Genomic DNA, 57,671 nt, shown 5'->3' on the forward strand with positions numbered 1-57,671 from the left:
TTTTGCTAGTGAATTGATCACAACAATCAGTGATCAATTCACCCGCACTCAGTGATCATTTCAGTCGCGCGCGCACAGTCAGCTATACCGCCGCCAACGGTCAACCCCGCCAGGTCACCGGCCTGGAAGGGTGGGAGCGCAACGCCGCCGGCCTCTGGTACAGCCCCACCTACGGCTTTGGCCTCATCGATGTGAACAAGACCCTGACGGCCGCCGCCAACCACACCCCGCTGCCGCCGCTGGTGCAGTTGCCGGCTCAGAAGGTCACGGTGCCGCGCAGTGAAGGGAGCATCGCGGATGTGGGCAGCAGTGCCACCCGCTCCAGCACCCAGGTCGCGCAAGCCTTGACCGTGGAAGCGGTCCAGGTCACGGTGAGCCTGGATCATCAGCGCCTGCCCGACCTGCTGATCGAGCTGGTCTCCCCGTCCGGCACTCGCAGCGTGCTGCTCAACCCCAACAACAGCCTGGTGGGGCAATCCCTCGACCGGCAGCAGCTGGGTTATGTGCGCACCAAGGGGCTGCGCGACATGCGCATGCTCTCCCACAAGTTCTATGGCGAAGCGGCCCAGGGCGAGTGGCGACTGGAGGTGACCGACGTCTCCAACAGCAGTCGCCAGCTGACGCTGGTTGACCTCAACACCAACCGCCGCAGCACCCTGACCGAGCGCAACAACAGCCAGCCGGGTCAACTGCTCAACTGGTCCCTGCGGGTGATCGGCCACGATGCCGCCCGCTCATGATCACAAGGAGTCACAAGATGAAACACAGCTTACTCGGCCTGGTCCTGGCCAGCCTCCTGGCTTCGGCCGGCGTGCACGCCGCCGATGAGTCGGTGGTGATCGACGGCAAGCAGTACCGCACCATCGAGGTGAACGGTCAGACCTACCTCACCCCGGACAACGGCAGCAAGCAGCGGGTCGCCCGCAGCGCGGACGGCAAGGCGCCCCGGCAAACCCTGCGCAGCGGCGACGTGTTGCTGCAAGGGGTGGCCAGCCCACAGCTCACCGCCAGCGGCACCCTGCTGGTGGAAGCCGATGACAACCAGGCCAGCGCGCTGGCCAGCCGTCACGGCCTGCGCTTCAAGCAGAGCAGCGGCGGCATCGCCCTGCTGGAAGCCAAGCCGGGCACCGATCTGAACGCCGTCGCCACGGCGCTCAAGCAGGAGGGGGTCAACGTGCAGATTGAACTCGCCGGGGCCCTCAAACAGCCCAAGTGAGCCGTCCCGGGCCATTGCCCGGGCATATCAGCTGATCTTCGAGGGGGCCGCCGGCCCCCTCGCGCGTTGCTCGCAGTCATCCTCAGTGACCATCAGGCCACCCGTTTTCCCAATCTCCCCTGCCCTTCTCCCCTCTTGCCACCTTGGTTCGGCACCGCCTTTCAATGCGACTTTGCTCACAACTCGGTCCCCTTGCTCCCGCCGGCACATTTCTCGCCCCCCAGGGGCAAGGCGGCCATCACCCGGCTTGTTAACCTGCCTGTAGCCAAACACCTGCCCACGGGCCCGTTCGGCCTTCCTTGCGATATCCAATGGCAGCCGCCAGCAGAGCGGCCCAGCCCGGGCGGATGCCTTGCGCCCGGTGTCGATATCTCCTTTTTATTTTTATTCAGACAGTTACGAGGACGTCTTCATGCCTATCACCACAAAATTGAAAGCGGTTTCACTGGGTGTCAGCCTGGCGCTGGCCGGCCTGCTGGTCGGTTGCAACCAGAATGACTCGGATCCCCTGGTCAAGGACGATGCCTATTACCGTGGCCAGGCCGAGGCCATGGTGGCCAGGCTGACCCTCGGCGAGAAGCTGGACCTGCTCTCCGGCCCCGGTTACGGCAGTGCCAACGGCGCCATCAACGTCAAGCAGGACGTGCCCGGCGTGGCGGGTTACATCAACGGCGTGCTGCGCAGCGCGGACGGCATCGACATTCCGGCCCTCAAACTGGCGGACGGGCCGGCCGGGGTGCGGATCAACGCCAACCGCGACGGTGACAGCGCCAGCTACTACGCCACCGCCTGGCCCATCGGCTCGCTGCTCGCCTCCAGCTGGGACGTCAAACTGGTCAAGGCCGTCGGCGAAGCCATGGGGGACGAGGTGCGCCAATACGGGGTCGACATCCTGCTGGCCCCGGGCATGAACATCCAGCGCAACCCGCTCAATGGCCGCAACTTCGAGTACTACTCGGAAGATCCCCTGCTGACCGGCAAAATCGGCGCTGCCATGGTCAACGGGGTGGAGAGCAACGGGGTGGGCACCACCATCAAGCACTACTTCGGCAACAACTCCGAGACCAACCGCAACCAGATCAACGACATCGGCGAACCGAGAACCTTCCGCGAGATCTACCTGCGCGGCTTCCAGATAGCGGTGGACGAGGCCCAGCCCTGGGCGGTGATGACCTCCTACAACAAGGTCAACGGCACCTATGTCAACGAGCGCAGGGATGCACTGACCGACCTGCTGCGCGGCGAGTGGAAGTTCGACGGCCTGGTGATGTCTGACTGGTTTGCCGGCGACGTGGCCAACAACGCCTACAAGCAGGTGCTGGCGGGACAGGATTTGATCGAGCCTGGCAACGTCAAGGAGCAGTTGCAGCAATCCATCGAGCATGGCGATCTTGACGAGGCCAAGGTGAACGAGGCCGCCATCCACATCCTGACCCAGGTAATGAAGAGCCCCTCCTACAACCAGCTGGCCATCAGCAACAGCCCGGATCTGACCGCCCATGCCAAACTGGCCCGTCAGGCCGGCGCCGAGAGCATGGTGCTGCTGCGCAACGACGCCGCAGCCCTGCCACTGGCGGCAAGCAGCACGCTAGCCAGCTTTGGCATCAACCAGATCAACACCTACAAGGGCGGCACCGGCAGCGGGGATGTGAACGCCGCCAGCACCACCACCATCGCACAGGGACTGGCGGCACGCTTCCCGGTCAACGAGGCGTTGCAGAGTTACTACCGCGATTTTTACGAGAACAACAAGGTCTATCACGAGGGACAATTTGGCGCCAAGGGCTACTACACCTGCGCCGAGGCGCCAATCAGCGGCGATCTGGCGGCCCTGATCGCCAGTGCGGCCGCCACCCAGCAAGCCGCCGTCATCAGCATCGGCCGCCAGGCCGGGGAAGGGGCGGATCGCAGCAGCGGCAAGGGGGACTATCTGCTCGGTGATGACGAGCGCGCCCTCATCGATGCGGTGAGCAGCGCCTTCCACGCCCAGGGCAAGAAGGTGGTGGTGGTGCTCAACGTCAACGGCGTCATCGACACCGCCCAGTGGAGCGACAAGGTGGATGGCATCCTGCTGGCCTACATGGCTGGCCAGGAGACCGGCCACGCGGTGGCGGACGTGCTCTCCGGCGCGGTCAACCCGAGCGGCAAGCTGGCCCAGAGCTTCCCGCACAGCTACGCCAGCGTTCCCTCCGCCGGCACCTTCCCGGGTGAGGACACCGACGGGGACGGCGAACCGGACGATCTCTACTACAACGAGGGGATCTACGTGGGCTATCGCTACTACAGCACCTTCGAGCAGGCGGTCTCCTACCCGTTCGGCTTCGGTCTCTCCTACACCAGCTTCAGCTACACCAGCCCCGCCATCGCCAGCAACACCCTGGCGGACGGCAGTGCCGGCAACCTGGTGCTGACCGCCACCATCACCAACACCGGCGCCGTGGCAGGCAAGGAGGCGGCCCAGGTCTATGTGACCGCCCCCGAGGTCAAGCTGAAGAAACCGCTCATCGAGCTCAAGGCCTTTGCCAAAACGGCGCAACTGGCACCGGGGGCCAGCGAACAGCTGAGCTTCACCATTCCGGCCAGCATCCTTGCCAGCTTCGATGAGGCCAGCAACCAGTGGATCGTGGAGCCGGGTCGCTACAGCGCCTACATCAGCCCCTCGTCGGATGTCTCCGCCGGCACGCCGGTCAGCTTCACGGTGAGCAAGGAGATAGTGGTAAGCAACACCACGCCAGGGGCACTGGCACTGCCGGCCGGGGTGGATCCCGCCAGCGTCACCACAATCACCCGCTAACAGGGGCAGACACGGCCGGGCGCCCAGCCCGGCCTTGCCCGACAGTTACCCAGCAATGACCCGACCACGGGACCGGCCTTGCGCCGGTCCCGTTTTTATTGGCGGGCGTTGCGATAGGCCAGCGGCGTCATCCGGGTGTTGGCCTTGAAGAAACGGTTGAAGGCGCTCTGGGACGAGAAACCGACCCGATCGCTGATGTTCTGCAGCGGTTGATCCCCCTCACCCAGCAAGCGGCAGGCTTCGCTCACCCTCGCTTCCCTCAGCAGGGTGGAGAAACTGCTCCCCTCCCCCTGCAATTTGCGATTGAGGGTCCAGCGGCTGACGTTCATGGCCGCGCACACCTCCTTGAGCAGGCTCTCGTCGCTCTCCAGCTCCCCTTCCCGGATCTTGTGGCGGATCCGCTCCCCCACCAGATAGGCAAAGGGGGCCCGCTCGGCGATGTCGGCGCAGATCTGTGCCAGCTGAACCTGTTGCAGATGACCCAGCGGCTCGTTGTAGCAGTGGCTGGGGCAGTCAAGTTGGCCGTTGTCGATGGTCAGGGTGTTTTCCCCCTGTTCCCAGCGGCAGCGGGTGGCGAAGAACTGATCCAGCAGTTGATGGCGCGGTGGCGGCCGCCCCGTGAAGCCCACCGAGACCCGGGGATCCGTCAGATAGACCCGCAGGATCCGGTAGAGGATGATGAAGTTGGGGATGGCCTGACTCGCCCCCAGGCTGGCAGGCCCCTGATTGAGATACAGGTATTGGCTGGCCTGCGCGCCCCGCCGCACCCGCAGTTCGTCACAACTACCGATGATGGGGCGATAGGCCAGCAGCACCTCGAGCGCCGCCCGCGGCGAGGGCTGGTTCAGGCACAGGCTGATAAGGGGTGGATAGTGCTGGTAGAGCTGGCCGATGTCGTAGGAGAGGATGGTTTCGTGAAAACTGGCCAGATAGGGCTGCATCAGTTGCAGCATCCGGTAGTGGCTGTGGGCCGGCAGCCGGCCCTGCTCCCGCTCGATGTCGAACGACGTGAGGCCGCCCGCCATCAGGATGGCATCGGGATCGCCCCCCTGCTGCTGGCAGGCTCCCAGCATTCGTCTGATCACCTGGTTTGATACGCTCTGTGACATCTGCCGTCCTGGCCTCCATGCTGACAGGAAACTGCTCGTGATCCCCCGGCCCGCCACTGGCGGCGGGCCTGCCACCCCGTGCAGCGGGCTGGCGGGACCATTATGGGGCGGTTGCAAAGCGAGCAGATGTAACGGAGTGTAAAAGCACGCGCCAGCGCGCCATTTTGGGCAGATGTGGCCGCCATATCGGACCAGTTGCGTCAGGTTCAGCCATGAAAAATGGCGCCCGTGGGCGCCATTTTGATGGGGGCTGTGCAGCCGGCGTCAGTTCGCCTTGTGCTGCTCGGCCAGATAGAGCCAGGTGTCGACCACGGTATCCGGGTTGAGGGACACCGAGTCGATGCCCTGCTCGACCAGCCAGGCGGCGAAGTCCGGGTGATCGGACGGCCCCTGGCCGCAGATCCCCACATACTTGCCCGCCTTGCGGGCGGCGGCAATGGCCATCGCCAGCAGCGCCTTGACTGCCTCGTTGCGCTCGTCGAACAGGTGGGCGATAAGCCCCGAGTCCCTGTCAAGTCCAAGCGTCAGCTGGGTCATGTCGTTGGAGCCGATGGAGAAGCCGTCCACGTGCTCGAGGAACTTGTCTGCCAGCAGAGCGTTGCTCGGGATCTCGCACATCATGATCACCTTGAGCCCCCGCTCGCCACGGCGCAGACCGTTCTCGGCCAGGATGTCGATCACCTGCTCTGCCTCGCCCACGGTGCGCACGAAGGGGATCATCACCTCGACGTTGGTCAGCCCCATGACATCACGCACCCGCTTGATCGCCTCGCACTCGAGTGCAAAACAGGGGCGGAAGCTGTCGGCGATGTAGCGCGACGCACCGCGGAAACCGATCATCGGGTTCTCTTCGTGAGGCTCGTAGTCACGGCCACCCACCAGGTTGGCGTACTCGTTGGACTTGAAGTCCGACATCCGCACGATCACCCGCTCCGGCCAGAAGGCGGCAGCCAGGGTGGCGATGCCCTCGGTCAGCTTGGCGACGTAGAACTCGCGCGGGCTCTCGTAGCCGGCGATCATCTTGCCGATGGTGGCCTTGAGCTCGGGGCTCTGCTGGTCGAATTCCAGCAGCGCCTTGGGGTGCACCCCGATCATCCGGTTGATGATGAACTCGAGGCGGGCCAGTCCGACGCCGGCATTCGGCAGCTGGGCGAAGTCGAACGCTCTGTCCGGGTTGCCGACGTTCATCATGATCTTGATGGGCAGGCGCGGCATGTTGCCCACCTCGGTCACCGCCACGTCGAAGTCGAGTTCGCCGTCGTAGATGAAACCGGTGTCCCCTTCCGCACAGGAGACGGTAATGAGTTGACCCGGTTCAATGCGCTTGGTGGCATCACCACAACCCACCACCGCCGGAATGCCCAGCTCGCGGGCGATGATGGCGGCGTGACAGGTGCGACCGCCCCGGTTGGTGACGATGGCGGAGGCCCGCTTCATGATGGGCTCCCAGTCCGGGTCGGTCATGTCGGTGACCAGCACGTCGCCGGGCTGCACTTCGTCCATCTGGCTGATGGAGGAGATGACCCGCGCCGGGCCCGCTCCAATCTTGTGGCCGATGGCGCGCCCCTCGATCAGCACCTTGCCCGCTTGCTTGAGGGCGAAGCGCTCGAGGGTGTTGGCCTCCTGGCGGCTGCGCACGGTTTCCGGGCGAGCCTGGACGATGTAGAGCTTGCCATCCTGCCCGTCCTTGGCCCACTCGATGTCCATCGGCCGGCCATAGTGCTGCTCGATGATAAGGGCCTGCTTGGCCAGCTCCATCACTTCGGCATCCGTGATGCAGAAGCGGCTGCGCTCGGCTTCATTGGAGTCGACGATCTGCACCTGGCGGCCGTGGCTGGCATCGCCGGAATAGGTCATCTTGATGAGCTTGGAACCGAGGGTCTTGCGCACCACCGCCGGGCGTCCTGCCTTGAGGGTCGGTTTGTGCACGTAGAACTCGTCGGGGTTGACCGCCCCCTGCACCACCATCTCGCCAAGGCCCTGGGCGCCGGTGATGAACACCACGTCGTTGAAACCCGACTCGGTATCCAGGGTGAACATGACACCGGAGGCGGCGAGATCCGAGCGCACCATGCGCTGGATCCCAGCCGACAGGGCGACACCCTTGTGGTCATAGCCCTGATGCACCCGATAGGAGATGGCGCGGTCGTTGAACAGTGAAGCAAACACATGCTTGACGGCAATCATGACGGCGTCGATGCCGCGCACGTTGAGGAAGGTCTCCTGCTGGCCGGCAAAGGAGGCGTCCGGCATGTCCTCGGCAGTGGCGGAGGAGCGCACCGCAAAGGAGGCGTCAAGCCCACCGCTGAGCTTGTCGTAGGCAACCCGGATCGCCTGTTCCAGCGAGCTCTGGAACGGGGCTTCGATCACCCAGTCACGGATCTGTTGGCCAGCCCGGTTGAGGGCGGCGATATCGTCCACATCCAGGCTGTCGAGCAGATCATGGATCTTGCCGTTGAGGCCGCTTGACTCCAGAAACTCGTTAAACGCAAAGGCGGTGGTGGCAAACCCGCCCGGCACGGATACGCCGGCACCAGAGAGGTTGCTGATCATCTCGCCAAGGGATGCATTTTTGCCGCCAACTCGTTCTACGTCCTGCATTCCGAGTTGCTCGTACCAGAGTACGTACTGTTGCACTTGCATGTCTCCAGGTTGGTGGGCACTGTGCCGCCATGGCACCTTGTGCGCCAGTTTATGTGCGTTATTGTCTGTTTCTACTGTTGCCAACGACCATGAAAACGTTTTCTACTTATTGTCAAAAAAATCCCCGAGCAAGATTTGGGGATGGTCGAATGACACAGACATTCTACAATGCCAACACAAAAAGGTAACGACTCAGGTTTGCAAGCCACTTCACAACTTGGGCACGGCAGACCGGTTGACAAAAACGATATGGTTTCGAGAGATACTTCTTGCTTGCCAGCTCGCCGACCCCCTCACAGGAGCCCCCAGTGCACACCGTATTTTATGTTTCAGACGGCACCGCCATCACCGCCGAAGTGTTCGGCCACGCCGTGTTGAGCCAGTTTCCGCTGGCCTTCGAGCAGATCACCATCCCCTTTGTCGAAACCCTGGAGAAGGCGCGCCAGGTACGGATGCGCATCGACGAGCAGTTCCGCCAGACCGGGGTACGCCCCATTTTGTTCCACACCATCGTCGATCATCAGGTGCGCGAGGAGGTGCTCAAGGCCCAGGCCAGCAGCCACGACTTTCTTAACACCTTCGTCAGCCCGCTGGAGCACGAGCTCGGGGTGAAGGCCGAACCCAGGCTGCACCGCACCCACGGCATGGAGAACCGCAAGCTCTATGACGATCGTATCGAGGCCGTCAACTTCGCGCTGGCCAACGACGATGGCATCACCACCAAGGAATACGAGGAGGCCGACATCATCCTGATCGGGGTCTCCCGCTGCGGCAAGACGCCGACCAGCCTCTATCTGGCGCTGCAGTTCGGCATTCGCGCCGCCAACTACCCCTTCATCGAGCAGGACATGGGGGTCCTGGATCTGCCGGCCGCCCTCAAGGCCAATCGCCACAAGCTGTTCGGCCTCACCATCGCCCCCCAGCGGCTGCACGAGATCCGCAACCAGCGCCGCGCCAACAGCCGCTACTCCTCGCTGGAGCAGTGCGAACAGGAGCTGGCCTGCGTCGAGCGGCTGTTTCGCCAGGAGGCGATCCGCTTCCTCGACACCAGTTCCCACTCGGTGGAGGAGATCAGCGCCAAGATCCTCGAGGCCACCGGCCTGCGCCGTCAGCTTTATTGAGAAGCCTGCCCGCCGGCAAGCTGACGACATGGCAAACGCCAATAAAAAAGCGCCGGATACGGTTGTATCCGGCGCTTGTCGACTGGACCTCAGCGGGGCTGGGAGCCCGGGCGGTTCAGCTCTCTGTTGTTCATCAGCATGGCGTAGAAGTTGAGCACACCGTGACGCCGGCGTACCCGCTCGGTCAGCCAGAGGGCCGGCAGCAGGCCGATGGCACCGGCGATCAACAAGACCGTTCGCAAGTGCATCACCAGATAGTCATCACCCTGCACGGCCCACACCAGCAGACACCCCACCGCCATGGTCAGCAGCAGGGGCGAAAGCCACACGGTGAGCCACAGCGCGACGGCCAGCAAACTGCCAATAATACGTTGCATGAAGTGCATCCTTGTTGCAAAGGAGGCTTCATAAAACAGGAATTTCCGACAGAGTCAACCAAACCGCGCCCAACTGCTCACAATACAACCAAACACTTCCCTGCCAGCTTCACCGCTCCCTAAAAACCTGCCTTTCGCCGAAAAAACCAGCGAATGATGAGGAAAACAGGTGCATCCGCGATGGATTATCACTATTCTGCTTCCGTTGGTAGTCGCCATAAAAAACAGAAAGCGACTCACTGTAACGAAATAAATACGGATTTCGTCACGTTTCAGGCACGCTTTGCCGTGCACGGTCACATGGATTGACCCGACGGACGAGATGACAGACGAATGACTTCAGAAGACGTAAGGAAGGAAGAATGGATCTTCAACAAAACGGCGAGGAGCTGAAACGCGGTTTGAAAAACCGCCATATCCAGCTCATCGCACTGGGCGGCGCCATCGGCACCGGCCTGTTTCTCGGCATTGCCCAGACCATCAAGATGGCGGGCCCCTCCGTGCTGCTTGGCTATGCCATCGGTGGTTTTATCGCCTTCCTGATCATGCGCCAGCTGGGCGAGATGGTGGTGGAAGAGCCGGTAGCCGGCTCCTTCAGCCACTTCGCCTACAAATACTGGGGTGACTTCGCCGGCTTTGCCTCCGGCTGGAACTACTGGGTGCTCTACGTGCTGGTGAGCATGGCCGAGCTGACCGCAGTGGGCATTTATGTCCAGTACTGGTGGCCCGAGATCCCGACCTGGATGTCGGCGGCCTTCTTTTTCGTACTGATCAACGCCATCAACCTCTCCAACGTCAAGGCGTTTGGCGAGATGGAGTTCTGGTTCGCCATCATCAAGGTGGTGGCCATCATCGGCATGATCGGCTTTGGCGGCTACCTGCTGGCCAGCGGCAACGGCGGCCCGGACGCCAGCGTCAGCAACCTGTGGGCTCAGGGCGGCTTCTTCCCCAACGGCATCAGCGGTCTGGTGATGGCAATGGCGGTGATCATGTTCTCGTTCGGCGGGCTCGAGCTGGTCGGCATCACGGCTGCCGAGGCCGACAATCCCGAAAAGAGCATCCCCAAGGCCACTAATCAGGTGATCTACCGGATCCTCATCTTCTACATCGGCGCCCTGGCCGTGCTGATGTCCCTCTACCCCTGGGGCAAGGTGGTGGAAGGCGGCAGTCCCTTCGTCATGATCTTCCACGCACTGGACAGCAATCTGGTGGCCACCGTGCTCAACATGGTGGTACTGACCGCAGCCCTGTCGGTTTACAACAGCTGTGTCTACTGCAACAGCCGCATGCTGTTTGGTCTGGCCAAGCAGGGCAACGGTCCGCGCAGCCTGCTCAAGACCAACAAGAGCGGGGTGCCGGTGGTGGCCATCTCCGTCTCCGCCGCAGCAACCCTGCTGTGCGTACTCATCAACTATCTGATGCCGGGCAAGGCGTTCGAGCTGTTGATGGCGCTGGTGGTCTCCGCCCTGGTCATCAACTGGGCCATGATAAGCCTGGCGCACCTGAAGTTTCGCAAGAGCAAGCAAGCTGAAGGCGTGGTTCCCAAGTTCAAGGCGTTCTGGTACCCGTTCGGCAATTACCTCTGCCTCGCCTTCATGGCCGGCATCCTGGTCATCATGTATCTGACCCCGGGCATCCAGATCTCGGTACTGCTCATCCCGGTCTGGATCATCGTGCTGGCCATCGGCTATCAGTTCAAGCAGAAGCACCAGGCTCGCGTTGCGGCCAACCTGGGCTGATGGCATCAGCCTTATCCCCCTCAAAAGCCGGTCACTGACCGGCTTTTTTCTACCCGGATATGACCCCTGCAGGTTGGCATCGCCAGTTTCCCCTCTCCAGTCCATCATGACGCTGTGAGCACGCGCTCAGCAAGCGGCCATTGCCAGCTCTCTCTTTGGCAAGCATCCTGACTCGTCTAAAAACAACAAGCCCGAGACAGTGCGCTCGGGCTTGTTGCAAAAAGGCAGGTAGAAAACTGCGGCGTTATTCCAGCAGGAAGACGGCTTCCACATTGTCCGTGATGGTGATCTGTTGTTGTTGGTAGCTGTTTTCCATCATGTCGGCGGCAGGTGCCATGGCGGCAGCCTTGAGGGCCCGGCTGTAGATCGGCATGGGGCTATTGTTGCGGTACTCGACGCTGTAAACCTTGCCGAGTTTCATGCCAAATGCCTTGGCCAGAGACTCGGCCTTGGTTTTGGCATCTTCAACTGCTCCGAGGCGCGCCTGCTCCTTGATGGTTTGCGGCGCCTTGAGCCCGTACTCAATCTGGGACACGGATTCCAGCCCCGCCTTGAGTGCGGTGTCCATCAGCTCGCTCAGCTTGTCGAGTTGATAGAGTTTGACCGCAAGCTGGCGCTGGGCACGGTAGCCCACCAGTTCCGGCTTCTTGTTCTGCGGATACTGGTATTCCGGAGAGATCACCAGATTGCCCCCCTCCACATCGCTGTGCTTGATGCCCAACCCTTCCAGCTGGCCAAAGAAGGCGGCAACCTTGCCATCCACCTGCTGCTTGGCCTTGATGCCCTGTTTTTCCAGCGCCGTCACGGAGACATTCAGCGTCAGCATGTCGGGCTCGGCTTTTTGCTCGGCATAACCGCTCACCACCAGATGGGGGGCTTGCGGCACTTCAAGGGCAAACAGGGGTGCACTGATAACCAGGGCAGACAGGGTAAGCAGGGGACGCCACATAAAAAAGACCTCAATCTATTAGAGTGAGGTCATTATGCCCGTCGTCGAATGGGATTCATATATCGTGCAACGGCGGGATCTGATCCAGTACCTGATTGGTCATATCGATATTGATGCTGATCTCGCCACCCGGCAGCCCCTGATGAGCAGCAGCCAATGGTGTGGCGCTGCGGGACCCCAGCAGCACATCATCATCAAAATGGAAGGAGTCCCACGACAGAACATGTCCGGCCAGCGGAGCTACCGGCTCCGTCATCGTGTTGGTCACCAGAGGAGCACAGTCGATGTTGTCGGAGTGGCCGAGCAGATCCTGCAGGCAGACATCGCTCAAACTCTGCAATGTATACTCCTGCTGCCCCTGTTCATGACCGACCAGCACCATCATGTGGGGTGGCGCTGCATCGACAGCTGGCGTGAATGAGATAGTGGCCGCCGCAAAGTCCACATTCAGTGAACCAGCAACCTCGCCATCATCGCTCTCCAGATCCAGCGCATCAATCCGATCACCCGCCATCGTGGCGTGATAGCTAAACTGGCCGGTACAGGTAATGCTGCCCTGCCCGTCCCAGCTATAGCGAATGCCATCGATATCGACCCAATTAAATGACTGCATGGTGACCCTCTCCTGTACTGCCGCTATCTTAGCCGCCCCCTCAGTCAAAAAACAGGGGCCAGGTATTACCCGGCCCCCTTGGCTGGTTACGGATCAACCTTGAGGTTGCCGTCATCCAGCAGTTGCTTGATGATGTCGTGGTTGGTCGTCAGCCCACCGCTGTGATCCAGATCCAGGCTACCCTGGAACTGTACCGTCAGTTGTGAACCACCACTGGTAAGCCCATTTGTATCAATGGTCAGCTTGTTGGTTGCAGTATCAAACTTCAAGTAGTTGTCCAGCGCCGTCGCCAGATCGTTGTTGTTGGCTGCCGAGGGAACACCAACCAGCAGATCCGACAGATCCAGTACATCGCCACCGCTGGTCGGATTACCCAACGTAAAATCGGTAATCTTGTCGGTACTGCCATCCGCATCGCCAGCAAGCCACTTGAAGGTATCGCTACCAGCCCCCCCCGTCATGGTATCGCTACCCAGACCACCGATCAGCAGATCCCTGCCATCGCCTCCTTGCAGTATGTCGTTGCCAATCCCGCCGATCAGGGTATCGTCGCCAGCCTCCCCGTAGAGCGTGTCGTTGCCGCTGCCACCATCGAGCACGTCGTTGCCCTTGCCACCGACCAGAGTATCCTTGCCACCCATTCCGTACAGCAAGTCATCACCATCACCGCCGGACAAGATGTTGTCCAGACTGTTGCCCGTGATGCTGTCACCGAAATCAGACCCGATGGCGTGCCCTTGCGTGCTGTTGAAGGTCACATTCACACCACTGGCAGAATTGTCGTAGTCCAGGGTAAACGGTGCTTCCGGCAGCAGGCTAAGACCAATGTTGCTGTGGACTGCATCACCATCTCCATCCGTCAGCGTGACCGGTAGCTGCAAACTGACCGGGATCCCAGGAGTGGCAACACTGGAACCGAAGTCCCCAATCTTGAAGGTATTACCATCAACATAGTGGAACTCTAGACTGTTATAACCATCCGCCGTGTAGGCCGCCAACTTGGTATTGGTGACAACACCAGCTACGGTTGCAACATAAGCAACCCCAGTCCCCGGATCATCATCCGTAAAGTTGACCGTAAAGTAGTTGCCGCCCACCGCCACGGTCTGGGACATGCCTGCACCGATGTTGACGATCCTGGTCGAACCGTTGTAGCTGATTGCCACAGCAGTCAGCGACTCCTTGTTGCCATCGCCAATATCGTTGTCGTTGTCTACATCCTGACGGGCAACCAATTTCACACTTGAACTGTTGGTAATGGATGTAAACAGTGCAGAAGCACCATTGACGTCGTAATGAGCTTCGAAGGCATGAGTTGCAGGATCACCATATGACCCACTACTCCCCGGTGAACCGGTCAGATCGATCACAAAATCAATCCTCATAGCTTCACCAGTCCCCACAGATGCTCCACCACTTATCCCACCTGTATGAGAAGTCGTATTGACGGTGCCGCCATCCACCCCATTGGTCATTGCTGTCAGCAGCAGATCCTTGCTGTTATCATTGGCCAGGGTGTTAAATCCTGCCCAAGGCCCATTACCACCGACAAATTTGTAACCACCACCACTGAAGTCGATCATGGTCTGTCCGCCATCGACTTCACCAATCATCTGAACCTGATAGGTTCCGGATGCCGGCTGCAGGGTGGCAATGAACACGGTACCCGCCGCCGTTGCGGCAGTCAGCGTAATGCCATCCGAAGACAGGGTATAGGTGACAGGCAAACCACCCGAGGTCATGCCACTGCTGCTGCCATTCAAGCTGCTGTCGAACCGGATTGAACCACCATCCCCCCCGTAGTTGTTGGACAAAGTACCGTCACCATCCAGCAGGAAGATGCCAGTCACCCCGGACTGATTCAGCATGACCCCCATGGCAGGCGTCATGACAACCGGCACATCGTCTTCAACCTGTACGATGAAGTCGCGAACCAGCGTCACGTTATCCACCCCTTCGTGGGCCGTGATCGCACTGGACAGATTCAACGCCTTCAGTTCCAGGTCGTTGCCATCAGCCAGGGCATGATCAATCGGGCCCTGCAGGGTAAAGGTGTAATCGCCATCAGCCTCGACAGCCAGCGTGAAGATGGGTTTGCTGCCTGCCACTGCAACCAGGGTATCGACTCCGACACCGTGGATGATGCTGTAGGTAATCGCCACACCACCTGAGGTCAACGCAGGCAAACCGGCTGTACTGCCGACGCCGAAGTTGACGCCGATACTGTCGACCACCATATGGGCCAGAGAGCCTGCAACCGTGGTCAGGGCTGGGTTGTTGCCAGGCAGACCGGCAGGCAGGCCATCTTCGAACACGGAAGCCGTGATCGGAGTGGTATCCAGCACCAGTATCTTCAACAGAGCGCTGGAGGTGTCACCATCGGCATCCACAATGGTGTAGGTAAAGGTCTCCTGTGTATCGACGGCCACATCATTGGGCGGAGTGTAGGAGTAGGAACCATCCGCATTCACGGTCAGATGCCCACCCAGAGGTGTAGTCATGGGGCCGGTCGTTCCTCCTTGCACCAGGAAGGTCACCACATTGCCATTCACACTGTCGGCAACCCCGACATAAGCGGCCGGATTGCTGACGGTAAAGCTGACCTGCAATACGGTCACGGGGGTATCGGCACCGACACTGTCCACACCGGCACTGGCATCCACATCCGTGATCACATTGCCGGTAGCTGGTGGCGGTACGGTGGCCTGGAGTGTGGCATCCAGGTCATAGATGTTGTTGACCAACGTGACGGCATCCCCATGGTCCTCCACCAGACCAAGCTGAGCGATCGCCGTCGCATTGCCACTGACGTTCAACCCCACCGCGTAAACCTCAACATTGTTGCTGTTCACAAAGCTGGTCCAGCCGGCCGGGACATTCCCCTCGTTCGGAGCGCCATCCGACAGGAAATAGACCTTGGTTTCATACCCAGCCAAAGCGGGGTTCGCCAGATCCGCCGTCAGTTGATTCTGCGCCAATACGAGTGGTGCGTTGTAGTTGGTACCGCCACCATCTGTCGGCAAACCGGAAATACTGGCCTTGGCCACATCAGGATCACTGGTTTGCGGGATCAATACAGCTCCACTGGCAAAATCAATGACCGTGAAGACCAGCGGCACACCCAGCGCCACATAGGAGTCAATCATGTGGTTTAGTGCATCCTTCGCCAGCTCCAGGCGATTTGGCGAACCATTTGTCGACGTACCGATCTGCCACAACATGCTGCCTGATGTATCGATGACCATCACCAGGTTGAAGGGGGGCAACCCTGCTTCAGTGATGACGACGCTGTTGTCTTTAGCTGTCGGTACATCATCTTCGAACCGGATGTTGCCACCGAGGTCTGCACTCACCGTCCCGGTCGCGGTGTCGTTGTCGCCATCCACCACCGTCACGGTCGCACTCAGCAGTACCTTGCCATTGGCCAGGCTGATGAGGTTGTTGTCGTTGCTGTTGTCCACGTCCTCCGGCAGATGGTCCAGCTCCGCCGACTGCGTCAGCGTCACCGTGCCATTGCTCGCCACGCTGATGCGGAACACCTCCCCAGCCGTGGTCGAGCCAACGATGTCGCTGCCCACCTTGGTCAGGGTGATGGCCAGCCCGTTGCTGGTCAGTCCGCTGTTGCTGTCAGTCACGCTCAGGCTGTAGCCGCTCACCGTGGTGGTGCCCGCACCGTCCGCGCCATAGCTCGGCACCGCCGCCGCCAGGAACGCCGCCGCAAAGCTGCCGGTCGCCGTGTCACTGGCCGCATCGATGGTCTGTGCATCCTGGGTGGTCAGGGTGATGCCGCCGTCTGCCACCGCGTTGATGGTCACGCTCGGTACGTCGTCCTCGAAGCTGATGTTGCCGCCAAGGTCTGCACTCACCGTCCCGGTCGCGGTGTCGTTGTCGCCATCCACCACCGTCACGGTCGCACTCAGCAGTACCTTGCCATTGGCCAGGCTGATGAGGTTGTTGTCGTTGCTGTTGTCCACGTCCTCCGGCAGATGGTCCAGCTCCGCCGACTGCGTCAGCGTCACCGTGCCATTGCTCGCCACGCTGATGCGGAACACCTCCCCAGCCGTGGTCGAGCCAACGATGTCGCTGCCCACCTTGGTCAGGGTGATGGCCAGCCCGTTGCTGGTCAGTCCGCTGTTGCTGTCAGTCACGCTCAGGCTGTAGCCGCTCACCGTGGTGGTGCCCGCACCGTCCGCGCCATAGCTCGGCACCGCCGCCGCCAGGAACGCCGCCGCAAAGCTGCCGGTCGCCGTGTCACTGGCCGCATCGATGGTCTGTGCATCCTGGGTGGTCAGGGTGATGCCGCCGTCTGCCACCGCGTTGATGGTCACGCTGGGGCCGTCATCTTCAAAGCGGAACACGCCGTTGGCACCCAGGTCTACCGCCGCACTGGCGCTATCGCCATCGGCATCGGTCACGGTCTGCACCAGGGTCAGCACGCCCTGCCCCAGGGTCAGTGCCACGCTGTCATCCGCATTGGTGGTGTCGCCGTGCCAGACGTTGTCCAGCAGGGCCAGGGTCACTTCCCCGCTGCTCGGGTTGATGGTCAGGGTGAAGTAGTCCACCCCACCCGCACTGCCGGTGATGACGTTGCCCACCTGATTGAGCACGATGGCGGCACCCTGCCCGTTGGCCGCGTCCGGATCGACCGCATACAGGCCGCTCGCCACGTTGCTGCCGGTCAGTGCCAGGCTGTAGCCGATGCTGCCCGCCCCGTCAGCCCCGAAGGCCGGGTTGAACTGAGCCTGTACATTGGCCGCACTCAGGGTGGCACTGGCCACCCCGTCAGTGCCAACGCCACCCAGGCTGACCAGGCTTTCATCCACGGACACTGCGCCCAATCCTTCAGAATTGGTAGTAAGGGTGACACTGGGAACATCATCCAGAATGACCACATCCAGGCTGCCACTGGTATTGTCACCATCGGTATCAACCAGTACGACACTGAAACTCTCGCTGAGCGAATTGTCATTGGTAGGTTGGGTGTGGGTTTCACTCCCCCCCAGGGTGTAGCTGTAGTTCACGCTACCCGTGCCGGTCACGGGATTGTAATTAATGCTGGTAACGACCAATTGATTACCAAGTGGGCTGGTAATGGTTTGCGGGAAGGCTGTAACAGCTTGCCCGTTGGTGACCAAGGCGACGCCTCCCAGTGTCAGACTCTGCACACCATCGGCTGCGCTGAAGGTAAAAGTACCGCTCTGAGTCACAGCGGCGGCATTCGGATTACTCCCTCCTGCCAATGAGGCTTCATTTAATGTCAGTTCTCCGCCCTCCAGCTGCAGACCGGCAAGCTCAACCGGCTCATCAACAGGAGTGATCGTGATAGTCAGTAAGGACTGTACTGAATCTGTACCATCTGTGACGGTATAACTCACCGCCGGGACAGGGCCGTCATAATTGGTGGCTGGCGTAAACTGATAACTGCCATCTGCATTGACCAGCAGAGTACCAACCCCTGCCAGAGTGACGGGGGTGCCCAGAGTCGTGTTGGCAACCCCACCCCAGCTAAATCCGGTGACAGTAGCAGCCTGAGGCCCATCATTATCGACGGTGTTGTCAAGCAAATTGCCCGATACCGTCGCATCCTCCGTCACCACGACGTTCTCACTCTGATCAGCAAGATCATTGACTGGCGTGATAGTGAGTTCCAAGGTGGATTGGACCGTATCGGTGCCATCGGTAACCGTGTATACGACAGGGGGAACAGCACCGTCGTAGTTGGGAGCCGGGGTGAATGTGAAGCTGCCATCGCCATTGACGACAAGCGTACCGATCCCGTCGATTGTCACACTGGTTCCGACAGCCAAATTGGCGTTGCCTCCCCAGCTGAAGAGCAGAACCGACGCAGCTGACGGCCCATCGGTATTGACCGTGTTATCCAGCAAATTGCCATTCAATACACCGTCTTCCGCAACAACCAGCTGCTCGCCCTGATCCGTCAGTTCATTGACCAGCAAGGGCTCTACTACTTGTTGTGTATCTAAAACCGGCTCTGTCTGATATGTGGTGTCAAAGCCTGCGGCAGCAATAGTTGCATCACCAATACGGTCAATCGTGACAAAGCCACCATTGCCACTGGCACCGGCTACACCACCGATCCCGCCACCACCACCGGCGGCAGGTGCCCCACCGGCAGCAGAAGCTTCAAAGTTTTGTGTCGGGTCTACCCCTTGCAGAATTGATTTTTGCAATGCAGCGATATCAGGAGAAGCCGCAGTACCCGCATCAGGGGCTTGAGGTTGACCAGGGGCTGGTGCGTCATGAGCGGGAGCATCTGGAGTAGCTGCAGCAGGAGAATCGTCATAGGGAGCCAATACCAGTTTGGCGTCATCTGCAATATTAAGCTTGGCTCCCGGTTGGAGGATCTCGCCCTTTTGCAATGGGCGGCTGCTTCCATCTGCCAGCACGATTTGAACATTGCCTTCAATGGAAGAAACCACAACCGTTTTGTCGATGATTTGAGTGCGCATATCCTTTGCTCCAACGTGACAGATCTCGATGTCTACACCATAGATGTCTGTACGCTTCGCATCCGTTGCAAAAATGTATTGGATTTGTTCCGTCTTGGGGGGATGCAATGTATTAAATCGAAGGGTCTTTTTTATAATGTCAAATCAATCACTTGGTGGCGCCTCAAACGAATCTCAAACAGAGAGGTGCCCTAAAAATACCTATTTTTATTCATCTTTAGAATAAAAAAAGGGCCCTTATGGGCCCCTTTTGATTTGATAAGATTCAAGCCAGTGGGAATGCGGGATGCACAAAACCCTGATAACCATCGATATGCAACTTGGCAAGCAGCTCAACCTGATGTTGATCTTCAACCCGGGTTGCAATGGTTGTGACTCCTGCATTGTGAGCGGCGCGGCACACTGCTGCCAGGAAGGAGGTATCCGCCCCCGGCTCCATCACCTGACTGGTATAGCCATGGTCGACCTTGACATAGGCTGGGGCCAGCTCTTCCAGATATCCCAGTGACTGGAAGTGACGTCCATAATGATCCACCCCCCACTGGAATCCATGTTCTTGCAAGGCCTTAACCAAGGCGGTGACATGATCTTTATGCTTCATGATGGCAGCTTCCGGGATTTCAAACAGCAGCCGTTCTTGCAGCTCGGCATGATCCGTCAGATAGCCGGTCAACCACGCTCTGAACTCATCGGAACACAGCGAGCCAGCGGTAATATTGACCGCCAAGACCAGATCCGCCTGTTGTTGGAGCAATGGAATAGAAGCTTCAAGTATCGCTTGATCGAATTCGCCGCCCAATTTGAACTGTTCGATGGCCGGCAAGAATTGACCTGCAAAATAATCGGTGCCATCACGAGAAATAGAGGCAAACAATTCGGCATGCAAACGAACACCGTTATCAAATCTGCAGGCAGGTTGCGCCTTGAAGCGCCACAAGTGCCGAGCGATGGCATCTTGTACCAGATCGCGCCAAGCCAGACGTCCCATCAATCCTTGATCAACACCGCCCTCCATGACTACTGCGCCACGACGTTCATTACGCGCTTTGCCCAACGCGTTGTCGGCCTTGGTTAGCAACGCTGACAAATCATCATTCCCATCGCGCCCTGCAATACCGATAACGGAGAGTGCACCGCCCTCACCCATGGGGTTCACAACCAGGTCGGCAATGCGACTGTTGATCACCTCCGCCAAATCTTTCAGCTGGGCCAGATCATCGGTAGGACACAGCAAGGCATATTCCGTGGCCGAAATCCGCGCCAGTGCCGACCCATCCCAGCCTTTCAGCTGCTCCTTCAGAGCCTGTGCTATCGACTTGACCATGTTGTCGCGAGCGGCAAACCCCTCCTCACGGTACAGGTCATCCAGCATATCGACAGCGACCAGCATGACGCCGCCTTGTCCCGCCTCGGCAATCCATGCGTTTACCTGCCCCACGAAATAAGCCCGGTTGCCCAAGCCGGATACTGCATCCACATAAACCCGCTCCCGCAATTTTTCAGCCTCATCAGCCTGCTCCTTGAACTGCAGGGCCAGCTTGCTGGAAAGCGTATTGATGGCTTGTACCACCTGTTTCAATTCATGGGTCTTGGGTTCAGGAATGGCATGGCCAAAGTGGTGCAGTTCGATCTCCACCGCCTGCTCGCAGATCTGCTTGAGCGGCTTGAGCAAATAGTTGAGCGCACGCATCAACAAAATGGTGGTGATGAGAAAACCTATCAGAAACCAGCTCGCCAGTTCGCTCATACCACGCCACAGCTCGTAATAGGCTTGCCCGGGGTGACCAACAACCTTCAATTTGCCCAGTTGCAGCCAGCCAGAGGTCAGAATCGATTCGTTGGATACTTCCGGAAACAGGCCCAAATTAATGAACCACTGCGGCACCCCCTGAATATTGTTGGTATTTTCCTGCTCAATGACATCCTTGGAAGCCAACAAGTCCAGACGGACCAAGCGATAATATCCCCCATCAAATATCGCCTGGATGACGGATTCAGCCCCCACCTTGTCACCATTTTCCAGATAAGGTGTCAACGCCAATCCCAGGGATGTGGCGGTGTTGATGACTGTGGTTTCCTGCTGCTGCGCCAGATAGGTACGAGTCGAGTTGAATTGCACCCAATAGGTGGCTGCAAACAACAACCCGAACAGGATCAACATGGTGGCCAGTAATTGTCTGTAGAGCGTCATAGGTTAATCATCCAAATTCAACACAGGCTGAGCCAATCGCCCCGAAGTCATGCGATTGCGTAAATCATTCCATAATCCCAGGCGTGAGGACTGTCCAGCCAGTTCCCCTTGACCTCGCGCCTTCATCAACCACAAGTGACTACCGTTAAAGCTGTATATCGGCATCAGATCCCGGCGCTGGCTGGCTGGCCGAATCGACCCAATCAAGTTATCCAAAATCACGGGGACTGAGGATGGCGTGTCATAGTAAGCAACCACCATATGAAACTGGTTGTAATCCAATGCCTTGACATAGACCATCCGCATTTTTTCATCCGGCACCCCCAATTCCAGCAGGGTAAAGTACTTTGAAATGCTGAAGTCTTCACAATCACCACCCGCCGCGCCTAAAAATTCCAACGGGGTCGCCCAATAGTCTTTTTTGCGCCACAACTTGATGTCGTCGATAAAACGCATCTGGTTGAAAAACTGGTTTACCTTCTCCAGTTTCTGGCGGTCTGTCAGACCCGCGGCACGATTCTGCATGACCAGCGTACGCCAAGTCGTGACCCGTTTGCCGGCTCTGACACCGTATGTTTCCTGTGCCCGCTGTACCAGTTTGAGATCTTCGGGGGTAAGAGGCTGACTGGCAGAAAGCAGCAAAGGCAGAGAAACCAACAGCAGCCAGAGTGACCAGCGTAACCAGCGCGCACGCAAAAACGGAACCAAGCCGAAGCTTGACGCCATGCCAACACTGCCTGCCCGATACTGCTCAGTCACATGCATCTTCAAAAGATCCACTGGCTGTTACAACGCTGGCCAGAAGTGGCCGTCAGAGACAAGGGATGGCGGCAGCCCGGCTGCAGCCATCCCTTTCACCCGCATCAAACCTGATGCGCACTCCATTACTGTTTAGCTTGCCAATCGGCCGGCTGCTTCACATTAAACGCATTGAGCAGACTGCCAGTGGCATTGAGGATCCGATAATCCGCCAACAAGGAGTCGTACTCGGCCGTGATGTAGCTGCGACGGGCCTCAAACAGTTCGTTCTCGGTGTTCAGTACGTCCAGCAAGGTACGCTGGCCCAATCCGAACTGCTTCTTGTAGGCCTGTACGGTGTCATAGCTGGCATCCACGTGCTCTTTCAGGAAGGTCTTCTGTTTGGTCAAAGACTCTTTGGCGTTCCAGGCCAGGCGGGTTCCCTCTTCAACCTGACGGAAAGCATTCATATGAATATCTTTCGCCTGGGAATAGAGAGCGGACGTCGCCTTGCTCTGCGCCAGATCGGAACCACCACGGAACAGGTTGTAACGCATGCGCACCATGGCGGTCAGATCGTCATTGCGTCCTTTTACTGCATCAATGTCCTCGTTCCAGTTCTGATCCACTTCAAACGTGACGTTGGGATAAAAACCGGACTTGGAGCCTTCATGCTGATATTTGGCGGCTTCGATATCCTGCAAGGATGACAGCAAGGTCGGATGCACCTCGGTCGCCGTCTTCAAGGCGGCATCCAAGCTGCTCGGAATGAGCTGAGCATCCGGCACCGGCTGTACCAAATCTTTTGGCATCTCATTGACTACCCGGATGAATTCGCTCTCGGCATCCCGGTAGTTGTTTTCGGCAGCCGCCTGATTGGCATAGGCTCTGGCGACACGACCATCAATTTGGGTCTGGTCTGCCGTGGATCCCAAGCCAGAATCGGTCCGCTTGCTGATGTCGCTGCGGATCTGCTCGTGAGTTTCCAGGTTCTGTTTGGACAGCTCGAGGATCTCCTGCTGACGCAGCATGTTGAGGTAAACCTCAGCCACGCGCAGGGCTGTATTCTCCGCCTCGGAGATCATGGCCAGACGCTGAGCATTGGCTTCGGCATCGGTACGAGCCACGTTGCTGCTGACGTTGAAACCATCAAACAGCATCTGGCGCAGACTGATACCGGCCTCTTTACGGGTCATGGAATCATCGATGGTGGTCGAATTCGCACCGGCTGCACGAGTTGACGGGCTGTCAGTCTTCTCATAGCCGACACCGCCGCGCAGATCGATGGTGGGATAGTAACCACCTTTGGCCCCATCATGCTGATACAGTCGCGCCTGATAGAGATCAAAAGCTTCCTTGATTTTGGGATGGGTAGCCAGTGACTGTGCCACTGACTGTTCCAGTGTTTGGGCCTGGGTAAGGCCCGGGAACAGCACGGCGCCACTTACTAACATGGCAACAATCGTCTTCTTCATGGTATCTCCAGTCATGTTGTTTTTAGATTGTTGGCTTATCGTTCTCTCAGTGCCGACTGCTTTGCCCGTAAAATCGGCTTAAGCAAATAGTCTAGGACACTTTTTTTACCAGTAATAATATCTGCACTGGCTAACATACCGGGGATGATGGGAAGTGCGTTAAGCTCATCGCCCAAGTAACTTTTCTCGGTGCGGACTCGTACCAGGTAAAAGGAATTGCCATCTTCATCCTGGATCGAGTCAGCACTTATCTGTTCAACCTTGCCATGTAATCCTCCATAAATTGTGAAGTCATAGGCAGTAATCTTGACCACGGCCTCCAGCCCTGGCCGCAAGAACGCGATATCTTTGGGCGACACTTTGGCCTCGACCAGCAGAGTGTCTTCCAGCGGAACAATTTCCATCAGATCCATGCCGGGTTGCACCACACCACCCAGCGTGTTGATCTTGAGTTTCTTGATGGTGCCCTTGAGCGGCGCAATGACGCTGGTGCGATCCACCCGATCCCGCAGCCCAACCTGGCCTTCGGACAGCTGGCTCAATTTGCCTTGCCGTTCATTGAGCTCGGTCTGTGAATCGGCCCGGAATTTCAAGGCAATGTCGTTGCGCTTGGAGATGGTCTCCCGCAACACGGAATCGAGTTTGGGAATAAGCAGCCGGTTGCTCTCCAATTCCCCCTGCATTTCGTTGACCTGACGCTCCAGTTTGATCAGCTCGACCTGAGGTACTATCCCCTCCTTGGCCAAGGGGCGGCTGATATTGAGCTCCTGCCGCGCCAGATCCACGCTACGCGCCACCGTCCTGATCTTGGCGTTGAGCTCTATGGTCTCCTGCTCTTTCTGTTCAATCTGTTGCCCCAGAATATAGAGCTGGTTGTTCAAGTTGTTGAGACGCTCATCCTGAACTGATTTTTCTCGAGCCGCATATTCGGCAAAGACGTTTTCGAAACCATCAGGGAAATCGATGGGTTGCTTGTCGACCACGACCTGCTCACGCCACCCCAGATTGGGACCGGTCTTGACCACCACGCTCTGGATTTCGGAGCGCAGCCTGGCAATATCCCCCTTGAGGGTCACCAGCTCCTGCTCCCGTTCACGAAAATCGGAGCGGAAGCGAGTATCATCGATACGCAAGAGCGGCTGCCCTTTTTCAACGATGTCACCCTCTTTGACGAAGATCTCCTTGACGATCCCCCCCTCCAGATTCTGGATCACCTGCAATTGACGGGAAGGGATGACCTTGCCCTGTCCAACGGTGACCTCATCGAGCTCGGCCCAGGCGGCCCAGACAATGGCGCTCATGAAAAACAGGAAGCAGGCCCACAGCAATGCCCTGGCTCGAGTCGGGGTACTCAGCAGTACCGCAGCCGCACCGTCATCGACGAATTCAAGGTGCTCCGGCGCCGGCAATACGGTATCGGAAGGCGCCTTCTTGAACAGTCCAAACTTAGCCATTGGACGCCTCCTGCACACGCACCTTGCCCTCTTTCAGTTGTTGCAACACAGCCTCTTTGGGCCCATCGGCCACTACCTGCCCCTGCTCAACCACGATGACCCGCGAAGCCACATCGAGCATGGAGGTTTTGTGAGTGATCAGGATCAGGGTCGTTTCCGGTCCCAATCGTGCCAACTCATGCTTGACCTGCATCTCGGATTGGTTATCCATGTTGGAGGTGGGTTCGTCCATCACCAGAATGGGGGGGTCGTTGAGCAAGGCTCGCGCCAGCAGGATGGCCTGACGCTGACCACCCGAGAGCTGACGGCCCCCCTCACCTATCTGCCGATCCAGCCCGTTGGGATCCCGATTGGTAAAATTGGTGACGCCGGCCCGTTTGGCGGCCCGCATGACCCGCACATCGTCCACCAGCGGATTACCCAGCATGATGTTGTCGCGTACCGAACCAAAAAACAGGGTCACGTCCTGCGGGACACAACCTATGTTGCGCCGGATCACCGAGGCCGGCAGCTGATCCAGCTCGAACCCATCGAGTCGCACCGAGCCATCGGTGGGCCGATACAAGCCCATCAAGATCTTCTCGAGCGTGGTTTTACCCGCTCCGATCCGGCCTATGATGGCTACCTTCTCGCCCGGTTCGATACGCAGATTGATGTTGTGCAGGGTGCTGGTTTCCATTCCCGGGTACTTGAACGATACATTGTCAAACTCGATCCGACCGGATATCACGGGATGGTGGATGTACTGCTTGCCCTCTTCCTGCTCACCCGGCGTCACCATGATTTTTTCCAGGATTTCCAGTGCGGACTTGGCCTGGTTGTAACGGGTGGAGAGCACCGACAACTGCACCATGGGCGCAATCGCGCGGCTTGACAGCATGACGGCGGCAATCATGCCACCCATGGTGACCAACCCTTCCGAGATCTGATAAACGCCGACAATCACCAGTGCCACCGTCACCACCTGCTGGATATAACTGGCCAGCGAAGACATGGAGTTGGTGATGCGGCGAGTCTGCACGCCCCAGGTCGAGATATGGGAGACGGCCTGCTCCCAGCGATGCTGGAACATGCTCTCAGCCCCGAAAATCTTGACGGTCTCAAGGCCTGAAATGCTCTCGATCAGGTTGGCGTTCTTCTGGGAAGCAAGCCGCGATCCCTCTTCGATGGACTGCTTGAGCGGCGCCTGAATATAGAAGCTGTAAATAATGAGGATCAGCATGGCGACGATCGGTACCACGACCATGACACCGGCAAAAATCCAGATGATGAACAGGAAGAAGACCGCGAACGGCAGGTCGATGAGGGTAGAGACGGTAGCGGAGGTAAAAAACTCCCGTACCGATTCGAACTCCTGCAGATGTTTGGCAAACGCACCGGTCGAGGCCGGCCGCGACTCCATCCGCATGCCCATCACCTTGGCGAAGATCTTGGCCGACAACAGCACATCCGATTTTTTACCGGCGATGTCGATGAAGTAGCTGCGCAGCTGACGCATCACGAAATCGAAGGTGAACACCACCATGGCCCCGACCGCAAGCACCCAAAGAGAATCAAATGCCAGATTGGGCACTATCTTGTCGTAGACGTTCATGGTGAACAGCGGGCTGGCGATGGCAAACAGGTTGATGAGGATGGACGCGATCAGTACGTCCCGATAGATGCCACGGGATTCAAACAGAGTGCTCCAGAACCAATGCCCGTCACGGGTCTCCAGCACCTTGGGGGAGCGCTCATCAAACTTAAACTGCTTTTTGACAAAAAACAGTCGGCCCAGATATTCATCACCCAGCTGGGCCGCACTGAGCCACTGGGCCGCATCTCCCGCCTGAGGAAAGATGACCTTGCCCTGACTCCTGTCTTCATTCCACTCCAGCAGAATGCAGGCACCGCCATTGCGCATCTGCAACACGCAAGGCAGCAACAAGGGGGAGATTTCGGCAAGCGGTTGGATCACTTCCCGGGCCGACAGCCCGCCCCGCTCGGCGGCACGACTAAACAGGTTGGGCGTCAACAGGCCGGACACCAGTGGCAAACCGGTCGTCAGGGCATCCTTGCTGTTGGGCACCCCATAAAAGCGGGTCAGAAAGACCAGACACTCCAACAACTCGTCAATACGGTTAGTTTCTGCTTGCATAGCATCCTGTCACTGCATGATTGGGCCGGCTCTATCGCCACACCGATATTCAAGCTTCACGGGCGCAGTTTGGCGCAGACGATCCCGTGACATAAAGAACAGAGCTCCCCGAGAAGGGATCAACAGCCTGATACACATTAAGCACAGGTACATGACACTGAATGTCATTGGCAGACCTGATAGGCATTACACCCAAAGGCGAGACGGGCAGTTTGGTTGCGGATCGCGACACAAGATGGCGCCATATCCGATATATCCCGTCCAAATTGGAAATAATACAAGCTTATTGATAATGATATCTTTTTCAAGCCAAGTACTATATCAAGACAATTTTACCGAAACTATACCGCAAAGACTGAATTTCATCTAATAACTCACTGTTTTTTTGATGAAATCTGATTACCTAGTCGATATTGCCAGAAAGCGAAAAAGGGCGCCCCAGCGCATGACCCTGGGCGCCGGAGCGGGCCAGTTCATTAGCAATGTCAGCCATGGCTGTCCAGCGATTCTCGCACCAGGCCGGCGCCAACAGAGTCGGACGGCGTGCCGACGCCGAGATGCGGTGGTACACCACCTCGGGCGGCGTGTGCTGGATCATGGCCACCGCCGCTTCCACATACTGCGCCAGGCTCGGCACCTCCAGTCGACCCGCCTGCCACGCCTTGCCAAGGGTGCTTCCCTCTACCACGTGCAGCGGGTGCAACTTTATCCCCTCCACGCCCGTCTCCACGATGCGCTGCAGCGTATTCAGGCTGTCCATGGCGACTTCACCAGGCAGACCGACGATCAGGTGGGCGCACACCTTGATACCGCGCTGATGGGCCCTGGTCACAGCGTCAGCATAGGCGGCATAGCCATGACCCCGGTTGATGCGCTGCAGCGTCTTGTCGTTGGCGCTCTGCAACCCCAGCTCCAACCACACCTCGTAACCCCGGGCCTGATAACCGGCCAGCAGGTCCAATACCGCATCCGGCACGCAATCTGGGCGCGTCCCTACACACAAGCCCACCATGTCGCTCACCGACAGCGCCTCTTCATACATGCGCTGCAGGTACTCCACCTCGGCATAGGTGCTGGTATAGGCCTGAAAGTAGGCGAGATAACGTTTGGCCCGGGTCACTTCATCCCGGCGAGCCAGCAGTTGCTGCACCACCGAAAGCTGCTGGGCCGACTCGTCGGCAAAGGAGGAAACATTGCAGAAAGTGCAGCCGCCACGGCCCAGCGTGCCGTCCCGGTTCGGGCAGGTGAAGGCACCGTGAATGGAGAGCTTGTGGATCTTCTGGCCATGGCGCTGCTTGAGATCCTGGCCGAATGTATTGACGAGTTCGTGTAACTGCATGACACCTCCAGTAAAGGGGCGTCATTGTACGAGCTTGGCCGCGTGCAGCGCTGCGCTGGATCAAGAGAGGAGAGAGTCGGGAAAACATATAAATATTCACCAATAACCGGATAAATATCAGCAAATGGGTAGTTATCGACGCTTTCGAGACTCATCCCAAATTTGACGAAGGCTCAACACCACCACAAAACCATCTTCTAACAGTTTGTTGAATAATGAAAATTTTCTCATAGACGGTGGTTTTGCAAATGCAAGTCACCTGCTTCGTTATTGTGATCTCGGCCATTCACTTGTCGAGTGGATTGGTAAAATTACTACAAATCCTTGCCCCCATTGAGTCAACCAGCAAAGCCCAATATGACAATACAAAATTCCACAAAAACAAAAATAACCAGAGCAATTGCCAGTTAATACCCCATATAGACCCGTACCCCGACATTTTGTTATGAGTTTGTGATAATGAAAACAGCCGGGATGTCCAATTGACCTTGCCGAAAAATCCCATTAGTTTGGAGATTCGCCACCTCAGGCGGACGGAACCACAAGAGCCAATCGCAATTTATGCAGTCTGTTGATGACAGTGCGATGCAAGGCCGAGCAAGGGAGAAATGCAATGTCACTATATGATCCAAAGCTGGAGAGGGATAACTGTGGCTTCGGCCTGTTGGCCCACATGGAAGGTGAAGCCAGCCACAAGCTTGTCCGTCTCGCGATGTCAGCATTGGCTCGCATGCAGCACCGTGGCGGTATCTCCGCCGACGGCAAGACCGGCGACGGCTGCGGTCTGTTGCTGCAAAAACCCGACAGCTTCTTCAGAGCTGTCGCCGAAGAGAAGGGATGGCACCTGGGCCGCAACTACGCGGTCGGCATGCTGTTTCTCAACCCCGATCCCGTCTTGGCGCAAGCCACTCGCGACATCATCGACGAAGAGCTGGAGAAGGAAACCCTGAGTCTGGTCGGTTGGCGCAAGGTGCCTATCGATACCAATGTACTCGGCCCCATCGCCAAGGCCTCCCTGCCCAGCATCGAACAGGTCTTTGTCAACGCCCCCCCCGGCTGGGTCGACAAGGATCTCGAGCGCCGCCTCTATATCGTGCGCCGCCGTATCGAGAAGCGCATCAGCGACGACTACTTCTACGTGGTCAGCCTCTCCAACCTAGTCACCGTCTATAAAGGACTGTGCATGCCGGTGGACTTGCCGCGTTTTTATCTGGATTTGGCCGACATCCGCATGCAGGCGGCCATCTGCGTGTTCCACCAGCGTTTCTCCACCAACACCAGCCCGCGCTGGCCGCTGGCGCAACCGTTCCGCTACCTCGCCCACAACGGCGAGATCAACACCATCGCCGGCAACCGCCAGTGGGCCAAGGCGCGCAGCTACAAGTTCGCCACCCCGCTGATCCCCGATCTGCAAGAGGCAGCCCCCTTCGTCAACACCACGGGGTCGGACTCCTCCAGCCTAGACAACATGTTGGATCTGTTCCTGGCCGGTGGCATGGACCTGTTCCGTGCCATGCGCTTGTTGATCCCGCCCGCGTGGCAGAAGCACCCGAACATGGATGACGATCTGCGCGCCTTCTACGACTTCAACTCCATGCACATGGAGCCCTGGGATGGCCCGGCCGGCATCGTCATGACCGACGGTCGCTACGCCACCTGCGCGCTCGATCGCAACGGCCTGCGTCCGGCCCGCTACGTCATCACCAAGGACAAGTTCATCACGCTGGCCTCTGAAGTGGGCACCTGGGACTACACCCCGGACGAAGTGCTGGAGAAGGGCCGGGTCGGCCCGGGCGAGCTGTTCGTGGTCGACACCAGCAACGGCAAGATCTGGACCAGCTTCGAGATCGATGACGATCTCAAGAGCCGTCACACCTACAAGCAGTGGATGGACAAGCACTGCAAGCGGCTGGTGCCGTTCGAGCAGATGGATGACGCCAGCACCGGCGCCCGCGAATTCTCCGACGATCAGCTGAAAACCTATCAGAAGCTGTTCGGCTACTCCTACGAGGAGCTGGATCAGATCATCCGGGTACTGGGTGAAAACGGCCAGGAAGCGGTGGGCTCCATGGGGGATGACACCCCGATGGCGGTGCTCTCCTCCAGCCAGCGCACCCTGTACGACTACTTCCGCCAGATGTTCGCCCAGGTCACCAACCCGCCCATCGATCCGCTGCGGGAAAACCACGTGATGTCGCTGGCCACCTGTATCGGCCGCGAGCAGAACGTGTTCAACGAGACCTTTGGCCACGCCCACCGGGTGCTGTTCCAGTCACCGATCCTGCTCTACTCCGACTTCCACCAGCTGCTGGCGCTGGAAGGGGAGCACTATCGCCATCAGGTGATCAGCCTCAACTTCAAGCCCGAAGAGGGTCTGGAAGCGGCCATCCTGCGCATCTGTGAAGAGGCCCAGGCTGCCGCAAAGGCCGGTACCGTGCTGCTGATCCTCTCGGATCGGGACGTCAGTGCCGACACCCTGCCCATCCCGGCCGCCATGGCGGTGGGGGCGGTGCAGCGCACCCTGGTGGACAACAACCTGCGCTGCGACGCCAACATCCTGGTGGAGACCGCCAGCGTGCGCGACCCGCACCACTTCTCTGTGCTGCTGGGCTTTGGCGCCACTGCCATCTACCCCTACCTCGCCTACGAGACGCTCGCCAAGCAGGTAGAAGAGGGCGTGCTCAAGATGAGCCTGCGCCAGGCCATGCTCAACTACCGCAACGGCATCAACAAGGGGCTCTACAAGGTGATGTCCAAGATGGGCATCAGCACGGTGGCCAGCTACCGCTGCTCCCAGCTGTTCGAAGCGGTGGGCCTCTCCAAAGCCGTGGTCGAGATGTGTTTTCGCGGCGTATCGAGCCGCATTCAGGGCGCCGATTTTACCGACATCCAGCAGGATCAGTTCAATCTGGCCCGTCAAGCCTGGCTAGCCCGCAAGGCCCTCACCCAGGGTGGCCTGCTCAAATTCGTCCACGGCGGCGAGTACCACACCTACAACCCGGATGTGGTGCAGACCCTGCAAGTGGCGGTGCGCTCCGGCAACTATGCCGATTACAAGGAGTACGCCCGTCTGGTGAACGAACGGCCGGTCGCCACCCTGCGTGATCTGCTCACCCTGAAGAAGGTCGACAACCCGGTGGCACTGGAGCAGGTGGAGCCGGCTGCCAAGCTGTTCCCCCGCTTCGACTCCGCCGCCATGTCCATCGGCGCGCTGGGCCCGGAAGCCCACGAGGCGCTGGCGGTGGCCATGAACCGGCTCGGCGGCCAGAGCAACTCGGGTGAAGGCGGCGAAGACCCTAAGCGCTTCGGCACCGAGAAGAATTCGCGCATCAAGCAGGTGGCATCGGGGCGCTTTGGCGTCACCCCCCACTACCTGATGAACGCCGACGTGGTGCAGATCAAGGTGGCCCAAGGCGCCAAGCCCGGCGAAGGGGGCCAGCTGCCCGGTGACAAGGTGACGGCCCAGATCGCCAAGCTGCGTTACTCGGTGCCCGGCGTGACCCTGATCTCGCCGCCGCCCCACCACGACATCTACTCCATCGAGGATCTGGCCCAGCTCATCTTCGACATTAAGCAGATCAACCCAAGCTGCCTGGTGTCGGTGAAACTGGTGTCCGAGCCCGGCGTTGGCACCATCGCCTGCGGCGTGGCCAAGGCCTATGCGGACTTCATCACCGTCTCCGGCTACGACGGCGGCACCGGCGCGAGCCCGCTCACCTCGGTCAAATACGCCGGCTCCCCCTGGGAGCTGGGCCTGGCAGAGACCCAGCAGGCGCTGGTCGCCAACGGCCTGCGCCACAAGGTGCGCCTGCAGGTGGATGGCGGCCTCAAAACGGGTCTGGACATCATCAAGGCGGCCATTCTCGGCGCCGAGAGCTTCGGTTTTGGCACCGGCCCCATGGTGGCGCTCGGCTGCAAATACCTGCGTATCTGCCACCTGAACAACTGCGCCACCGGCGTCGCTACCCAGGATGAGAAGCTGCGTCGCGAGCACTTCACCGGCCTGCCGGAGATGGTGATGAACTACTTCAAGTTCATCGCCGAGGAGACCCGCGAGCTGATGGCCCAGCTGGGTGTCACCCAGCTGACCGACCTCATCGGTCGCACCGACCTGCTGGAAGCGCTGCCCGGCCTCACCGCCCGTCAGGCCAAGCTGGATCTCTCCGGCATTCTGGCCAGCCCGGTGGCACCGGCAGGCTCCAGCCTGTTCAGCCAGCAGCACAACCCCACCTTCGACAAGGGGCCTTTGAACCTCAAGATGGTGGAAGATCTGCTGGAGGCGGTGGAAAACATGAGCGGCGGCGAGTTTCGCTACGACATCCGCAACACCGACCGCTCGGTGGGGGCGCGTCTGTCCGGCGAGATCGTCAAGCGCCACGGCAACCAGGGGATGGCGGCCGATCCGGTGCGGGTTCACTTCAACGGCACCGCCGGCCAGAGCTTCGGCGTCTGGAACGCGGGTGGCCTTGAGATGATCCTCACGGGGGACGCCAACGACTACGTAGGCAAGGGGATGACCGGCGGCAAGCTGGTGATCAAACCCCATGTCGGCGTGGCATTCAAATCCCACGAGGCGGCCATCATCGGCAACACCTGCCTCTACGGTGCCACCGGCGGCAAACTTTACGCTGCGGGTACTGCCGGCGAGCGCTTCGCGGTGCGCAACTCCGGGGCCCTCGCGGTAGTCGAGGGGATCGGTGACAACGGTTGTGAATACATGACCGGCGGCATCGTCACCGTGCTCGGCACCACCGGCGTCAACTTCGCCGCGGGCATGACCGGCGGCTTCGCCTACGTGCTCGACGAGTGCGGCAACTTTGCCAAGCGCACCAACCCCGAGCTGGTGGAACTGCTGGACGTGGCAGATCTCGCCATCCATCAGGAGCACCTGCGCGGCATCATAACGGCGCACCTCAACGAAACCGGCAGCTCGCGCGCCGAGGAGATCCTGGCCAACTTCGACTCCTATGTGCCCAAGTTCAGGCTGATCAAACCCAAGTCCAGCAACGTCAAATCGCTGCTTGGTCACACCAGCCGTTCCAGTGCAGAACTCAGAATCCAGGCGCAATAAGGAGGGAACCCTATGAGCCAGAACGTATTTCAGTTTATCGACGTGCAGCGGGTCGACCCGCCCAAGAAGCCGCTCAAGATCCGCAAGATCCAGTTCGTGGAGATCTACGAGTCCTTCAACCAGGCCCAGGTCGGCATGCAGGCGGATCGTTGCCTCGACTGCGGCAACCCTTACTGCGAGTGGAAGTGCCCGGTCCACAACTACATCCCCAACTGGCTGAAGCTGGCCAACGAGGGACGCATTCTGGAGGCGGTGGAGCTCTCCCACCAGACCAACAGCCTGCCGGAGGTGTGTGGCCGGGTCTGCCCGCAAGACAGACTGTGTGAGGGTGCCTGCACCCTCAACGATCGCTTCGGTGCCGTCACCATCGGCAACATCGAAAAATACATCACCGACAAGGCGTTCGAGATGGGCTGGAAGCCCGACCTCTCCAAGGTGGTCAAGACCGGCAAGCGGGTCGCCGTCATCGGCGCCGGCCCGGCGGGTCTTGCCTGCGCCGACGTGCTGGCACGGGGCGGCGTCACCCCGGTGGTGTTCGACAAGTATCCGGAGATCGGCGGTCTGCTCACCTTCGGCATTCCCTCCTTCAAGCTGGAAAAAGAGGTGATGCAGCGTCGCCGCGAGATCTTCGAGGGGATGGGGGTGGAGTTTCGCCTCGAGACCGAGGTGGGTCGCGATGTCACCTTCGCCGACCTGCTCGGCGAGTTCGATGCGGTCTTCCTCGGGGTCGGCACCTACAAGTACATGAAGGGCGGCTTTGCCAACGAGGAGGCACCGGGAGTCTACGACGCCCTGCCCTACCTCATCGCCAACGCCAACCGGCTGCTGGGCTTTGAGAAGGCGCAAGCCGACTACATCGACTTTGCCGGCAAGCAGGTAGTGGTGCTCGGCGGTGGCGATACCGCCATGGACTGCGTCCGCACCGCCATCCGTCAGGGGGCCGACAAGGTGATCTGCGCCTATCGCCGCGACGAGGAGAACATGCCGGGTTCCAAGCGGGAGGTGAAGAATGCCCGCGAAGAGGGGGTTGAATTCATGTTCAACCTGCAGCCGGTCGGCGTCGCGCTGGACGCCCAGGGCCACACCTGCGGCATCAAGGTGGTGAGCACCGAGCTCGGCGCCCCCGATGCCAATGGCCGCCGCAATCCGGTGGTTGTGACAGGCTCCGAGCAGGTGCTGGCTGCCGATGCGGTGGTGATGGCGTTCGGCTTCCAGCCCAATCCTCAGCCCTGGATGGCAGAACACGGCATCGAGCTTGACGGCCGGGATCGCATCAAGGCCTCGGAGCAGGCCGAACATGCCTTCCAGACCAGCAACCCCAAGGTGTTCGCCGGTGGCGACGCGGTGCGCGGCTCCGATCTGGTGGTCACCGCCATCTATGAGGGACGCAAGGCGGCCGAAGGGATCATGGACTATCTGGCCGTGTGATCTGCCGCCGCAACCAAGCAGCCATGCAAACAGCCCCGCTCGTGCGGGGCTGTTTTTTTATATCGCTCTCGATCAGCCAAAACCGGCTAGATGCTCCAGCTCTCCGGCAGCCGCTCGGTGAGGGTGGAGATGTATTCGAAGGTACGTGCCCGCTTGGGGGTGGTGAACATCTGGCGCGCACTGCCCGCCTCCACCACCTCACCCGCCTCCAGGAAGACCACCTGCTGGGCGATCTGGGCCGCCAGACGCAAGTCATGGGTGGCGATCAGCATGGTGGTGCCCTCACTGGCCAACTGGCGCAGCACGGCCACCACCTCCTGGGCAAGCTCGGGATCCAGCGCCGAGGTGGGCTCGTCACAGAGCAGCACCTTGGGGGCTGGCGCCAGCGCCCGGGCAATGGCCACCCGCTGCTGCTGACCGCCGGAGAGGGTGGCAGGCACCGCCTCGGCCTTGTGCCTGAGCCCCACCTTGTCGAGCAGTTGCAGGCCGCGCGCCGCCGCCCGCTCCCTCGGCCACTTCAACACAGTCACCAACCCTTCCAGCACATTCTCCAGCACCGTCATGTGCGGGAACAGCTGGAAGTTCTGGAACACCATGCCGGTCTGCTGGCGCAGGCTCAGCACGCTCTGGCGGGACAGGTGATGGGCAAAGTCGAGCTCGCTGCCCCCCAGCACCAGCTGGCCCGCATCGGGTCGCTCCAGCAGGTTCACGCAGCGCAGCAAGGTACTCTTGCCGCTGCCGGAGGGGCCGATCAGGGCGGTGACGCTGCCCGCGGCCATCGCCAGCCCCACCCCTTTCAACACTCGCTGCCCCGCAAACTGTTTCTCGATGCCACTCAAGCGGATCATAGGGCGACCTCCCGGGTCTCTTTATAAGCCAGTCGCTGCTCCAGCTTGTCTTGCAGGGTGGAGAGTACCGAGCTGAACAACAGGTAGATGAGGGCCGTCTCGACATAGAGGATGAGCGGCTCATAGGTGACGGAGGCGAGTCGCTGAGCCGCCTGAAACAGCTCGGGCACGGTCACCGCCGCCGCCAGCGAGGTGTCTTTGACCAAGGAGATAAAGGTGTTGGAGAGCGGCGGCACCGCGATGCGCGCAGCCTGCGGCAGGATCACCCGCCACATCACCTGGGGCCAGTTCATGCCAATGGAATAGGCCGCCTCCCATTGCCCTTTCGGGATCGCCGCCAGGGTGGCACGGATGATCTCCGAGCTGTAGGCACCGATGTTGAGGGTGAAACCGATGACGGCGGCGGTGAAGGCATCCAGCACTATGCCCGCGCTCGGCAGACCGTAAAAAATCAGAAACAGCTGCACCAGCAGCGGGGTGCCCCGAATAAGCCAGACATAAAAGCGGACCAGCATCACCAGCGGGGCCGGACCATATAATCTGGCCAGCGCCACCGACAAGCCGAGCACGATTCCCAGCACGAAGGTAATCAGGGTCAGCGGCACGGTAAAAATAAGCCCCGCACTGAGCAGGGGCCAAAAAGAGTCGATCATTAACTGCAACCAGGCCGGCACGTTAATATCCTCAGTTGTTATTATGTTGCCGCGATATTATTGCGAGACGTCGGTGCCGAAATATTTCTGCGATATTTTCTGATATGCGCCATCCTGCTTGGCATTGCGCAGCGCCTGATTGATGGCGGCCAGCAACTCGGGTTGTCCCTTGGCGAGCAGGGCCCCCGATTGATCCCCCTTGGCCTCGGTGGCCGCCACCTTCAACTTGGCGTCCGGCTTCTGTTTCTTGAAGTCGAGAAAGGAGAGGCTGTCGTTGAGGGTAGCATCCACCCGCCCGGTCAGCACCAGTTCAAGGGACTGGTTGAATCCCTCGGTGGCCACCACCTCGGCGCCCGATGATTTCGCCAGCTGAGCGAAGTTGCTGGTCAGCGACTGGGAGGATTTCTTGCCCTTCAGATCGGCAAAACTCTTGATGCTGTGGTTGTCGCTGTGCACCACGATCACCGCCTTGGAGGTGATGTAGGGGTCTGAAAAGTCATATTTTTTCAGCCGCTCAGGGGTGATGGCCACTTCGTTGAGCACCAGGTCGTAGCGCTTGGCGTCCACCCCGGCGATGAGACCGTCCCACTTGCCCTCGACGAACTCGGGCTTCACGCCGAGACCGCTTGCGATGAGCTCGCCGATCTCCACGTCAAAGCCCACCAGCTTGCCGCTCTTGCCGTGATAGGTGAAGGGAGGATAGGCCCCTTCGGTGCCGATCTTGATCACCCCGGCCCGCTGGATCTCGGCCAGGCTTGACTGTGCCTGTACCGAGGTCATCAGTGCCAGCGGAAGTGCCGCCATTAAAAACAGGGAGTGCCGTTTTTTCATTATTCACCTCGTTATATTTATGAACATCCAGAACGCTTGCCAACCACCACAAAATAAAAACTGCCGGTTATCATGTTTACATTAATTATCGGCAGAGATAACTTTCATAATGCTTGCCGGCGGTATGGATGAAACATAACGTGGCGCATGGCATGACCCAACCATGAAATACGGGGATATTTAGCGAAATAATGGATAACGAAAAAATAGTGACCGGGCTGGCCGAGGAATAGCTCCGCTGGCGGCGCTCCGCCAGCGGAAACCATATCAGGCGGGTTGCGACTCCCGCGGGATACTGGTGACCCAGTGACGACGCCAGTGCGGCGCCTCGTAGAGATCGGGCCAGAATTCGGTCTGATGGCAGATGGTATTGCCACGCACCGTGTGGAAGGTGATGGCACGCGCCTCGACTTCACCGTCGGTGATCACCACTTCGGTCACCACCTCCCGCCCCTGCTCCAGCAGGCGAACGACATCGAAATTCCAGGGCCCGGCCGCCGGGTAGCGTCGATTGATCTCGACGAAGTTGGCCCGCCCCTCGATCCGCTCCCCCGACTGGGGCCAGTCACAGAGGAAGTCATCGCTCAGCCACCTGGAGGCCTTGACGAAATCGTTGCTCTGCATGGCCTGCCAATAGGCCTCCACCACTGCTTTTGGTTCCATGGTCTTGTTTTCCATGCCTGTCCCCTACAACCGCACCACCAACCACTCCCCCTTGCCCACCGGCACCAGCGAGGTCGCGAAGGCCGGATCCTGCTCCACCTCTGCCATCCACTCGGCCAGCTCCTCCCGATGGGAGATGGCATTGTCCACCACCAGCAGACCGCGGGGGGCCAGCAGGCGCTGGATCTCGGGCCACCAGGCCTGGTAGTGCTGGCGATCGGAGTCGAGGAAGATGAGCGGGTAAACGGCCGTCGGCAGGGTGGGCAGCAGCGTGCCTGCTTCGCCCGCCAACTGCTCAATCCAGGGTTCGAGCCCGGCCCGCTGAAAGTTGGCGGCCGCCATGGCCCGTTTGCCCTCGTCCAGCTCGATGGTGGTGACCCGGCCCCCCAGCCGTTTGACTGCCTCGGCCAGCCAGAGGGTGGAGTAACCGTTGGAGGTGCCGATCTCCAGCACAGCATCGGCCCCCCTCGTCTGTACCAGCACCGCCAGCAGCTCGCCGGTATCGCGGGTAATGTTGAGCATCTTGCTGCCACGGGACTGTTGCGCGCCGTCATTCTGCTCGCCAAACAGCTCCAACTCCCGTTTCAGTTGTTCCAGTGCCATGTCTCCTCCTTGACGGTGTAAACGAGTCGGCCCGGTGCATGGCATGGCTGGACCGCCCCTCATGTTCATCATTTTGCTGCCGGCCCGCTCGGTGGCGTATCCCCCAGCAGGTAGCGGGGACCCTCACCCTGTCCGGCGGCCTGATCATCCGGATTGTAAAGTGCGCAGTGCTCCAGCGAGAGGCAACCGCAACCAATGCAGGCGCCGAGCTTCTCCTTGAGCTGCTGCAGAGCCGTGATGCGCCGATCGAGCAGGCTCTGCCACTGGCCGGCAATGCCGTCCCAGTCGCGGCGATCCGGGGTGCGCCCCTCGGGCAGGCCGGCCAGGGCTTCCCCTATCTCGCCCAGACTCAACCCCATGCCCTGCGCCACCCGGATGAAGGCGATGCGGCGCAGCACATCCTGCGGATAGAGCCGCTGGCCCCCCTCGCTGCGGACACTGCCAATCAACCCCTTCTGCTCGTAGAAGCGCAGGGCGCTGGCCTTGACGCCCGAGCGTTTGGCTATCTGGCCGATGGCCAGCCATTTGCGTTCCATCGCCACGCTTGACCTCAAGTTAGCTTTAACTTGCACAATCCTGTCTCCCCTTATGAAAGGAGTCAAATGATTATGCATTATCTTCATCATCTTCATCATCTGCTCGATGCCAATCGAGCCTTTTCCGTCAACGGACGCGGCACCACCAACCACTGCCCGATGGCATTGCACGCCCTGCACGAGATGGGCGCCAATCCCCGCCAGCTGCAGCAGTTCTTCGCACACTGGCAGGCCAACTATGCCCTGCCGGGGGGTGAACAACAGCAGGGGGATGAGGAGGAGCTGCAGTTTGTCCGGCTGCGTCAGCAGTTGGCAACACGGCTGGCCGACGAGGGTTGGCTACCCACCTTTGCCAGCCTGCTGGAGCAGGGTCTCTCGCCGGCCGGCGGCGCCTTCCATCCGCTGATCCGCTTTGCCTGCGCGCTGGAAAATGGCCATCTGGGAGAGCAGGCCGCCGCATTGGCCGCCTGGCAGTGCAGCCCCCTGTGGGTGCCGGCCGGGCAGCGGGCGCCGGTGCAGGATATCGACGCTCTGCTGAGCGCGCTGGCCCAGCAATGGGAAGGCGCACGCTGGCAGGGCGAGTGGATCACCGAGCGACTGCGGCAGGTGACGGATACGCCGACCTGGGCGAGCGGGTTGCCGAGCGGGGTATCATCATCGGATCTGCTGGTGCAGCTGGCCGACGCGGCCCTCGCCCTCTACTGGCAGACCGGCAATTTTACCGTGCTGCACATGGTGACCGGTAGCCGCGCCGCCGCCATCGTCGCCAGCTATCTGCCAGCGCCATGGCAAGCGCGCTGGCAGACCCTGATGTGGCAAGCGGTGGCGGCCGCCTATGTCACGGTCGGTACGCCGTCACTGCAGACGCCGGTCTGGCCCGATACCGGCAAGCTGGCGTGGCAAAACGTGCTGGCCCGGGCAGTGGCGAGCCTCGACGATCATGTGATCAAGCTGGTGCATTGCTGCTGGCGAGAGGGGCTCGCCAGGCCTTTGCTGGCAGACCGTTATCTGGCGGTGGCCGCCCGCGCGGCGGGGCTGCTGGCGCCACTCACCGGGCCGGATGTCATCTAGGTAGTACACAGGGGCTGCCCTAGGAGGCGGGCAGCCGGGTGAAGTGAATGACGGGGCAGCGGGGAGCCACGCCCCGGGTCAGGGTTAGCGGCTGGGCGCGGTAGCTCAGTTGGTAGCGGCCAGGGTGGGAGAGATCGTAGACCAGGGTCAGATCCGCATCGGCCTGGCTCTGCTGACCGGCCCCCAGCAAGAAGAAATCCTCGGCGCCCGGGTTGCCCCGTTTGGCCAGCGGGCCCTTGTAGGGTATCGGCCGATCATCGAGGGTGAGATCGATGGCATCGGCAAACCAGCCTTCGAACGGTGTGAACCAGCTCAGCACCTCGAGCGGCCCCTCCCCCCGGTTGGTCAGGGTCATCACCAGCGGCAGCGGCTCGTTGACCCGGCTTTGTGCCTTGACCGACAGATCGCACTGCAGGGGGGCCAGCGCCAGGGTGGTGAGCAAGAGTGTCATCATGGTCGCTCCTTCCTGTGACAAACGACATGGACAAGAAGGGGCCTTGCGGCCCCCGGTCGGCAAATCAGTTTTCGCTCGGCGTATTCTCGGCGAAGTACTCGTGGTTGTCGGCGTTGTTGAGCGCCTTGACCGGATCCGTCTTCGCCAGGTTGCGGGCATTGGCCTGACCGTAACCCAGATCGTCGGTGCCCGCCACCACGTTGAAGTGGCTCAGCTCGTGGACGATGGTGCCGGCACGGGAATCGGTCCCGCTGACCGGTGCAGTCCAGAAGCTCTTGCACAGGTATACCTTGTAGGGCTGATCCGGATAGACATAGGCAAAGTAGCTCTGCTTGCAACCGCAGTCGAAGGTGAGCGGCTTGTTGTCGATGGCATCCTTGATCTTGCTGAAGTGGGTCTCGGCCTGCTCCCAGCGCGACGCATCATAGGCACCAAACCAGCTGCGGTAACGCTGGCCTTCCGGCTTGTCCACCGCCAGGTAGCTGCTGGAGTTGTTGGTGATGCCGCTGGCCGCATCGAGCGCCGCCAGGATGTCGCTCTTCTGAGTGTTGGTACAGCGGCCGCTGAAGCTGACCGAGGCGGTCACCGCCTGCGGCTCGGCCAGGGGGGCCGCCTTGGCCAGCACCCGCTCGTCACTCACTCCGTCCACCCACAGGGTCACCGCATTGGATTCGCTCGCCTGGGCCTGCTTGGCCTTGGCGACTTTCGCCTCTTGCGGCAACGTCGGCAGCAGGTAGCGGATGCTGTACTGGCCCTGGGCACTCATGTCGTAGAGACCGGAGACCTCGGCCTGCACCGTCAGGCTCTGGCCGGCCTTGAGCAGCTGGAAGTCCTTGTCGGTCGGGGCAGCCCGCTTGATCAGGGCCCCCTCGTAGCTGACCGGCTGGCCGTCCCGCTCCACCAGGAACAGGGGGGCATCCTCGCTGCCCGGCAGTTGCCATTTGAGCAGGCGAACCGGCTTGTCCCCGCTGTTGGTCAGGGTCAGGTTGACGCGCACGTCGTCACTGTTGCCATCCACCAGGGTGAGCTGGGCATCGAGCCCTGCGGCGCAGAGCGGGGAGGCCAGCACGCCGGCCAGCAACAGGGCAATGGGAGTCGCTTTCATCATGTTTCCTCATTCATTGAGTGTCGCCTTGTCAGGCGGTTTGCTTCCTTCAAGGCCCTCTTTGGGGCCCACTCACCCTAGAGCAGTTTTTTTCCGCGACCATCCCACCATATGGGGGACGCCCCCCAGGATAGGGGGAATGCCCAATGTCCCCTCTTGCTGCGACAAGAGTCGCGGTGCCCTCCCCTTTCTCATGCCTGCCACTCCGCCCCGCGCCCATAAAAAACCCCGGCACCGGGCCGGGGTCTCAGACAGATGGAACAAACCCAGCTCAGGGGCCCATCAGCAGCGCCAGCGCCGGTTGTGCGTTGCCCGGCATCAGCCGGTAAGCCTTGTGGTGCTTGACCAGGGTAGTTTTCTTGTTGCCCTGGCTCAGTAGCAGGCGATGGGCAAAGGCCACCCGTGCCAGCCGGGCCTCGTCGCCGCGCACATAGAGGGTGAGCGGCTTCACCAGCTCGCCCGCCTCGATGTGGCCCTGATACTCGCTGGCGCTGATGATGAGGCTCGGCTGACCGCCCGATTGCAGGCGCAGCTTGGCGCTCACCTCGCTGTCGGTAATTACTAACCAACCCTCGGCCGCGAGCTCGGCCAACAGGGCGGCCAGCCGGCTGCCGAGCCCGGTCGGTTCGGCCATGGCCCGCTCATACTGGCTCATGATCCGCTCAAGCAGCCCCTTGAGATCGGCGCCGGCCCCCAGGGTGCGACCAAGCTGCACCCAATCCTTCAAATCCTCCATCACCAGCCGGGAGAAGCGCTTCTCCTTGAGGGAGTCGGCCATCCAGGTGCAGAGAAAATGGCTCTCTTGCGCCGGGGTACGCTTGCCAGCCTTCTGCTCGGCGGTGCGGGCCAGTTCGGCCAGACTCTGGCTGGCCATCTCGAACAGGGCCTGATTGTAGGTAGGAGCGGTCATAAGCAATCCTTGAGTTGACTACCAGGAGTCAACACCGATGACAGAGATGGCAAAGGCGCCAGTGGCGCCTTTGCGGTTCAATAGAGCGGCCTGCGCGCCTTATTTCGGCTGGCGCGGCTTCTTGGCGGCGGCCATACGCTTGAGGCGCTGGCCCTGCAGCTTGGCCTCGGCCATGGCCTGGGCGGCGGCGTTGTCTTCCCGCTGCGGGCGTTTGCCGAAGCGACGACGCTCCTGCAGCTGCTTGATCAGCTCGTCGCGGCTGCTCACCTCGTAGCCCGGCACCATGATGCGGCGGATCTTCTGGCCGATCAGCGCCTCGATCTCCAGCAGGGTGCGCTCTTCTTCACGGCTGACGAAGGAGATGGCCATGCCGCTCTTGCCGGCGCGGCCAGTACGGCCGATGCGGTGCACGTAGTCTTCAGCCAGGAACGGCAGATCATAGTTCACTACGTACTCGAGATCCGGGATATCCAGGCCACGGGCGGCCACTTCGGTGGCCACCAGCACCCGCAGCTTGCCTTCGGTGAACTCGCGCAGGGCGCGGCGGCGGCTGCCCTGCGCCTTGTCGCCGTGCACCACGGCCGACTTGATGCCGTCGAGGTTCAGCTCGGCTACCAGCTCGTCGCAGCTCTCGCGGGTACTGGCAAATACCAGCACCTGCGGCCAGTTCTGCTTGCCGATGAGCTCGGAGAGCAGCTCGCGCTTGCGCTTCTGCTCCACCGGATAGACGGTGTGGCTGACGGTATCGGCGGTGGAGTTCTGCTTGTTGACGCTCACTATCTGGGGCTTGTCCAGCATCAGGTTGGCCAGCTTCTTCACCGCCTCGGAGAAGGTGGCGGAGAACAGCAGGTTCTGACGGGTCTTGTTGACTGCTTGCAGGATCTGCTGCACATCGGCACTGAAGCCCATGTCGAGGATGCGGTCCGCTTCATCCAGCACCAGGCACTCGACACCGGAGAGGCTCAGGTTGCAGGCGGTGAGGTGCTCCAGCAGCCGGCCCGGGGTCGCCACTATGATGTGAGCGCCCGCTTTCAGTTTTCTGGCCTGCACATCCTGCTTGCCACCGCCGTAGATGGTGAGGGTGGTGATATCCAGATGCTTGGCGAAGTCATTGATGTTGCTCGCCACCTGGGCCGCCAGCTCGCGGGTCGGGGTCAGGATCAGCACCCGGGCGTTGGACGGCTGCACCGGCGCCGGATTGTCCACCAGCCGCTGCAGGATAGGCAGGGCAAAGGCGGCGGTCTTGCCGGTACCGGTCTGGGCGCTGGCCAGCACGTCACGACCGCGGCGGATGGCCGGGATCGCCTGCTGCTGCACAGGGGTCATCTCCTGATAACCGCACTCTGAGATGGCGCGCAAAATCTCGGGGGCAAAATCGAACGATTCAAATCTCATAATGGGTTCCTGTGTTCCAGCTGGACTGTGGCTGGCTTGGTTAGCTCGGCATGAGCGAAAAGTCGGTGCAGACCACCGACGGCTGTGCCTGACATCAAGTCAGAGAGTGGCCGGAAAATGGCGGGCGCGAAGTGTAACAGATAGATGGCGCAAATTCTGCCTCAAATACGCGCCCTTTTCATGGGGCCAGGGCCGCCTGGCTGGCAAGGCGAACACGCCCCGCCAGCAGCCCTTCATGCCCGTGCGGGAGTTCAGCCACCTCGACCATTCTGGGCCAGGAAGTCTCTTTGGAACAGGCACATGCGAATGGCGGTGCGGTATTGGCCATCGATGAAGAACTCCTCTTTGAGCTCCCCTTCCGGCTCGAAGCCCAGCTCCTGATAGATGTGGATCGCCCTGGCATTGTCCCGATCGACGATGAGATAGAGCTTGTGCAGGTTGAGCACATTGAAGCCGTACTTCATCGCCTTCAAGGTGGCGGTCTTGGCATAGCCCTTCCCCTGATGGGCGGGGGCGATGATGATCTGGAATTCGGCGCGGCGATGGATGCTGCGGATGTCCACCAGCTCCACCAGCCCCACGTTGTCCCCCGCCACCTCGAGGATGAAACGGCGCTCGTGCTGGTCGTGGATGTGCTTGTCATAGAGCTGGGCCAGTTCCATGTACGCCTCGTAAGGCTCCTCGAACCAGTAGCGCATGATGCTGGCGTTGTTGTTGAGTTGATGGACGAACTTGAGATCCTCGCGCTCGAGGGGGCGAAGGGTCAAGGTGTCGTGGGATGACATAAGGTACCTGCTTGCAGCGTGAAGGGGCGCCGGCCAGGGGCGGCGGCGCCATGAAGAGTGAGAGCAACAGACGGCGGGGCCCCTGCCCCGGCCGGTCAGCGAATGCGGTTGGTCGGGCGCTTGAGCAGCCGGATGGCGATGGCGGCCATGGCGATGACGAACAGGCCGAGGGAGGTCACCAGCAGGCACTTGGTCAGCAGCTCGTGATACTGGGCGAACAGCGGGGCAGCCATCACGGCCTTGCCCACCAGGCTCAGCACCAGGGCCCAGAGGAAGGCGCTGGCAAAACTGGCGATCATCACCCGCGGCAGGTGCAGCCGCGAGACCCCCATCAGCATGGGCGTCAGCACCCGCACGAAGGGCACGAAACGGGAGGAGAACATGGCCCAGAAGCCGTAGTTGTGCAGCAGGCGGGAAGCCCGCGGCAGGCTGCCGTCCGGGATCATCCGCTCCACGTGGCCCATGAAGGCGGTGCCGTGCAGCGCCTGCCCCTGCACATAGGCGATCAGGCTGCCAAGCCCCGCCGCCAGCGGCATGTAGAGCAGCGTCACTTCGGGGCCGAGCACCCCCATCCCCACCAGCCCGCCGGCCAGCAGCACCAGGCTGTCGCCGGGCAGGGGCAGAAACACGAAACTCGATTCGAGAAAAAGGATCACCACCAGGCAGGTGACGAGCAGGCCCACCGCCTGCATCTGGATCAATTGGTCAAAGTCCTGTTGCCATATGGCAAGCAGCATGTCCTGCATCTGGTGACTCCCATCAACTTCGTGAGCATCCATCCTGGGTGGCCTGACGGCCTCCGGTGCGGCAGACCCTCCCTGTCGCCAACCCCTTTTCTCCCTGAGGGTGGCCCGTTATACACCCGGCCAAGTGAACAAGAAATTAATACAGGTCATGGATAGGGGAGATAATCGGCCAAGGCCATCAAAAAATCGGGCCCCTCCGGCTGGAGGGGCCCAGACAGCAAAACGGCGTCAACTGCGCTTGAGGCGCTGCAGCTTGGTGAGGGTGAGCAGGGTCTGGGCCGAGAGATCGCACACCGACAGCACGAAGGCCAGTTCGTCGGGATGCCATACCTCGCTCAGCCTGGCCCGCTCGGCGATGATGAAACCGAGCAGCTCATCCCCCTGCTTGAGGGGAGCCATCAGGATGGTGCCGGAGAGCCCCTCCAGCCCGAGCTGGGCCAGCATGGCGCCAAAGCGCGTCAGGTCGTAGGGCTCGCGCAAGATGAGGCAGGGCTCATGCTCGGGCTTGGAGACCTCATAGCGCCCCTGGATCAAGGCATAGGGCAGGTGAAAGCCCTGCTGGTGATGGAGCTTGGGCAAAAAGAACAGATCCTGGCAGTACATGCTCTGCTTGTCTTCGGCACTGAACCAGACGCTGGCCCGCGCCGCGCCGGTGCCGGAGCAGATCGCCTCGTTGATGTGGCGCGCCGCCTGGCCCGGATCCTCGCCGCTCAGCAGATCGCTCTTGGCCAGATGAATGAGGGCGCCGTGCTGCAGTTTCTGGCGGGCTTCGCTGTCGAGCTGGCGCTGACGCAGGCTGTCCAGATGATCGAGCATCCGATTGCAGTCAATGGCCACCTGGGAGATCTCGTCGTTGCCCTCCACCAGCAGCCGGCGCACCGCGCCGTCGTCGCCGATGAGCCGCAGATTGGCGCTCAGCCGCTGCAGACGGGCGGCGATATAGCCGTTGAGGATCAGCAGCACCAGAGCCCCGAACAGCAAGGTCCCCAGACTCAGCAGCCAGAAGATGTGGCGCTCGATGGCCTTGCCCTCCAGCATCAGATCCCGTGGCAGGGTGAAGCGAAAGATGAGCGGGGAGTCCTCCTGCACGGTATCGATCTGGGCCAAGGTGAGCAGTCGCTCCTCCTGCGGCAGGATCAGGCTGTCGTTGGCCCTGAGCCGGGCCAGGGTGGTGACCCCCAGGCTGGTGGCCAGCTGCTGCGGGCTCAAAAAGGAGAGCGAGAGATTGGTGCGCTTTTGCAGCTGATGGACCAGCCGGGTGGTGAAGGCCTTGAGCAGCAGCAGGGTGCCGCGACTCGGCCCCTCCCCCTCGCTGGTCAGGATCTGGGTGGCGGCCAGCAGGTAGTAACGCTCGCCGTCAAACCAGATGCCGGCATTGGGCTTGAGACTGCCGTAGCGCACCAGATAATCGGTGAGGGAGGCAAGCTGGGCCGGCGTCTGCGTCACCAGCTGGCCGCCATGATAGGCAAACGCCGCCTGCGGCTGCTTGTCGGCATCATAGAGGGCCACCAGATCGACCCCCAGGGTCTCGAAGGTGCGCACGTTGAGATTCGCCGCCAGATAGGCGGGATCGCGGCTCACCATGTAGGCGTAGGTCTCGTCCCACTCGGACCAGTCCTGCCCCAGCATGGTGAGCTGGCCAAGCTCGGCCAGCACCACGGCCCGGACCCGCTCGCGGTTGCGCTCCACGCTCATGCGCTCCAGCTCGCCGAACTTGTTGCCGACCACATAATGAAGGCCGACATAGCCGACCCCCAGCAACAGCAGCAGCGTCAGCACTATGGTCAGCGTAATCTTGCGGCTGATCTTCATCTTTACCCACACTCCCGAACAGGTGACCCATTGAGTTTAATGGATTTTGCCTCTACGCCTGTTCCTTGCGCGAAAAAGCTCGCCAGAGCGACCAGCCTGCGGCGCCATGGCGTGAATGGGCACAAATGGCGTCATCCGGCTCACGGTTGGGGCTGCCAAGCGAACAAAAAATCGCTACAGTGTAACCGTGCCTCATTGGAAGAGGCTTCACGGGATCCCGGCATGTTCACACCTCTCACCCTTCCGCTTCGCCCCGCCCTGCTGCTTGGCCTGCTGTGCAGCTGCCAGGCCATGGCCGACGACGACTCGCGGGTGCAGCAGCGCGCCAACGCCGTGGTGTCGCTGATGACCTTCACCGTGGTGCCCGACATCACCGCCAGCAACATCAACATCGGCAGCGGCACCAATCAATCCTCGGCCCTCAACATGACCCAGATCGGCGGCGGCGCCACCATGAGCGAGAGCGTGCCGATTTATCTGGAAGGAACCCTGGGATTCAGCCGCTACGATCCCCAGTTCGTGGTCAGCAACGGCAGCGAGAGCCGCACCGTTCCCACCAAGTGGAACAGCCTGACCGCCACCGGCGGGATCGGCTGGGACATAGGGCTGCACCGGGACAGCCACGGCGGCAACTGGGTGCTGCGCCCCATCGGCAACGTCACCCTCGGCACGGTGGCGAGCGATCTGCGCATCGGCAACTGGCTGCTGGGCCAGTACACCGGCAAGAACCTCGATTTTCTCGATGGCGGCCGGCTCGACGTCTACGGCCTCGGTGGCGCCATGATGCTGGACTACGAGCTGTTTTCCCCCGGCCAGGACATCGACGCCGAGCTGCGTTACTCCTATCAGCACCTGCAGAGCTTTGGCGGCACCGCCGCCAGCGTGACCGGCCAGGCCAACGCCGAAAACCTCGGCCTCTATCTGCGCCGGCGCGCCCCCATCGGCAATCTGACGCTGCTGGGCAAACCCGTGCGCTACGTGATGGAGGGGGCCCGCACCGAATACCTGGGCGAGCAGCGCGGCCTGCTTGGCTTCAACTCCCTCAACTCCCTCGGCCTCGGGGTGGAGCTCGACAGCAGCAAGTACGATATCTTCGTCACCCGCACCCGGCTGGTGGCCCGCTATATGTTCAGCCACAACACCAGCGGCTACGGCGTTGGGCTGGCGATGAGCTTCTAGGCCACTCCCTGCGGCTGCTTCCCTCTCTGGCGTTGGCACAAAAAGAGTGATGCGCCGCTCAGTTGGTGCAAGCCGTCACACATTCCCTCTGGTCAACTCGCTACAGTAGTTCACTTCGGCACCCCATTTTCCGGATGGCGCCAATCCTCTGGTGCCAAGCCAGACTCACGCCAATCAGAGTGCCCCGTCGCCAGGGAGAGGTATCGGGAGCGAGGAGAGATGACATGGACGTTACCGCCCTGATGGCCGTTCTGCTGAACCAGCTCTGGTTTCTGCTGCCACTGCTGTTGCTGGCCACCATCGCCAAGAGCCCCTGGTTCAAGGGCATGATCGGGGAGTGGCTGCTCAATCTCAGCATCCGGCTCTTTCTCGACCGGCAGGAATATCATCTGCTGAGCAATGTCACCTTGCCGCTCGAGCAGGGCAGCACCCAGATCGATCAGGTGCTCGTCTCCCGCTTCGGGGTATTCGTGATAGAAACCAAAAACATGAAGGGGTGGATCTTCGGCGATCCCAGCCACAAGCGCTGGACCCAGCAGCTGTTTCGACGCCGGCACGGCTTTCAAAACCCGTTGCATCAAAACTATCTGCACCTGATGACCCTCAAATCCCTGCTGGGGCTGGCGGATCACCAGTTGCATTCCATCGTCTATTTTATTGGCGACTGCACCTTCAAGACCCCCATGCCGGAGAACGTCATGCGTCGCGGCCTAGTCAGCTATATCAAGAGCAAGATCACTCCCGTCTTGAGCACCGCCGACGTCGATCGGATTGTCGACACCATTCAGCAAGGCCGCTTGACCGCCAGTTGGCAAACCCACCGGCAGCATGTCGCCCAGCTCAAGGCTCGTCATGCCGTCCCATCCGCCAACCATGTTTCCACCCGCGCACCTGTCAGGCAATTCGTTGCAAACCCACCCTCACAGAGCGTATCGCCACCGGATAATCCACCCCCGATCTGCCCCAGATGTGGCAGCACCATGATATTGCGCACCGCAACTCGGGGGGAGAACAAGGGCAATCAGTTTTGGGGATGCAGTGGATTCCCAAAATGCAGGGGCGTTACTTTGTTACACAGTCAGTCCCCTTAATTGGAAAACACTATACCGAATCATTAAACGGGCCAGAGCCATTGAAACTGTGCAGGGGATTCATTTTATGTTTACCACCCTATCGCCGCTTTAAAACCCCTTGGCCTAGATACATCAGCACATTTATGGAGCAATAACATGCAAGTATTTCTAGATAAATTAATGGCTCGTTTGCACAGCCGATATACAACTATTTTTTCTCACTACTACCCTGCACATGGATCTACCGGCTTCACCGAACGAAATCTCACCAACAACTTTGTTTCTGCGCTTGAAAGCCTCTATCCCGGCTCATGCTTCTCATGGTTTGAGGCCCCAATAAGCCTCACGGAAAAGAAACATATGGACGCCGTAGTTTTCACGGAAACGGAGCTATTTCTTATTGAGGCTAAGCGCTTTACGGCACCTCAATCAAAAACTAATAGTGTCAGGAATGATATTGAACGAATGCAGTCCAATGAAGCACTCCTGTTGCTTGAAAAGGGGCTGATTAACCCAATACAGCGCCAGCGTTATGCCGTAGTGCTGGCTGATGTCTGGACAGAAACTAAAGGCAAGCAGGATATCTTTGATACTTGGCCAGCCTGCCTAAATAGCGGTCCATTTCTATATAGTAAAACACTGGAGTTTTCTGATCTTCCTGTCGAAGGAGAGTGGAAAAACAATTACAAGATACTGGTTGCGGTTAAACAGTTAACTTGACGCCATGATATCTACATATAACAAAGGCGGCCCATTGGCCGCCTTTGTTATTGCAGTCACAGCGACCCCAGCCGCTTGAGGCAGGTTTGCTGGCGCCACTGCACCCGCTTGGCAAACCAGGCGGTAGTGAGGTTGCGGGTGATCTTGGGGCTCTTGAGAGAGATGCCTGGCAGCACGGCGCGGGGCAACCGGCTGCCCGCCTTGCGATCGGCCAGCACGAAGACCCTGTGGTAGAGATCGCTTTGGGCAAACTCGCTGGTGTCGCCGAGCTTCAGGCTCTGGTGGATGGCCTGCGTGCTCATGTTGAGCTGGCCAGCGATGGTATGAACCGCGAGCTCGGTCTTGCCCGGCAGCTCGGAGTCGTAGCGAATGAGATCCCCATCCAGCGCCAGCGGCTTGCCGCTCAACCGGCTCACCGCCGCCTGGAAGGCGGCGTTGCGGCTCGCATACCAGCCGGCATTGAAGTCAGCATAGCGGTAGAGGTGATCCGGATACTGGGCCGGGTAGTTGAGCAGGTGGCGGGTGCCGAACCAGATGCCGCCACGGCGACTGAATACCTCGTGGCGAATGGACTCCTTGATCGGATAGGGATAGCCGTCGCTGTTGGCCTCGGCAAAGGCGATGCTCACCTGCATGGGGCCGCCGGTGCGCACCGGGTTCATGTTGCCGAACAGGGTCTTGCCCATGGGCACCTCCCCTATCATGTCCTCGAAGATCTCGCTCATCTCCCGCTCGGTGCGCAACTTGTCGATGCGTTCGGCGTAAGTTTTACCGGTGGGCGAGTTGATGGAGAGCGCGGTGCGCACCACGAACTCCGGGATCAGCAGCTTGCCGGCGCGGGCGTTGATCTCCTTCCAGGCGATCTTGCCAAGGCCCGGCACCACGGGGTCAGCCTGAAAAGTGGACTCCTGCTCCGCCACCGCCAGCACGGAGCAGACGTTCTCGTCGGTCACCGCCAGATCCTGTTTGGCGAGGGCGGTGACGATATCCTGGGCCCAGCCGTTGCGATCCACGGTGCGGGCCGGCAGCAGCCGCACAATGCGCGACTGCATGCTGGCGGGCGCCCGGGGGACCTGGGCCTTGGGCAGCGGGGCGGGCTTGGCGATGGCCGGCCCGGTGACGGCGGCGCTGCCAGGCTTGCTGGCATCGCCCTGACTGACGGGTTCGCTGGCACAGGCGGCCAGCAGCAAGGTGGCCAGCAGCGGGGCCAGATAATGACGACAGACGATGAGATGAGACATGAATGCTTCCCGGTGGATGAGGCGTCCCGGCACCCGCAAAGGGTATCCGGACGCAGACAGGCAGGGCATTGTAGAGGATTGGGACGGGGAGCAGAAGCCATCAATGACAAGGGCCCCCGCCTGCGTGGCGAGGGCCCCCAAGGGTCGATACGACGCCGGGATCAGGCGCTCTGGCGCAGCGCCTCTATCTGGGCGGCGCCATTGATCACCGCCTGCAGGGAGGCGCTGACCACGTCGCGGCCGATGGCCACCCCGCAGGTGCGGGTCCCGTCGACGCTCAGCAGCACGTAGGCGGCGGCGCGGGACTCGGTGCCGGCGCTTAAGGCATGCTCCGAGTAATCCAGCACGTCAATGTGCATCCCGGTCTGGCGCTGCCAGCCGTTGACCAGCGCCGTGATGGCCCCCTCCCCTTCACCACTCAATTGCAGCGAGCCGCTCGGGGTCTGCAGCTCGAGGCGCAGGCTCTCCTGGCTGTCGCGACCGAGCTGGAAGCGACCGATGCGATAGCCGTGGGCGGGTTCGAGATAGTGGCGCTCGAACAGGGTGCGGATCTGCTCCGGGCTTATCTCGCTGCTGCAAGCCTCAGCCTGCGCCTGTACCCGGCGACTGAAGTCAATTTGCAGCCAGCGCGGCAGTTGCAGACCAAGGTCGCGCTCCAGCAGGTAGGTGACCCCGCCCTTGCCGGACTGGCTGTTGATGCGGATCACCGCCTCGTAGCTGCGGCCGAGATCGGCAGGGTCGATGGGCAGGTAAGCCACGTCCCAGTAGTGATCCAGCTTCTCCGCCGCCAGAGACTTGCGGATGGCATCCTGGTGGCTGCCGGAAAACGCCGTGTAGACCAGCTCCCCGGCATAGGGGTGACGCGGGTGCAGGGCAATCTGGGTGCAGGCTCCTACAGTGGCGACGATGGCATCCATGTCCGCCAGGTTGAGCTCGGGATCGATCCCCTGGCTGTAGAGGTTCATGGCCATGGTGACGATGTCCATGTTGCCGGTGCGCTCACCGTTGCCGAGCAGGGTGCCCTCGATGCGATCCGCCCCCGCCAACACCGCCAGCTCGGCGGCGGCCACCCCACAGCCCCGATCGTTGTGAGTGTGGATGGAGATGCTCACCTCGGGGCGCGCCTTGAGGTGACGACAGAACCACTCCACCTGATCGGCAAACACGTTGGGGGTGCTTACCTCCACGGTGGCGGGCAGGTTCAGGATCATCGGGCGGGCAGCCGGGCGCCACTCATCGATGACGGCGTCACACACCTCGACGGCGAACTCCACCTCGGTGCTGCTGAAACTCTCCGGCGAGTACTGAAAACTCCACTCGGTACCCGGATTGCGGGCCGCATACTCTCCCACCCAGCGCGCCCCCTGCACGGCGATGGCCTTGACCCCTTCACGCCCTGAGTTGAACACATAGTTGCGCTGGGTCGGGTTGACCGAGTTGTAGACGTGGACGATGGCCCGCTTGGCCCCCTTGAGGGCCTCGAAGGTGCGGGCAATCAGATCTTCGCGCGCCTGCACCAGCACCTGGATGGTGACGTCGTCCGGAATCAGGTTGCGGTCGATAAGCTCGCGCACGAAGTCGAAATCGGGCTGGGAGGCGGCCGGAAAGCCCACCTCGATGTGCTTGAAGCCGATGTGCACCATCAGCGCCCACATCTGCAGCTTCTGCGCCACCGTCATCGGCTCGACCAGCGCCTGGTTGCCGTCGCGCAGATCCACGGCGCACCAGAGCGGCGCCCGCTCCAGCACCCGGCTGGGCCACTGGCGATCCGCCAGATTGATGACGGGGGCACGGCGGTATTTGCGATGATCGAAGCTCATATTCTGATTCCCTTGGCAGATGTCCTGGCGGTACGGCTGGGCTGATTGACGGGGACAAGGAGGGGAAGCGGGCTGGCGCGGTAACGCTGGCCCTGGCCGGTCGTGCGGCGGTAGCCCCACGTCCGGTTTCCTGTGGCCCCTTCCGGTAAGTGGGGGCCGGCCGCACAACCCGATAAGGCCGCGGGCCCGATCTGCTCGCCCCTGCGTTGGCAGGCGCAGACGACCTGGGTCGATAAATCCTGTGACGAGAAACCAGTATAGAGAGGCGACGCGGGCGAGAGATTGCAAAGAACGCTGTCAAATGCATCTATTACACAATCATTGTCACCTTTTCCTACTCATAAGGGGTGAATTTCACCCATAGCCTGTTGCTTGGTGATGTCCGTTGCCATCACAGCCCAATCTCTTTGCCAATAAAAAACCCCGCCATCGCTGGCGGGGTTTTATCGAGCCACGAAGGAGGCGTCCCTCCTTCATCACGCGGTCTTAGCGGCTTTTCAGCTGGCTCTCGACCTTCTGGTGCAGCTCCTGCACCGAGTTGACGTTGGCGGTGGCATCCACGCTGATGGCCATGCAGGTGGCAAAGGCGGCGTGCAGCGTGGTGGTGTAGGCCACCTTGTGCTGCAAAGCACCGCGACGCAGCTGCTTGGAATCCTGGATGGCCTGACGACCCTCGGCGGTGTTGACGATGTAGGTGTACTCGCCATTCTTGATGCGATCCAGAATGTGCGGACGGCCCTCGTGCACCTTGTTGACCAGGCGCGGGTTGATGCTCGCCTCCCCCAGGGTCACGGCGGTGCCGTGGGTGGCGTCGAGGTCATAGCCCAGCTCCAGCAGCTTGGCGGCCAGGTTCACCACCCGCTCCTTGTCGCTGTGGCGAACGGAGAGCAGGGCACGCCCTTCGCGCGGCACCTGGTGACCGGCCCCCAGCTGCGCCTTGGCATAGGCCTCGGCAAAGCTGCTGCCCACGCCCATCACTTCGCCGGTGGAGCGCATCTCCGGCCCCAGCAGCGGATCCACGCCCGGGAACTTGGCGAACGGCAGTACCACTTCCTTCACCGAGTAGTAGGGCGGGATGATTTCAGTGGTAAAGCCCTGTTCCTTCAGGCTCTGACCGGCCATCACGCGGGCGGCAATCTTGGCCAGCGGGGCACCGGTGGCCTTGGAGACGAACGGTACGGTACGGGCGGCGCGCGGGTTCACCTCGATGAGGTAAATTTCGTTGTCTTTCACCGCGAACTGCACGTTCATCAGACCGACCACGCCAAGCTCCAGCGCCAGTTTGCGCACCTGCTCGCGCATCTCGTCCTGAATGGCCTTGGACAAGGTGTAGGGCGGCAGGGAGCAGGCGGAGTCACCGGAGTGAATGCCGGCCTGTTCGATGTGCTCCATGATGCCGCCGATGACCACATCGGTGCCGTCGCAGATGGCGTCCACGTCCACCTCGGTGGCGTCGTCCAGGAAGCGGTCCAGCAGTACCGGCGACTCGTTGGAGACGCTCACCGCTTCGGCGAAGTAGCGGCGCAGGTCCTGCTCGTCATAGACGATCTCCATGGCGCGGCCACCCAGCACGTAGGAGGGGCGAACCACCAGCGGGTAGGTGATGCGCTCGGCGGTCAACACCGCCTGCTCGAGCGCGGTGACGGTGCCGTTTTCCGGCTGCTTGAGGCCGAGGCGCTCGACGGCAGACTGGAAGCGCTCGCGGTCTTCGGCGCGGTCGATGGCATCCGGGCTGGTGCCGATGACCGGCACGCCGTTCGCTTCCAGGGCGCGAGCCAGCTTGAGCGGAGTCTGACCGCCGTACTGGACGATGACGCCCTTGGGCTGCTCGACCCGCACGATTTCCAGCACGTCTTCCAGAGTCACCGGTTCGAAGTAGAGACGGTCGGAGGTGTCGTAGTCGGTGGAGACGGTTTCCGGGTTGCAGTTGACCATGATGGTCTCGTAACCGTCTTCGCGCAGGGCCAGCGCCGCGTGTACGCAGCAGTAGTCGAACTCGATACCCTGACCGATACGGTTCGGGCCTCCGCCGATGATCATGATCTTGTCGCGGTTGCTCGGGGCCGCTTCGCACTCCTCGTCATAGCTGGAGTACATGTAGGCGGTGTTGGTGGCGAACTCGGCGGCGCAGGTATCTACCCGCTTGTAGACCGGGAAGATGGCGTGGCGGGCACGCAGTTTGCGCACTTCCCCTTCAGCCACACCTAGGATCTTGGCCAGACGGGCATCGGCAAAGCCTTTGCGCTTGAGGGCGCGCAGGAAGTCGGCATCCAGACTGGCCATGCCGCGCTCTTTCACCTCTTCTTCCAGCTTCACCAGGTCTTCAATCTGCACCAGGAACCAGGGGTCGATCTTGGTCAGCTTGAAGATGCCATCCATGGAGAGACCGGCGCGGAACGCATCGGCGATGTAGAAGATACGGTCGCTACCGGCATCCTGCAGTTCGTGACGGATGCGGGTCAGGGAGTCCGGGGCGTTCAGATCCACCATGGGGTCGAAGCCGGTCTTGCCGGTCTCGAGGCTGCGCAGCGCCTTGTGCAGGGACTCCTGGAAGTTACGGCCGATAGCCATCACTTCGCCGACCGATTTCATCTGGGTGGTCAGACGGTCGTTGGCACCGGCGAACTTCTCGAAGTTGAAGCGTGGCACCTTGGTGACCACGTAGTCGATGGCCGGCTCGAAGGAGGCCGGAGTGCGACCGCCTGTGATGTCGTTCATCAGCTCGTCGAGGGTGTAACCGATGGCGAGCTTGGCAGCGATCTTGGCGATGGGGAAACCGGTCGCCTTGGAGGCCAGCGCAGAGGAGCGCGACACCCGCGGGTTCATCTCGATGATGACCATCCGGCCATCTTTCGGGTTGATGCCGAACTGGACGTTGGAGCCGCCGGTCTCGACGCCGATCTCGCGCAGCACCGCCATGGAGGCGTTGCGCATCAGCTGGTACTCCTTGTCGGTCAGCGTCTGGGCTGGCGCGACCGTGATGGAGTCACCGGTGTGGATACCCATGGGGTCGAAGTTTTCGATGGCGCAGACGATGATGCAGTTGTCGTTGCGATCCCGTACTACCTCCATCTCGTACTCTTTCCAGCCGATGAGCGACTCGTCGATGAGCAGCTCTTTGGTCGGCGACAAGTCCAGACCACGCTCGCAAATTTCGACGAACTCTTCCGGGTTGTAGGCGATGCCGCCACCGGAGCCGCCCATGGTAAAGGAGGGACGGATGATGCAGGGGAAGCCGACCATCTGCTGCACGCCCCACGCCTCTTCCATATTGTGGGCGATGCCGGCACGCGGGCACTCCAGGCCAATGCTGCGCATCGCCTTGTCAAAGCGGGAGCGGTCTTCAGCCTTGTCGATCGCATCGGCGGTGGCGCCGATCATCTCCACGCCGAACTCGGCCAGCACGCCATGCTTTTCCAGATCCAGCGCGCAGTTGAGCGCGGTCTGGCCACCCATGGTGGGCAGGATGGCGTCCGGGCGCTCTTTCTTGATGATCTCGCGCACCACTTCCCAGGTGATGGGCTCGATGTAGGTGGCGTCCGCCATCTCCGGGTCGGTCATGATGGTGGCCGGGTTGGAGTTGACCAGAATGACGCGGTAGCCCTCCTCGCGCAGGGCCTTGCAGGCCTGGGCGCCGGAGTAGTCGAATTCGCAGGCCTGGCCGATGACGATGGGGCCGGCACCGAGGATCAGGATGCTCTGTAGGTCGTTACGTTTTGGCATGGCTTCTCTTTTCCTCTTAAGCGCGATACTGCTTGATCAATTCAATAAAGTGGTCGAACAGACCGGCACAGTCGTGCGGGCCCGGGCTCGCTTCGGGGTGACCCTGGAAGCTGAAGGCCGGCCGGTCGGTGCGATGGATGCCCTGCAGTGACCCGTCGAACAGGGAGACATGGGTCGCGCGCAGGCAAGCCGGCAGGGTCTGCTCGTCCACCGCAAAGCCGTGGTTCTGGGCGGTGATCATGACGGTGTTGTCATCCAAACTCTTCACCGGGTGGTTGGCACCGTGGTGGCCGAACTTCATCTTGATGGTCTTGGCGCCGGAGGCCAGACCCAGCAGCTGGTGACCCAGGCAGATGCCGAACACCGGGATATTGGTCTTGAGGAAGGCCTCGATGGCCTCGATGGCGTAGTTACACGGCTCGGGGTCGCCAGGGCCGTTGGAGAGGAAGATGCCATCGGGGTTCAGCGCCAGTACCTCGGCAGCCGGGGTCTTGGCCGGCACCACGGTCAGGCGGCAGCCGCGGTCCACCAGCATGCGCAGGATGTTGCGCTTGACGCCAAAGTCGTAGGCCACCACGTGGTATTTGAGCTGGTCGGCAGCCGGGGTGACGTGCCCCTTGCCAAGCTGCCAGCTGCCCT

Annotated in this window: 39 protein-coding genes and 1 pseudogene (1 of these 40 running past the window's edge); 11 read left to right on the forward strand and 29 right to left on the reverse strand. The window is 60.6% G+C overall.

Annotated features, from left to right (window positions below):
• Nucleotides 1–77 precede the first annotated feature (77 nt).
• The 3 genes and pseudogenes from asp to PG900_RS11520 form a co-directional block, all read left to right on the forward strand.
• A pseudogene (gene asp / locus PG900_RS11510) lies at nucleotides 78–740 on the forward strand (serine protease Asp); the annotation flags it as partial.
• A gap of 17 nt (nucleotides 741–757) precedes the next feature.
• Nucleotides 758–1,216: a serine protease chaperone gene (locus tag PG900_RS11515; RefSeq protein WP_146060987.1), complete on the forward strand. Its 459-nt coding sequence runs from the start codon at nucleotides 758–760 to the stop codon at nucleotides 1,214–1,216.
• 412 nt (nucleotides 1,217–1,628) lie between these two features.
• Entirely contained in the window at nucleotides 1,629–4,010 is a 2,382-nt protein-coding gene (locus PG900_RS11520; RefSeq protein WP_270831483.1) for a beta-glucosidase, read from the forward strand.
• Nucleotides 4,011–4,105: 95 nt separating this feature from the next.
• On the opposite strand, the gene PG900_RS11525 is transcribed toward PG900_RS11520, so the two are convergent.
• Together PG900_RS11525 and ppsA are read right to left on the reverse strand one after the other, a co-directional pair.
• The gene (locus PG900_RS11525; protein ID WP_264098701.1) at nucleotides 4,106–5,083 is read right to left on the reverse strand and encodes an AraC family transcriptional regulator; all 978 of its coding nucleotides are present in this window, start codon (nucleotides 5,081–5,083) and stop codon (nucleotides 4,106–4,108) included.
• A gap of 300 nt (nucleotides 5,084–5,383) precedes the next feature.
• Nucleotides 5,384–7,762, reverse strand: coding sequence for a phosphoenolpyruvate synthase (gene ppsA / locus PG900_RS11530; RefSeq protein WP_264098695.1), 2,379 nt, complete (start codon nucleotides 7,760–7,762; stop codon nucleotides 5,384–5,386).
• A gap of 308 nt (nucleotides 7,763–8,070) precedes the next feature.
• Here ppsA and ppsR point away from each other — a divergent pair, with 308 nt between their 5' ends.
• Nucleotides 8,071–8,883, forward strand: coding sequence for a posphoenolpyruvate synthetase regulatory kinase/phosphorylase PpsR (gene ppsR / locus PG900_RS11535; protein ID WP_005302533.1), 813 nt, complete (start codon nucleotides 8,071–8,073; stop codon nucleotides 8,881–8,883).
• An 89-nt stretch (nucleotides 8,884–8,972) separates the two neighbouring features.
• On the opposite strand, the gene PG900_RS11540 is transcribed toward ppsR, so the two are convergent.
• Complete coding sequence (locus PG900_RS11540; RefSeq protein ID WP_045527259.1) at nucleotides 8,973–9,260, reverse strand: hypothetical protein; 288 nt, start codon at nucleotides 9,258–9,260, stop codon at nucleotides 8,973–8,975.
• 362 nt (nucleotides 9,261–9,622) lie between these two features.
• Between PG900_RS11540 and PG900_RS11545 the strand changes: the two genes are divergently transcribed.
• Nucleotides 9,623–10,999, forward strand: a complete 1,377-nt coding sequence (locus PG900_RS11545) for an amino acid permease (protein ID WP_118880922.1) — start codon at nucleotides 9,623–9,625, stop codon at nucleotides 10,997–10,999.
• A gap of 244 nt (nucleotides 11,000–11,243) precedes the next feature.
• Here PG900_RS11545 and PG900_RS11550 read toward each other — a convergent pair whose 3' ends face one another.
• The 9 genes from PG900_RS11550 to PG900_RS11590 all read right to left on the reverse strand — a co-directional run bounded on the left by PG900_RS11550 (nucleotide 11,244) and on the right by PG900_RS11590 (nucleotide 28,365).
• On the reverse strand, nucleotides 11,244–11,948 hold the full coding sequence (locus tag PG900_RS11550) for an SIMPL domain-containing protein (protein WP_264098696.1): 705 nt from the start codon (nucleotides 11,946–11,948) through the stop codon (nucleotides 11,244–11,246).
• Nucleotides 11,949–12,003: 55 nt separating this feature from the next.
• Nucleotides 12,004–12,561, reverse strand: a complete 558-nt coding sequence (locus PG900_RS11555; RefSeq protein ID WP_118880920.1) for a hypothetical protein — start codon at nucleotides 12,559–12,561, stop codon at nucleotides 12,004–12,006.
• An 86-nt stretch (nucleotides 12,562–12,647) separates the two neighbouring features.
• Nucleotides 12,648–19,031: a retention module-containing protein gene (locus tag PG900_RS11560; RefSeq protein ID WP_270831484.1), complete on the reverse strand. Its 6,384-nt coding sequence runs from the start codon at nucleotides 19,029–19,031 to the stop codon at nucleotides 12,648–12,650.
• A 265-nt stretch (nucleotides 19,032–19,296) separates the two neighbouring features.
• Entirely contained in the window at nucleotides 19,297–21,222 is a 1,926-nt protein-coding gene (locus PG900_RS11565) for an EAL domain-containing protein (RefSeq protein ID WP_011706510.1), read from the reverse strand.
• Between the two features lie 3 nt (nucleotides 21,223–21,225).
• Nucleotides 21,226–21,948 (reverse strand): transglutaminase-like cysteine peptidase, encoded by a 723-nt coding sequence (locus PG900_RS11570; protein ID WP_118882257.1) that lies wholly within the window; start codon nucleotides 21,946–21,948, stop codon nucleotides 21,226–21,228.
• A gap of 158 nt (nucleotides 21,949–22,106) precedes the next feature.
• Nucleotides 22,107–23,435, reverse strand: a complete 1,329-nt coding sequence (locus PG900_RS11575) for a TolC family outer membrane protein (protein WP_011706511.1) — start codon at nucleotides 23,433–23,435, stop codon at nucleotides 22,107–22,109.
• A gap of 35 nt (nucleotides 23,436–23,470) precedes the next feature.
• Nucleotides 23,471–24,889: an HlyD family type I secretion periplasmic adaptor subunit gene (locus PG900_RS11580; protein WP_011706512.1), complete on the reverse strand. Its 1,419-nt coding sequence runs from the start codon at nucleotides 24,887–24,889 to the stop codon at nucleotides 23,471–23,473.
• Nucleotides 24,882–27,026 carry a type I secretion system permease/ATPase gene (locus PG900_RS11585; RefSeq protein WP_118880918.1) on the reverse strand — a complete coding sequence of 715 codons (2,145 nt, stop codon included), beginning with the start codon at nucleotides 27,024–27,026 and terminating at the stop codon, nucleotides 24,882–24,884. Before PG900_RS11585 ends, PG900_RS11580 begins: the two co-directional genes overlap by 8 nt.
• A gap of 403 nt (nucleotides 27,027–27,429) precedes the next feature.
• Nucleotides 27,430–28,365 (reverse strand): TIGR01212 family radical SAM protein, encoded by a 936-nt coding sequence (locus PG900_RS11590; protein ID WP_118880917.1) that lies wholly within the window; start codon nucleotides 28,363–28,365, stop codon nucleotides 27,430–27,432.
• A gap of 613 nt (nucleotides 28,366–28,978) precedes the next feature.
• Between PG900_RS11590 and gltB the strand changes: the two genes are divergently transcribed.
• Together gltB and PG900_RS11600 are read left to right on the forward strand one after the other, a co-directional pair.
• Nucleotides 28,979–33,436: a glutamate synthase large subunit gene (gene gltB, locus PG900_RS11595; RefSeq protein WP_270831485.1), complete on the forward strand. Its 4,458-nt coding sequence runs from the start codon at nucleotides 28,979–28,981 to the stop codon at nucleotides 33,434–33,436.
• Between the two features lie 12 nt (nucleotides 33,437–33,448).
• A complete protein-coding gene (locus PG900_RS11600) occupies nucleotides 33,449–34,864 on the forward strand; it encodes an FAD-dependent oxidoreductase (RefSeq protein WP_017410896.1) in 1,416 nt (471 codons plus the stop codon).
• A gap of 86 nt (nucleotides 34,865–34,950) precedes the next feature.
• On the opposite strand, the gene PG900_RS11605 is transcribed toward PG900_RS11600, so the two are convergent.
• From PG900_RS11605 to soxR, 6 genes are all read right to left on the reverse strand, one after another.
• Nucleotides 34,951–35,712 carry an amino acid ABC transporter ATP-binding protein gene (locus PG900_RS11605; RefSeq protein WP_118880915.1) on the reverse strand — a complete coding sequence of 254 codons (762 nt, stop codon included), beginning with the start codon at nucleotides 35,710–35,712 and terminating at the stop codon, nucleotides 34,951–34,953.
• Nucleotides 35,709–36,365, reverse strand: a complete 657-nt coding sequence (locus PG900_RS11610; protein WP_017410894.1) for an amino acid ABC transporter permease — start codon at nucleotides 36,363–36,365, stop codon at nucleotides 35,709–35,711. The genes PG900_RS11605 and PG900_RS11610 overlap by 4 nt, the downstream gene beginning before the upstream one ends.
• A gap of 57 nt (nucleotides 36,366–36,422) precedes the next feature.
• Nucleotides 36,423–37,196: an amino acid ABC transporter substrate-binding protein gene (locus tag PG900_RS11615; RefSeq protein WP_270831486.1), complete on the reverse strand. Its 774-nt coding sequence runs from the start codon at nucleotides 37,194–37,196 to the stop codon at nucleotides 36,423–36,425.
• Between the two features lie 267 nt (nucleotides 37,197–37,463).
• Nucleotides 37,464–37,874 carry a nuclear transport factor 2 family protein gene (locus PG900_RS11620; protein ID WP_016351173.1) on the reverse strand — a complete coding sequence of 137 codons (411 nt, stop codon included), beginning with the start codon at nucleotides 37,872–37,874 and terminating at the stop codon, nucleotides 37,464–37,466.
• A 9-nt stretch (nucleotides 37,875–37,883) separates the two neighbouring features.
• Nucleotides 37,884–38,462 (reverse strand): O-methyltransferase, encoded by a 579-nt coding sequence (locus tag PG900_RS11625; RefSeq protein WP_118880913.1) that lies wholly within the window; start codon nucleotides 38,460–38,462, stop codon nucleotides 37,884–37,886.
• Nucleotides 38,463–38,530: 68 nt separating this feature from the next.
• Entirely contained in the window at nucleotides 38,531–38,998 is a 468-nt protein-coding gene (gene soxR, locus PG900_RS11630; protein WP_017410890.1) for a redox-sensitive transcriptional activator SoxR, read from the reverse strand.
• 72 nt (nucleotides 38,999–39,070) lie between these two features.
• Here soxR and PG900_RS11635 point away from each other — a divergent pair, with 72 nt between their 5' ends.
• Complete coding sequence (locus PG900_RS11635) at nucleotides 39,071–40,069, forward strand: questin oxidase family protein (protein WP_442866158.1); 999 nt, start codon at nucleotides 39,071–39,073, stop codon at nucleotides 40,067–40,069.
• Between the two features lie 19 nt (nucleotides 40,070–40,088).
• On the opposite strand, the gene PG900_RS11640 is transcribed toward PG900_RS11635, so the two are convergent.
• From PG900_RS11640 to PG900_RS11670, 7 genes are all read right to left on the reverse strand, one after another.
• Nucleotides 40,089–40,523, reverse strand: a complete 435-nt coding sequence (locus PG900_RS11640) for a hypothetical protein (protein WP_024945781.1) — start codon at nucleotides 40,521–40,523, stop codon at nucleotides 40,089–40,091.
• A gap of 64 nt (nucleotides 40,524–40,587) precedes the next feature.
• Nucleotides 40,588–41,631, reverse strand: coding sequence for a M35 family metallo-endopeptidase (locus PG900_RS11645; RefSeq protein ID WP_162901881.1), 1,044 nt, complete (start codon nucleotides 41,629–41,631; stop codon nucleotides 40,588–40,590).
• 268 nt (nucleotides 41,632–41,899) lie between these two features.
• Nucleotides 41,900–42,538 (reverse strand): DUF2913 family protein, encoded by a 639-nt coding sequence (locus PG900_RS11650; protein ID WP_118880912.1) that lies wholly within the window; start codon nucleotides 42,536–42,538, stop codon nucleotides 41,900–41,902.
• Between the two features lie 99 nt (nucleotides 42,539–42,637).
• The gene (locus PG900_RS11655; RefSeq protein WP_162901880.1) at nucleotides 42,638–43,933 is read right to left on the reverse strand and encodes a DEAD/DEAH box helicase; all 1,296 of its coding nucleotides are present in this window, start codon (nucleotides 43,931–43,933) and stop codon (nucleotides 42,638–42,640) included.
• Between the two features lie 251 nt (nucleotides 43,934–44,184).
• A complete protein-coding gene (gene speG, locus PG900_RS11660) occupies nucleotides 44,185–44,718 on the reverse strand; it encodes a spermidine N1-acetyltransferase (protein ID WP_016351180.1) in 534 nt (177 codons plus the stop codon).
• A gap of 95 nt (nucleotides 44,719–44,813) precedes the next feature.
• Nucleotides 44,814–45,464: a DedA family protein gene (locus tag PG900_RS11665; protein WP_045527294.1), complete on the reverse strand. Its 651-nt coding sequence runs from the start codon at nucleotides 45,462–45,464 to the stop codon at nucleotides 44,814–44,816.
• Between the two features lie 228 nt (nucleotides 45,465–45,692).
• The gene (locus PG900_RS11670; protein WP_118880911.1) at nucleotides 45,693–47,276 is read right to left on the reverse strand and encodes a CHASE4 domain-containing protein; all 1,584 of its coding nucleotides are present in this window, start codon (nucleotides 47,274–47,276) and stop codon (nucleotides 45,693–45,695) included.
• 222 nt (nucleotides 47,277–47,498) lie between these two features.
• Here PG900_RS11670 and PG900_RS11675 point away from each other — a divergent pair, with 222 nt between their 5' ends.
• From PG900_RS11675 to PG900_RS11685, 3 genes are all read left to right on the forward strand, one after another.
• Nucleotides 47,499–48,455, forward strand: coding sequence for a hypothetical protein (locus tag PG900_RS11675; protein ID WP_270831488.1), 957 nt, complete (start codon nucleotides 47,499–47,501; stop codon nucleotides 48,453–48,455).
• Between the two features lie 224 nt (nucleotides 48,456–48,679).
• On the forward strand, nucleotides 48,680–49,546 hold the full coding sequence (locus tag PG900_RS11680) for a nuclease-related domain-containing protein (RefSeq protein ID WP_162901879.1): 867 nt from the start codon (nucleotides 48,680–48,682) through the stop codon (nucleotides 49,544–49,546).
• A gap of 138 nt (nucleotides 49,547–49,684) precedes the next feature.
• On the forward strand, nucleotides 49,685–50,248 hold the full coding sequence (locus tag PG900_RS11685) for a hypothetical protein (RefSeq protein WP_113994365.1): 564 nt from the start codon (nucleotides 49,685–49,687) through the stop codon (nucleotides 50,246–50,248).
• Nucleotides 50,249–50,304: 56 nt separating this feature from the next.
• On the opposite strand, the gene PG900_RS11690 is transcribed toward PG900_RS11685, so the two are convergent.
• The 4 genes from PG900_RS11690 to carA form a co-directional block, all read right to left on the reverse strand.
• Nucleotides 50,305–51,558, reverse strand: a complete 1,254-nt coding sequence (locus tag PG900_RS11690) for a DUF1615 domain-containing protein (protein ID WP_411608135.1) — start codon at nucleotides 51,556–51,558, stop codon at nucleotides 50,305–50,307.
• A gap of 92 nt (nucleotides 51,559–51,650) precedes the next feature.
• The gene (gene leuA / locus PG900_RS11695) at nucleotides 51,651–53,309 is read right to left on the reverse strand and encodes a 2-isopropylmalate synthase (RefSeq protein WP_270802550.1); all 1,659 of its coding nucleotides are present in this window, start codon (nucleotides 53,307–53,309) and stop codon (nucleotides 51,651–51,653) included.
• Nucleotides 53,310–53,795: 486 nt separating this feature from the next.
• Nucleotides 53,796–57,032 carry a carbamoyl-phosphate synthase large subunit gene (gene carB, locus PG900_RS11700; RefSeq protein ID WP_270831489.1) on the reverse strand — a complete coding sequence of 1,079 codons (3,237 nt, stop codon included), beginning with the start codon at nucleotides 57,030–57,032 and terminating at the stop codon, nucleotides 53,796–53,798.
• A gap of 16 nt (nucleotides 57,033–57,048) precedes the next feature.
• On the reverse strand, nucleotides 57,049–57,671 hold the 3' portion of the coding sequence (gene carA, locus PG900_RS11705) for a glutamine-hydrolyzing carbamoyl-phosphate synthase small subunit (protein WP_158197019.1). It continues 514 nt past the right edge of the window; the window shows 623 of its 1,137 coding nt (coding positions 515–1,137); its start codon lies off the right edge, out of view; its stop codon occupies nucleotides 57,049–57,051.

Source organism: Aeromonas sp. QDB03 (assembly GCF_027707985.1).
GTDB classification, from domain to species: domain Bacteria; phylum Pseudomonadota; class Gammaproteobacteria; order Enterobacterales; family Aeromonadaceae; genus Aeromonas; species Aeromonas hydrophila.

Excerpts from the sequence above, each read along its gene's own strand:
- PG900_RS11670 (WP_118880911.1), bottom strand. The coding sequence starts at position 47,276 with ATGAAGATCAGCCGCAAGATTACGCTGACCATAGTGCTGACGCTGCTG.
- PG900_RS11580 (WP_011706512.1), bottom strand. The coding sequence starts at position 24,889 with ATGGCTAAGTTTGGACTGTTCAAGAAGGCGCCTTCCGATACCGTATTG.
- PG900_RS11515 (WP_146060987.1), top strand. The coding sequence starts at position 758 with ATGAAACACAGCTTACTCGGCCTGGTCCTGGCCAGCCTCCTGGCTTCG.
- PG900_RS11690 (WP_411608135.1), bottom strand. The coding sequence starts at position 51,558 with ATGCCCTGCCTGTCTGCGTCCGGATACCCTTTGCGGGTGCCGGGACGC.
- PG900_RS11665 (WP_045527294.1), bottom strand. The coding sequence starts at position 45,464 with ATGCAGGACATGCTGCTTGCCATATGGCAACAGGACTTTGACCAATTG.
- gltB (WP_270831485.1), top strand. The coding sequence starts at position 28,979 with ATGTCACTATATGATCCAAAGCTGGAGAGGGATAACTGTGGCTTCGGC.
- leuA (WP_270802550.1), bottom strand. The coding sequence starts at position 53,309 with ATGAGCTTCGATCATCGCAAATACCGCCGTGCCCCCGTCATCAATCTG.
- PG900_RS11610 (WP_017410894.1), bottom strand. The coding sequence starts at position 36,365 with ATGATCGACTCTTTTTGGCCCCTGCTCAGTGCGGGGCTTATTTTTACC.
- ppsA (WP_264098695.1), bottom strand. The coding sequence starts at position 7,762 with ATGCAAGTGCAACAGTACGTACTCTGGTACGAGCAACTCGGAATGCAG.
- PG900_RS11600 (WP_017410896.1), top strand. The coding sequence starts at position 33,449 with ATGAGCCAGAACGTATTTCAGTTTATCGACGTGCAGCGGGTCGACCCG.
- PG900_RS11575 (WP_011706511.1), bottom strand. The coding sequence starts at position 23,435 with ATGAAGAAGACGATTGTTGCCATGTTAGTAAGTGGCGCCGTGCTGTTC.
- PG900_RS11640 (WP_024945781.1), bottom strand. The coding sequence starts at position 40,523 with ATGATGACACTCTTGCTCACCACCCTGGCGCTGGCCCCCCTGCAGTGC.
- PG900_RS11655 (WP_162901880.1), bottom strand. The coding sequence starts at position 43,933 with ATGAGATTTGAATCGTTCGATTTTGCCCCCGAGATTTTGCGCGCCATC.
- PG900_RS11680 (WP_162901879.1), top strand. The coding sequence starts at position 48,680 with ATGGACGTTACCGCCCTGATGGCCGTTCTGCTGAACCAGCTCTGGTTT.
- PG900_RS11620 (WP_016351173.1), bottom strand. The coding sequence starts at position 37,874 with ATGGAAAACAAGACCATGGAACCAAAAGCAGTGGTGGAGGCCTATTGG.
- soxR (WP_017410890.1), bottom strand. The coding sequence starts at position 38,998 with ATGGAACGCAAATGGCTGGCCATCGGCCAGATAGCCAAACGCTCGGGC.
- PG900_RS11585 (WP_118880918.1), bottom strand. The coding sequence starts at position 27,026 with ATGCAAGCAGAAACTAACCGTATTGACGAGTTGTTGGAGTGTCTGGTC.
- PG900_RS11540 (WP_045527259.1), bottom strand. The coding sequence starts at position 9,260 with ATGCAACGTATTATTGGCAGTTTGCTGGCCGTCGCGCTGTGGCTCACC.
- PG900_RS11525 (WP_264098701.1), bottom strand. The coding sequence starts at position 5,083 with ATGCTGGGAGCCTGCCAGCAGCAGGGGGGCGATCCCGATGCCATCCTG.
- PG900_RS11545 (WP_118880922.1), top strand. The coding sequence starts at position 9,623 with ATGGATCTTCAACAAAACGGCGAGGAGCTGAAACGCGGTTTGAAAAAC.
- PG900_RS11565 (WP_011706510.1), bottom strand. The coding sequence starts at position 21,222 with ATGACGCTCTACAGACAATTACTGGCCACCATGTTGATCCTGTTCGGG.
- PG900_RS11560 (WP_270831484.1), bottom strand. The coding sequence starts at position 19,031 with ATGCGCACTCAAATCATCGACAAAACGGTTGTGGTTTCTTCCATTGAA.
- PG900_RS11590 (WP_118880917.1), bottom strand. The coding sequence starts at position 28,365 with ATGCAGTTACACGAACTCGTCAATACATTCGGCCAGGATCTCAAGCAG.
- PG900_RS11615 (WP_270831486.1), bottom strand. The coding sequence starts at position 37,196 with ATGAAAAAACGGCACTCCCTGTTTTTAATGGCGGCACTTCCGCTGGCA.
- PG900_RS11570 (WP_118882257.1), bottom strand. The coding sequence starts at position 21,948 with ATGGCGTCAAGCTTCGGCTTGGTTCCGTTTTTGCGTGCGCGCTGGTTA.
- PG900_RS11550 (WP_264098696.1), bottom strand. The coding sequence starts at position 11,948 with ATGTGGCGTCCCCTGCTTACCCTGTCTGCCCTGGTTATCAGTGCACCC.
- PG900_RS11650 (WP_118880912.1), bottom strand. The coding sequence starts at position 42,538 with ATGACCGCTCCTACCTACAATCAGGCCCTGTTCGAGATGGCCAGCCAG.
- PG900_RS11685 (WP_113994365.1), top strand. The coding sequence starts at position 49,685 with ATGCAAGTATTTCTAGATAAATTAATGGCTCGTTTGCACAGCCGATAT.
- PG900_RS11555 (WP_118880920.1), bottom strand. The coding sequence starts at position 12,561 with ATGCAGTCATTTAATTGGGTCGATATCGATGGCATTCGCTATAGCTGG.
- PG900_RS11625 (WP_118880913.1), bottom strand. The coding sequence starts at position 38,462 with ATGGCACTGGAACAACTGAAACGGGAGTTGGAGCTGTTTGGCGAGCAG.
- PG900_RS11635 (WP_442866158.1), top strand. The coding sequence starts at position 39,071 with ATGCATTATCTTCATCATCTTCATCATCTGCTCGATGCCAATCGAGCC.
- PG900_RS11675 (WP_270831488.1), top strand. The coding sequence starts at position 47,499 with ATGTTCACACCTCTCACCCTTCCGCTTCGCCCCGCCCTGCTGCTTGGC.
- PG900_RS11645 (WP_162901881.1), bottom strand. The coding sequence starts at position 41,631 with ATGATGAAAGCGACTCCCATTGCCCTGTTGCTGGCCGGCGTGCTGGCC.
- speG (WP_016351180.1), bottom strand. The coding sequence starts at position 44,718 with ATGTCATCCCACGACACCTTGACCCTTCGCCCCCTCGAGCGCGAGGAT.
- PG900_RS11520 (WP_270831483.1), top strand. The coding sequence starts at position 1,629 with ATGCCTATCACCACAAAATTGAAAGCGGTTTCACTGGGTGTCAGCCTG.
- PG900_RS11605 (WP_118880915.1), bottom strand. The coding sequence starts at position 35,712 with ATGATCCGCTTGAGTGGCATCGAGAAACAGTTTGCGGGGCAGCGAGTG.
- carB (WP_270831489.1), bottom strand. The coding sequence starts at position 57,032 with ATGCCAAAACGTAACGACCTACAGAGCATCCTGATCCTCGGTGCCGGC.